Source organism: Bacillus sp. NMTD17 (genome assembly GCF_002998735.1).
In the GTDB taxonomy this organism is placed as follows: domain Bacteria; phylum Bacillota; class Bacilli; order Bacillales; family Bacillaceae; genus Bacillus.
In genome coordinates, this window is record NZ_PVRH01000001.1 from 688,338 (window position 1) to 746,008 (window position 57,671).

A 57,671-nucleotide genomic window follows, 5' to 3' on the forward strand; every position below is an offset into this window, starting at 1 on the left:
TTAACTTATATGGGTATTAATATTGGAGGAATTTAAATGAAAAAACTACTAATCACACTAACTATTATTATTGCAGCGGTGCTTTATGCGCCGTCTGCTCAAGCTGTTTGGTCAAACTGGCAAACCGAGGGATACGGTCATCAAGCGAGAGTCTTTACGGATGACACCAATTACTATAAGGATGCCTCCACAGTCGATTGGAGAGCGGAAAAGAAGGGATCGAGTACAATCCATTACACCGCTGGCGTTTACAAAAAGAGAAGCGGTGGTGGCTTAACAGATACGAATCTTGTACAAAGGGGCAGCTTCAAAGCGTCAACGCCTCTAAAGTCGTTTAGTGTAAGTGAAATTCGCAAACGTACCGGCAAAGGAACATACGTGATCCAGCTTGATTGCTACACGGAGTCAGCAAAGAAAAAATACATCGGGACCTTTGAGTCCGTTAAATTCAGTATCCGATAGTCTGAAAGAGTATATTGAAGATTGGAGAGAATTACGGAATCGACATTCCATTAGAAGAATAAATCATACGACATAGATCGGTGCAAAATTGCCCTGGTCTATGTCTTTCATTGTTTATAGGAGGAGGTTGAGAAACATGGGAGCTGAACAATTGTGTTTACTGCCAGGGATCGATGAGAAACAAGTCCGGAATGCTCTGATAAAGGAGCTGAAGGTTTATAGAGCTCTCAAGGTGAAGGAAGAAAACAGAAAGGAACAAGAGGCAAACGGTGCAACAGGCCTTTTTCCTTCTCTCAGGAATCAGGAAGTTTTAAATGAACTGAAGGTACGGCAGATAGAAAGGGCGTTAAAAAATAGTTTAGACGAAATTGAACAAGATATTATCAGGATGAAATATCTTACATCACGATTCGTAAAAGATTTAGAAATAAGCGAAGAATTGGGATTGAAAAAGGACCGGTACTATAGGTTGAAAAAGCAAGCCACATTTAACCTCTCAACAGCACTGGGCATAATTTAATACAAAAAACACCAAATCCTATTAGTTAAGAAATATTTAAGATTTAATAGTTACTATCTTTAATTAGTGACAAAACAATAAAATGGAGGATTAATTGAAATGAGAAAAAAATTTATTAATTTAGTTGGCTTTGCTGCGGTAATGGCTGTTATTTTAACAGGTTGTTCGCAGTCAAAAAGCTCAGACGGTGTGAAAGCAAAAGCAGAAAAAGTCTCAGCTGAAAACGAAAAAAATAAAGGAAATGTGTATGTTGAAAGTGAATTTGCTCCATTAAAACGTGTCGTTATGTCTCAATCTGAAGTCTATTTTCCAGAAGATAGCGGCTCAAACATGATGGAAGATATGAACGATATTCAAATCAAAATGGAAAAAGAACGTGATGAGTTTAAGAAAATACTCCAGAAATACGATGTAGACATCCAAATGCCACGCCTTTTAACGGAGGATGAAAAGAAATTAGGTATAGCTGAAAATGGTATAACTGGTGGAGCTGGTGCTACGAATTTCTTTGTTAGAGATCCATTCTTTACAATTGGAGATCACATAATCGAAGGATCGTTTTTATCAACTTACCGCAGACTTGAAGTGCTTCCAGCAAGGGATATCCTTTTAAAAGAGGTAAAAGCGAACAAAAATCCATATGTTGCTGTTCCACAGCCCGATGTTTCAAAAGGCATAAATTCCAAGAATGGTCCATTTTTAGAGGGTGGAGATATTCTTGTGTACGGGAAAACAATTTTTGTTGGGAACTCTGGTCAAGCATCTAATAAAGAAGGAATCGATTGGCTCCGTAATTATTTAACACCAGATGGTTATAAAGTAGTTGAAGTAAAACTCGAAAAAAATACACTTCATCTAGATTGTGCTATTAGTTTTGTCCGAGACGGACTGATGATTGTGAATGAAGATTCACTACCAAACGGGATTCCAGATGAATTAAAGGATTGGGATAAAATAAAAGTAAGTTACAAAGATGCGCAAGATTTGGCCATAAATGGTTTACCTATTGATGAAAAAGTATATGTAACGGATTCTGCATATAAAAATACGATTGGAAAAGAACTAGAAAAAAGAAATATCAAGGTGGAATATGTAGATTTTAAAATAACAAGAAGCTATGGTGGCGCTTTCCGATGTACTACTCAACCATTACTCCGTAAATAAACTAGAGACGAAACATCCTTGTTAAGGATGTTTTTTTATTTAAATAAGAAAAAGCCGACAAAATGGGGGATAAAAAGGGGACCTTTTTTCCTGTGTGGATCATCGTATGATAGAGACAAGCAAAACGAACGTGAATATTTTGTCCAAGACGGAGAGCCTGCGGACACTGATCAACACCTTTTATGGGTGCTGGTTGGTGTCCGTTTTTTATTTGTCGGAAAGGAGCAGCCATGAAGAAGGAGAAGCCGAAAAAACAGCCGCAGAAGCTCACTGACAGAGATTTAAGAGAGTTGATGGGGCAAAACATGCAGCGGTTAAAAAGAGCCAAAGGCGGGGCAATGCGCAGAAAATAAAGGGGGAATTATCATGAATCAAACAAGTTTAGACATTCCGCAGATCGACGAGGAAAAAACTAGAGCAAAGATGGAAAGAATGCTAGAAAAGTATAAAATGTTAAGGCTTCAAACTCCAGAAGACTTTCTTCCGAAGATCACAACAACTTACACGATTACGCCGCCGAGTTTTTCTAATCAGTTCCACTCCTCCACAGAAGAAGCAGCTCTTAAAAAGCTGGATTGGGAGATTGAGCGTGAAAAATATATGAAGCGAATCGAAAGGGGCATTAATCGTCTTACGCAGAAAGAGCGCCGCATCTTAGTTATGCTCTATATGCAGGATGAAGAAATGTTTGATTACGAGATTTATGCTGAAATGGGTCTCAGCCAGCGGAACTATTACCGATTCAAAAATAAAGCCTTTTACCGTTTAGCCTTCGCACTTAGAGAAGAAGTGTATAAGCAGGGGGATAAATCATGAATTTTGTTCAGCCAATAAGGGACCTTGATCAGATCCATTATATAAAGAAATATCTTGGAGAGCGGAACAAAAGAAATTTGCTGCTTTTTGTGGCCGGAATCAATTTAGGCTTGCGCATATCCGATCTGCTTCAATTGAGAGTGAAAGATGTAAGAAAGCAATATGTGTCGCTAAGAGAACAAAAAACAGGTAAAGAGAAAAGAATCAAAATAAACAAGACGCTTCGAAAAGCGATAGATCAATATATTAAAGACAAAGATGATCAAGAGTATCTTTTTAAAAGTAGAGAAGGACTCAACAAACCTATCAGCCGCAGCAGTGCATATAACATTATGAGAGAAGCAGCGGACTATGTCGGGCTTGATAGTATAGGTACTCATACCCTCAGAAAAACATTTGGCTACTGGAATTATAAAAAACATAAAGACGTTGCCTTATTACAAGAAATATTTAACCATTCTAGTCCTGACATTACATTGAGATACATTGGAATTACACAAGACGCTATAGACAAAGCAATGGACGATTTCGGCTTATAAGACTCATCTGTTCAAATGGCAGGTGGGTCTTTTTTTGCGTTCTTTTTCGTCAATTAACCATAATGAGAAAATGTCCAACTCATTTTAAGGTAATAGCTGAAAAGCAAGAGGGGCATAGGATACAGCGATTTATCCAGTTGGACAGACTAATAGATATGGTGAACTCGGGGATAATGTGGACAATGTGATATAATGGAAGTAGGAGGAATATGTTCGAGATTAAAATACATATAGAAAGGAGGGAAATTATGCAGACTACATATAATTTTAAGAGTTTAGAACCTATGCTTAATTTTGCATTGAGTTATATTCACGAGAAAGGATTTACTTTTACTGAACGTGTTACGTTAACAGGAGAAAATGATCCAGGTCAATTAATGGAAATTTCATTTGGTAAGAAGTATAACAACGTCTCTAGTGAATTTGTTCTGAAATATGGGACACAAGACGAGATTATAATGCAATTAGAAGAAAAGATGTTAGAATTGAAAGAAATTCGTGTCACAGTAGAAGAATTAAAAAGTCTACTCGGCGCATAAGGTTCATTTAGAGGAGCGGCTTCTGTTGCGGAGGCCGCTTTTTTTATTGGTAAGAGAACGGATCAATAATAAGATATGGTGAAATGGGGGATTGCGTGGATAAAAAAGTTTTGTGTTAAGGCGTTCCTATATAAAAGAATGTAAGAACGCCATTCAACTATTGAACGGCGCTCTCAATTTTAATTTTATTGATATTTGATGAAGTTTCCTCTAAATGTAGCTTTTGAAGCTCCACCTCCGGCGCAATGTCCTTTAGAACTTCTTGCAAAAACTTTAACCTTCATTGTGCGTGGAAATTTTAGACTGCCAAGTACTTCAACATAGTCTTCAAATACCTGAGAAAATGTATTTTCTGATCCGCGTTGACTATGCCAAATTACTTCTACTTCCCGATCATTAATAACGTGTCCTTCAGGGGCAGTTACACTGTCTTCTCTTGACCAATCAGATTTCCTTTCCCCGCTACAAGATGTAGCTTCAGTCTCAACTTCACATGTAAGTTCAAAATCAGCCATTACTTTAACCTCCAAAATATTAGTTTGTTGTCTAATCAAACAAGACATTTATATTGTTTCTCAGAAAAAACCGAAAACTCATAACATTTTTTTGATTTAATGGTATTAAAATACTTTGAAAAAATTTGGCACACTTTTGGCACGATCTTGGCAAAGCATTTTGTCTCAGAGCAGTTATTATGGTATTAGGTGATAAATTGAGAGCGACTTCCATTGCGGAGGTCGCTTTTTTAAATGGAGGTGTCGGCTTTGGCTGAACTTACTGTGATGTCTATGGAGCGATTTCTACAAGAGATAGAAGAATCTTTTTCTCAAGAAACGAACCATATTAAAACTGTTAAACGAGTTCCTTATGTCGTTGTACATGCTGAAATTAAACACAAGGGCAATAGGATTAAATCAGAGTATACATTCTATGATGCTGAGGATATGTCTTTCAAAGATGCGCAAGAACGTATAATGAAGATGCAGCAAGACATTATTTCCTGAACTACCGCTAAATATAAAGACTGAAAGCACTGTCCATTAGGGCGTTGCTTATTATATGGAGGAATAGAAATGGAACTCTTGATCTTAAAAGAATGCTCAAAACAATGTACAAGGACTCTCATAGTAGGGACAAACACTTGTGAGGCGAGAGCGTTATGGCGATATTTGAAGAAGAGATTCCCACAATATAAATATCCGCAATTTGTTTCAAGGAACCCGGCAATGCTAGACGGGGTTAATCCTAGCGAAACAATTTTAATTTTACTGCCGGGTTATTATCGAAATCCAATAATCAACTGCTATGAATTTCAATGGTTAAAGGAGAATGCTATTGAAGTAATTCATATCAATGAGGAGGAAATCAAATGAAAATTTTAGTTCTTAAAACAGATTGTCTATTAGATCAGGGGACAAAGGAGAACATTAGAGAAGAAGCTAAGAAAGCAGCACAGACCGGCGTTATGATTCTTGATGGGGGAATGGGTTTTGAGGTTATTGAAGTAGACAAGTCAGCCCTATTAGATGAAAAGGGGATTGCGGCGAGTTTTGAACAACAAATGAAAAAAGTTGGGGAAATGACGGTAGATGGAAAATATGTTCCTTATGAAGAAGGTAAAATTGATACGGGGATTGAACAAGCAAGAATGGCTGAAATTTTTGGAACCTTTGGACTCCCTCTCGAAAAAGGTAATATGAAATGAATGATGTTTTGTGCGAGAAATGCCAAACATATTATGCTGTGGAAGTGAGAGAGACAAAAGAAGCGAAAGGAATTGTAATTCAATTCTTCTCCTGCCCTAACTGCGGGAATGCAAATGTTGTATCTGCCACAAATAAAACCATTCGACAGAAGTTAAGAGAATTGAGAAAGGCTCGCAGTTTTTATGAACAAGCAACGACGCATAGAAGCGCACAACGGCGTTTTGAAAAGTATACGCAGCTACATGAAAGTGTTAAACGTCTTATGCTTCCTCTAATTGATGAGGCCAAACAAAGATTGAACAATTCATAGCATCCTTCGGGGTGCTTTTTATTTTGGGGAGGGACACAACGTGGACAACTCACTCAGGGAACTAATCATTAACACAGCAATTGGACACGCAATAAGGACAGACCAATTGTATAACGGTCTTAAAGCCCTTAATAAAAGGGGATGCATATGGGCAGATGGGGAGATCATCAGGGGGTTAGGCATGCTTGGTTCTTACGGTGTGAGGGACAGGCAAGCTATAGACAGCTTACTACATGTCAGCCAGACTCTGTCCTATGAAGCAGCACGATCCTATCTAGCATCATATCAAAGGGAGTACAGGGAGTTTTATGCCGTACAGAAAGTGGGGCATCTTCATGCCTTTGTTTTGTTTGCGATGATAGCTGGTGAATCCAATGCCACCTAAACCATTGAGAGAGTGTAAGGTGCGAGGGTGCAGGGAGTTAACAAGGGATGGTTATTGTCCTGCTCATGCTGATGGTAAGCAGCAGGAAGCGAAGTATTACAACAAACATGTTCGAGATAAACAATCAACAAGTTTTTATAAATCAAGAGAATGGAAACAGACAAGACAACTTGTTCTATTGCGAGACAATTACCTTTGTCAAAGCTGTTTAAAACAAGATCGTGTCGTTCCTGCTGTGATGGTTCATCACATAGTGGAGCTAAAGCAGGATTGGAACAAACGATTAGATTTTAATAACCTCGAAAGCATGTGTAATAGCTGTCACAACAAGGTTCATGGCAAGCGAGGGTCATAGTACCCCCCCGGCATTAAATCCCTAGGAAACGGCTTCGTGAAGATCGGTGAGCCGTCGTCTACAAACAAACACCGCTTTTCAAAGTTTCCGAAAACACGAAAAACCCCCTCGGAGAAAATACCGAGAGGGCTTGATACGACTGGTTTTGTTGTTAATTCGATCATAGCATGATTTTGCTCAAAAACAAGCATAAATTTCAAAAAATTGAAACGGAATGAGGTGAAAAATATGCCGAGACCTGCAAAATCCGCAACACTTCAATTGATACAAGGTAACCCAAACAAGAAAAATACTGAAGAATTGGAAATGCGCGCCGAGCAAGAACAGAAAATGAAAATGCGATCAAACAACATCAAACCTCCATCCTGGTTAGATAAGGTTGCTAAAAAGGAATTCAAACGGATTGCCGAGTTATTAAAGGAAGTGGACATTATAACGGAGGCAGATATCAGCATGTTGGCCGCCTATTGTAATGCCTATTCACAATACATTTCAATCACTAAAGTTATAGAAGAAGATGGAATCATGGTTCATAAGGATGGTTTTGATGATGAGGGGAATCCAATTGAATTAATTGGAGAAGAACATCCTTTATTGAAACGGCAGAAAAATTTCTTTGATCAAATGAAGTCAACTGCAAATGATTTTGGACTTACTCCGTCAGCACGCGCAAAATTGGCTATCACCAAAACACAGGAGATAAGGGAAAAGACGGCAGCGGAAAAGGAGTTTAATATATGAAGACTATCAAACAATTTATGATTGACTATTCGCGTGATGTGTTATCAGGTGAAATTGTGGCGTGCAAAAAACACCAATGGGCTTGTCAACGTTTTCTAAAAGATATTGAAAGAGAAGGGACAGCAGATTTTCCCTATTTCTTTGATGACGAGAAGGCAAGGCGCTTTCTATTTTGGATGACACAGTTTAAACATACAAAAGGTCCATTACAAGGTGAAAATATTGTACCTGAACCCATTCAGATTTTTATTTTCGGTAATATTTACGGTTGGGTCCATAAGGATACAGGGTACAGAAGATTTAAAAAGGCTTATTGGCAAGTCGGTCGTAAAAATGCCAAAACACAAAGCCTTGCTTGTGTAGGATCATATGAGGCGTTTGCAAATGATGAATACATGTCTGAGGTGTATATTGGTGCAACAAAAACGGAGCAAGCCAAGATATGTTGGAATGAAATTAAAGCTCAAATCAGCAAGTGTGAGCTGCTTAATGTACCTGAAAAAAAATACCGGGTCGCCTATGGACAAATAGAACACCTTAAAACGTTGTCAAAAATTGAGGCGCTATCAAAAGATGCAGGGAAAACAGGTGATGGTTTTAACCCTCAATGCGGCATTATAGATGAATATCATGCTCATAAAACATCTGAAATATATGATGTTCTTGCATCAGGGATGGCAACAAGAACACAACCACTCATGATGATTATTACGACAGCTGGATTTGAATTAAATAATCCTGCATACCGAGTAGAATACCCTTACGTTACTAAAATTATCGATCCAAACAATGTTGAAACAAACGATCAATATTTTGTCATGATTAATGAACTCGATCCAGATGATGACATCAAAGATGAACGAAATTGGATTAAAGCAAATCCGATTGTTGCCGCAAATGAACATGGATTGGATTTCTTGCGCGGAGAGTTAGAAGTGGCCCTTGCAGTTCCAGAAAAAATGCGTAGTTTCTTAACTAAAAACATGAATATTTGGGTCAATATGCGTGATGGCGGATATATGGACATGCAAGCGTGGTCTGATTGCGGGAAACAGGAGAGTCTTCCTGATCTTTATGGTAAAGAGTGTTATGTAGGCATCGACTTGTCAAAACGAATCGACTTAACTGCTGCAAGTTTTGAATTTCAACTTGATAACGGTATGTTTTTTGTGACATCACATGGTTTCATGCCAGAAGATACATTTCATGAACGAATGAAGACAGACCGAGTCCCTTATGATCTGTGGGTTAAGAAAGGTTGGCTCACGCTTACTGATGGAGCTGTTGTTGATTACGATTATATACGTGCTTACATCAAACGTCTTGAAGAAGAAAAGGGTTGGAAAATTAAAGAGATTGGTTATGATCCATATAATGCTACGCAGTTTGCTCAGCAGATGGAGGCTGATGGCTACGTCATGATCGAGATTAGGCAAGGGGTGCAGACTTTGTCAGAGCCAACTAAAGATTTTCGTGAAAAGGTCAAAGCGCGAAAAGTTATACATGATAATAACGATCTTCTAACTTGGGCAATGGGGAATGCTGTAACAAAAATTGATGCTCAAGAGAACATCATGCTTGATAAATCAAAATCGTCACAACGTATTGACCCAGCAGCTGCACTCATAAACGCTCATGTGAGAGCTAGTCAAAATGATGATCATTTAGATTTAAATGAGTATATTTTATCGGGAGGTTTTTCATTCTAATGAAAAATACCATTAAGCAAGTTGTGATTTTTCTGTACTCAATCTTAAATGACCTAGTATTTTTTGCTGGGGCAATCTTTATTACAATAGCAGCTTATAAAATACATGAAATCATCGGTCTTTTAGTGACTGGTGGTTTTTTTATATTTACAGCAATTTTAATGAGCCGAAGGAGGTGATTAATTGTTATTAGAAGGTATGTTCTCTAAAAGATCAGCAGATTCAGACAGTGGCTGGGGAATGTCACAGGTCCCGCAATGGGTGTTTGATATTTTCGGTGGTGGTAAAACAGCAAGCGGAGAGAAAGTGAGTGAATCGACCTCATTAAAACATCCTGACGTTTTTTCTTGTATCAATGTTTTGTCAGATGATATAGCAAAACTATCTGTCCATATGTTTAGGAGGCTGGGAGAGAATATTTCAGGAGAGCGTGACCATCCTGTTTTTAAATTGCTCTATTTAAAACCCAATCAATATATGACAGCTTTTACTTGGAAAAAATTAATGATGACGCATGCTTGTACGTGGGGAAATGCATATTCTTTGATTCTTTCAGATAAAACAGGAGATATCAAAACATTAAACCCTCTTAATCCGGCGAATACAAATCCGTATCTCGATCCAAATACAGGTATATTGTGGTACGAAACAATCATCAATAACAAACGAGCTGAATTGTATGCGGAAGAAGTTCTGCACTTTAAAGGGATGACGGAAGATGGAATAGTAGGCCTCAGTCCAATTCAGGTGGCAAGGGAACATATTGGTGCTCAATCTGCTGCAACAAAGTTTAACGCAAAATTGTACAAAAATGATGCAACACCAAGAGGTATTTTGAAAATCCCAACCCTGTTACAACCAGAGGCAAAAGAGGTTGCAAGAAAAGAATGGCAGAGAGTAAATGCGGGTGAAAGTATTGCGATTGTTGATGCTGGACTTGATTATCAATCTATTTCAATGCCTCTAAAAGATGCCGAATTTGTAGAGTCTATGAAATTCAATAAGGCTCAAATCGCTTCCATATTCAAGGTGCCTCTTCATAAGATAAATGAATTGGACCGCGCTACATTCAGTAATATCGAACATCAATCTATAGAATATGTGAAGAACACTTTACAGCCGTGGATCGTTTCCTTTGAACAAGAAATCAATACAAAGCTGTTTACTGATGATGAAATCAAGCAAGGGCTATATGTTCAATTTAATGTTAATAGTGAATTACGCGGTGATTCAAAATCAAGAGCTGAATTCTATGAAATCATGGAACGAATAGGGGCTATGAATATTAATGAAATTCGTGCTCTTGAATCAAAAAATGCCATTCCTGATGGGGACAGACACCTAGTTTCACTTAATTACACTTTCTTAGATATGTTAGATCAATATCAGATGGCTAAAGCAGGCCATAAAGGAGGTGATCCGAATAATGCCAAAGGAAATCAGACAGCTAACGACGGAAATTGAAGTTAGGTCACTTGATGATGAAACCAAAGGTGAATATGTAGAGGGTTATGCCCTTAAATTTGAAAAATGGTCTGAGCGGCTTGGGTGGTTTAAGGAAATCATCAGCCGTGGAGCGCTGGACGAAGCAGACATGTCCAATGTAATTGCTTTATTTAATCATAAAATTGATTATCCATTAGCAAGAAATACTGTTTCAACGGGCGCTGGTAGTCTTCAATTAACTGTTGATGCAATAGGGTTGAAATTTAGATTTGAGCCAACAGACACCACTTACGGACAAGATTTGATGAAGAATTTGAGAGCAGGCGTGATCAATCAATGTTCTTTTTCGTTTTCTCTTGATCATTCAGGTGATGAAGAACCTGATGAATGGACAAGAAATGAAGAAGAAAAGTTATACGAGCGCCGAATCAATCGAATTAATCGCATTTTTGACATTTCACTTGTTACAACTCCTGCATATAGCGATACGGAAGCTGTTGTAGGAGAAAGAAGTCTAGAAAAAGTAGAAGTTTTAAAAAGACAAAAAAACACATCAAATAAAAGGATTGAGCTAGAACTAGACTTATTAGACCTGACTATATAGTGGGTCTTTTTTTATGCTCAAAATCAAGGAGGAAAATATATGCCAGTAATGATGAGTAAAGAGGAACGTCAATTGCGCCAGCAGTTCACACAGAAAAAGCAAGAAGCTAGAAATTTAATAAGTGAAGGCAAAGATGAAGAAGCACGCTCTATGCTTGATGAAGCAAAAGCACTGCAAAAAAGAATTGAAATGATGTCTGAGGAAAGAGAGCTGGATGCACCAGACATTCAAGAAGACAGACATTATGTACCGGAACAAAAAAGAGAGCCTGAATCTGATTTATCTGAGGAAGAACGTAGTTTAACTGGAACGCAAGAATATAGAAATGCATGGTTCAAGGTCTTGACTGGTCGTGATGATGAATTAGGTAACGAAGAAAGGAAAATGCTGCAGGAAGTTTTAAAAGAAAACAGACAACTTTCATCCAACAGTGATAAGGATGGCGGGTATACAGTACCGGATGACATTTCAAAACAAATAATTAAGTCCATTCAAGAATTAAATTCTGTTCGTAACTTGGTACGGGTTGTACCAAAGACGGCACCAGCAGGTAGCTATCCAGTAAGAAAAGGTGCTGCAGGGAAGTTATATAACATTGCTGAAAAAGAAGCGATCAAAGAACTCAAAAATATGGAATTCGACCAAATCACATACAACGTCAAAAAGTTTGCTGGCTTTTTGCCTATCCCAAACGAATTATTGAATGATTCTTTCATTAATTTTGTGAGAGAGATTGTAGAATGGCTCTCTGAATCTGCAACTGTAACTGAAAATGATGAAGTCTTCTATGGAAAAGGCGGAGAGAACAACGTAGAGGGGATTATAACAAGCAAAAAATATAAATCTCTCAAAGCTCCTTCTCTAATTACAATTAAGTTTTTGAGAAAAGTTAAAAACCAAATCAAAAGAGGCTATCGAAAAAATGCAAAATGGGTGATGAATACAGAGGCATTTGAAACGTTAGCAAACATTGAAGATAAAAACGGCCGCGGGATTTTAGCCGAGGACCCACGCAATGAGGATAGCTTCCTTTTATTCGGTAGACCCGTTGAAGTGTATGACGAGATTGTCACAGACGATAAACAAAAAACTCATATTCTATTCGGTGATTTTAAAAATGCATACTTTATGTTTGATCGTCAAAAATTCGAGATCAAATCAACTGACATCGGCTCAGATGCATTCCTAACAGATCAAACATATTTCAGAGGTATTGAACGATTTGACGGAAAAGTAGTTGATCCAGAAGCCGCAGTAATTGTTACTGATTTAGTTGTAGGTGAGGAAGCAGTAGTTGAAACACCTTCTGAAGATAAGTCCGTAGACGCTGGAAAATAAAAATTGAAAGGAATTGATCTATCATGGCTAAAGATTATTTGTTTGAAAGTAATGGAGTACACACATCTGCAGAGGAGGGCGCAGACGGTAAACCTATCACGCCTGTTTATTTAAAAGGAAACAGTGAAGAAAACCCTCTCTTCATTCAAGGTATGCAAGGTGAAAAGGGTCCGAAGGGTGATACTGGTCCTCAAGGTCCAAAAGGAGAAAAAGGCGATCCGGGAGAGCAGGGGCCGAAAGGTGATAAGGGTGACGCTGCAGTATTAGAGTCTGGCTCTGTTAAAAATGAACATCTAAGTGATGGTTCAGTAAATTCCCGGACAATCGGCAAAGGCAGCGTTATGTGGGAAAATCTCAACTCTGCTGTAAAAGACTTGATCATCGAATTGCAAAATAAGGTTGAAGATTTAGAAAACCCAAAATCTGAATAAAGGTGATGCCAAATGACTGAGGCAGAACAAAAAGAACTTGAAAAAGCGAAAAAATACCTCCGCATTGATGGTGATGCGGAGGATGATTTGATTTTACATTTTATTGCTTCAGCAAAAGAGTACATCACGAATGCGACAGGTCTGAAATTTCCTAATAGTTCAGCCCGAGCAGAGCTGGCGGTCATGTCATTTACAACTCACTGGTATGAGAATAGGCAAATATCAGGCACGACATCAAATCTTGACGGGGTGCTCACAACAATGGTCAATCAACTCAAATACCTGGTTGTGGACGGTGAAAAAAATGCTGAATGACATGAGACACCGCATCCAGTTTCAACAGAAAAAAGAAAAGAACCGATTGCCTGTCGATGGTGACAATGGCTGGGAAACCGTGGTTGAGTGCTGGGCCAAAGCAGAGGGCTTAAAAGGCGCTGAATATTATGCAGCCGCCGCCATACAAAAAGAACATACAATCAAATTCACCATTCGCCACCGGGAAGACATTGACGAACATATGAGGCTCTTATTCAAAGGAAAAACTTACGAAATTGAGTCTATATTACCGAATCATTCAAGGCTTCATTTCCTCACAGTTAGGGCAAAGGCGGTGAAGTGATGTTTAATTTACAAATCGATGGCTTAGAGGAATTAGAAAACGCCATTGGCAACATGCAGAGAAAAGTCAGTAAGATGCATAAAGAAGCTCTTACAGCTGGCGCAACCGTGATAAAAGATGAACTTCATCCAAACACACCAAGATCCGACAAAGGCCAAAAACACATGCAGGATGATCTTGATATTACGCGGCTTCGTACTGATGGAGACGGGATAAAATATGTTGCGGTTGGTTGGCCGAAATCAAAGTCACGTAAGGACACGAAGTGGAGAATTCATTTCCCTGAATTCGGCACCTTACATCAGCCAGCGCAAAAATTCTTTACGAGAACTGTCGATGCGAAATGGGATGAGGCTATACGTAAAGTAGCAGATAAATACCGACAGGCGCTGAGCAAACTATGATCAATCAAAACTTAATAAGGCGTGCAGATACTTGCAAGAATGCCATTTTTGAAGCGTTGGAGAATGATCCAGCGCTTTTGTTTTTAATAGACAAAGATGACATTTATGAGCTTGCGGTGCCAGATGGTACAAAGTCGAGTCCACCATATGTCGTGTTGCAAGAAATCAACTACAAACCGATCAAATGGGCTGATAACAGGCCCATACAAGATAGTGCAACCTATCAAATAGATGTTTATCACAATGCCGATCCGCAACCCATCATGGCTGTAATCGGTGATGTGATGGCGCGTTTAGATTTTGCACCAACGATACCTATTTCTGATTTTTTAGAGAAAGAGAGGTTAATCAGAAAAGGCTATAGATTCGAAAAAAATATAGAAATATAAATGGAGGAATATATATGACTCAACACAGCTCGTTAGTTGGGGTTGCTGGTGTTAAATTTTCACCACTTAAACAAGAGAGTGGACTATGGGTTGCAAAGAAAATTTACGAGTTTCCTTATGCAATCAATATGAAAGTCGAACCAGAGCAATCAACTGAAAAACAGTATGCAGATAATAAACTTGTGGATATGGTTGTCTCAACCGGGTCTACTAAAGTTGAAATGGAAATGCGTGACCTTCCACATGAAATCTCTATTATGCTGCTTGGATTAGAGGAAGAAAACGGTATGCTTTTATACAAGAAGAACAACATTCCTCCATGGGTGGCCATGTCTTTTTATGGAGTTAAAGCAAATGGAAAGAAAAGATATGTAGGTCTGGTGCAAGGTAGATTTTCTATTCCTAGCACTGATGTCAAGACTAAAGAGGAAAAGGTAGACTTTCAAACTGCAAAACTATCCGGCGAATTTTTAGATCGGGAACAAGACGAATTGTATAAAGTTGTTGCTGATGAGGATACAGAAGGTTTTGATTTGGATAAGTTCTATAAAAAAGTATATGGAGACGCTTATCAATCAGCTGAGAAAATCAGTGCTGATTTAGGGAAAGGCGCTTAAGACTTTTACCAAAAGAGAGCTTCCAAGCTCTCTTATTTTTATTTCGAAAAAGGAGGAGTCAAAATGGCTCAAAAACAAATTTCAATATCAATCTGGTTTAAGGAAGAGAAGAAACACAAAACATTTATCGCTCCAAGAACGGATGCAAAAACACTTTATGAGGCATTCGAATTGGATGAAAAAGCAACTGAAACAGAAAATGCTAAAGAGCTTATTAAAAGCTTGAATGAACGAATTAAATTTATCGTTCGAGTTTTTAATAACCAGTTTACTTTTGAACAATTTCAGGAGGGATTTCAGTCGTTTGAAATTGCAGAAGTGGTAAGGAATGTAATGATGGATATCATGGGTTTTAAAATGCCTGAAACTGACGAAGAAAAGGATTTTTTGCCCGAAGTGGAAGCTTAGAAGAGTCGGTTAAAACTGGGAAGGATCAATTGAATGAAATTTATAGCACCTTGTTAAAACAAGGGTGGAAAATGCATGAAATTGATCAAATGGATATTTTTCATTATTTAGAATTAGCCGCGGAGGAAAACAAGCCGAAACTCGTCCCTATTGATCAAGTATTCTTTTAATTCAGTCAGGAAAGAGGGGTGATACATATATGACACAAGCAATCGGAAATATGGTCGCCAAGGTCAATTTGGATGACTCAGGTTTTAATAAAGGTATAACAGGGCTTCAAAGGCAATTGAGGTTGACCAACTCTGAAATGAAGGCATCTGCGGCCATTTATAAAAATACTGGTGATAAGTCAAAGCAATTACAATCACAAGTAGAGGGACTTAACAATAAATATCGTATTCAGAGTAAAGTAGTAGAAGAGCATCGAAAACGTTATGAACAATTGGTAAGAGAAAAAGGGCGTGATAAAAGAGAAACACAAATTCACGCTCGAAAACTCAACGAATCCATCGCTGTACACCAGAAGCTAGAAAAAGAGCTTCGGCAGGTATCTAAAGAATTCGAGCAGTTACAAAGCACCAGCAATAAAGCAGCTGGTGTTTTTTCTGTTTTTAAGAAGAACGCTGGGGAAGTGTCAGAAGAATTGCAGTCTGTCTACTCTGCTGCGGGAATGGCAGGGAAGGCACTAACAGGTATCGGTGTAGCAGGCACCATTGCAATTGGCGGCGCTGTTAAAGTGGCCGCAGACTTTGAAAAAGCTATGAGCCGCGTTGGTGCTGTGGCAAACGCATCAAATGATGAAATGGGCCGTCTGACAGAAACGGCGCGTCATTTAGGGGCTACGACACAATTTACAGATGGTCAAGTAGCAGAAGGCATGCAGTACCTTGCAATGGCTGGTTATAAGACAAATAACATTATCGGTGCCATGCCGGGCTTGCTTGCTACTGCGGCAGCAGGGCAAACAGATTTAGGTGTAACAGCAGATATTGTATCTGACATCTTAACGGAATTTCACATTGCTGCAGAAGATACAAACCGTGTGGCGGACGCCATGACCTACACGTTCACCAACTCAAACGCCACGCTTCAACAGATTGGACAAACAATGAAATACGCGGGGCCAGCAGCAAAAACTGCAGGTGTCAGCATGGAAGAGTTAGCGGCCGCAACGGGTATCATGGCGAACAGTGGAATCAAGGCAGATATGGCTGGTACCGCATTACGATCCACATTAACAAGGCTTGCGGCACCACCAAAGCCAGCTGGTAACGCGATACATGAACTTGGCCTTAGTGTTACTGATGCCAGTGGCCGTATGCGACCATTGTCAAATATCATTGATCAGATCAATGATAAAACGAAAAATTATACAGAAACCGAGAAAATTCGAATCGCAAAACAATTGGCTGGTCAACATGCCTTATCTGGTTTTATCACTTTGCTTCATGCGGGCGGTGATAAGATCGACAAATTCACCAAACAGATAGAAAACAGTGGCGGTGTCGCTGAAAAAGTGGCAAAAGGTCAAATGGACAACCTTGCTGGGTCAATGGAATACCTCAAATCCGCAGCAAATAACGCAGTCATTTCATTAGGAAATCAATTTATTCCAGTGATTCGATCCACAACAGATGTGTTAACAAAAGTTGTGAATTGGTTTGATCACCTGCCTCCATCTGTAATGCAAACAATCGCCGTTACTGGTGCTGCCGTAACAGCTTTCAGTCTTTTAGGCGGGGCTTCTTTATTATTATTGAGTGTCATTCCTAGAATGGCCGAGGGATGGAGAGTGCTTCGTACTGCTGGCACGTATCTGACAGGCACTGTCAGAGGATCATCAACAAGTCTAGGAGTATACACGACACAAGTTACTGCAGCAGGTGTTGCTTCGCGAACTGCTGCAACTGGTATCAACACAGCTGCAGCATCAACGGCCGTTATGTCCACTCGTATGGGACGTTTACAACAAAACACTGGTTTAGCGACTACACGCATGGGCCGTCTAAATCAAACGGCCACAAGAACATCTAGGACAATGCGTGGACTTGGCGGCGCGTCTCGAATTGCTGGCGGCGGTTTAATGATGTTTGGTGGGCCAATGGGTATGATTGGCGGTCTTGCGCTCTCTTTTCTTCCTGAAATACTTAAATTTGGTAAAGGTGTAGTCATGGCAGGAATAAACGCCGTAAAAGGTGCAGGTGGATTTTTGAAACTCGCAAAGGGCGGTTTTGGCCTGTTTAACATCTTAAAAAAAGGCGCAGGTGTTGTGAGTTTGCTTAGAGGCGGCTTATCGTTGCTTGGTGGTCCAGTTGGGTTACTGATAACAGGGGTCACGCTTTTAGGCGAAGCAGGGTTTAAATATTATGACAACCTGCAAAAACGAGTCTTGCCAGCAACAATTGATTTTGGCGATAAAGTTTCTGAATCCACTTCGAAAGCTGTAAATGCTTATTCGGATATGGAGACAAAAGCCAATGCAAAGCTAGACAGCCTTTATCTCAATCAAACGAAGATAACGGATAAGATAGCTGACAACTTGAATAAACGATTCTCAAAAATGGCTGACACTATAAAAAAAGGCTATCAAGATAGTGCTGACAAATCCCTTGACGTTTTAGGTGATTTCTATTCGAAGAACAATTCTCTAAAAAAGAAAGATGAGAAAAATATCCTCAATAAAATTAAAACGGGCAATGAGAAGAAGCAGAAGCAAATAGAAAAATACGAGAGCCGAGTCAAAAAAATATATGACAAAGCAGCAAAAGAACATCGCTCGCTCACCCAAAAAGAATGGGATGAAGTCAAGGGCATTACTCAAAAGATGAGTAAAGAAGTCGAAACGGCTCTTACAAAGAGCAAGGATGAGCAAACACTCATTTCTAAAAAGTTAAAAGAAGAATCGTCTAATTTGTCTGCAAAGCAAGCAGCCGCGACAGTTAAAAATAGTAAATCAGCAAAAGACAAAGTTATTAGTAATGCTGAAAAACAATACAATGCAGTTGTGAAAGCTGCAGATGACCAATATTACGTCAAAGGTACTATTACCAAAAAGGAACATGATGCGACAGTTAAAGCTGCAAAAGATCAAAAAGATAAAACAATAGATCAGGCTGAAAAAAGTCACGAAGGCGTCGTCAATGAAGCGAAGAAACAAGCACAGGGACATATCGATCAAGTTGATTGGGAGACTGGCGAAGTGCTAGATGGATGGAATACATTCCTTGTTGATTTAGCTGGAGTCGTCAATACCATTACTGGCGGTATCAATAAAGTTCTCGAGTTCATGAATGCGAAGACAATTCCAGAGTGGAAACCTAAAGGATACGCAAGTAAAAAGGACGGAGCCAAGCATTCATATGCCAAAGGAACAGACTATCATCCGGGTGGCCGTGCGCTTGTCGGTGAGGAAGGATATGAGCTTGCTCATACTCCGGGTATTGGAACATATATGGTCGGCGTTGGTGGTCCTCAAATTTGGGATTTACCTCGCGGAACATCCGTTTTGCCACATGATCAGACTAAAAAAATCGCTTCGCAGGGATTACCCGGTTACGCTGGCGGAGTTGGTGATTTCTTTAAAAAAGGCGTTAAAAAAGCTGGTGAAGTAGTCGGCAAGGTGAAAGATTTTGGATCAGATATTTTTGACCTTGTGATGGCCGGACCAAAGAAAATTATCAGCAATATATTCGGCGGTCTTATTCCCTTTAAATCCGGCAAAGGGATAGACGGACTTGGAACAGGTATTTTAAAGACGATTCAAAAAGGAGCTTTAGGATTTCTAACAAAATCGTTAGGTGATTTTGGAGGCGATGGCGGAGCATTCAAAGGTGTAGGTGGTAGTGCTGCGGTCAAAAAGTGGGTTGCACAAGCTATCGGTATCACAGGCATTCCCCCATCCTATGCAAAAGCATTAGAAACCATTGCCATGAAGGAATCAAGTGGTAACCCGACATTAGTTAACAGATGGGATAGTAACTGGAAAGCAGGACACCCATCACAAGGGCTTATGCAGTTTATACCAAGCACATTTTCTGCATACAAAAAGCCCGGATATGGAAACATCAAACATCCAGTACACCAAATTGTTGCCGCAATTAACTATCTTAACAAGCGTTATGGCGGTATCTATAACCATCCGGGATTAAAATCTATGGCGCGCGGTGGCCCTTACATCGGTTATGCATCTGGTGGTGTCATTGACAATCATCAAATTGCGCAGCTAGGGGAGAACGGCTGGCGCGAATATGCTATTACTACTGAGCCTAAGTATCGTAAACGCTCTTTGCAGTTGTATTCTAATCTCGGCAAAGAGCTTGGAGTACCTAGTTTTGGGGATGGTATGATCTCCACGGCTTTACAGATGCTTGATCGCATTAGTAACAAAGGAGACAAGCCTCAGAGCAGGCAGCAAGATGGATCTGACATGAGACAGATGATCGAAAACCAAAACAAGCAAATTGGTCTTATGGCTCAACAAATAGATTTGTTGTCTCAAGGGTTAATGATGATGCAAAAAGGTTTTGAACAATTAGTATCCAAAGATAGCAACAACTATATGGATGGTCGAAAGCTTGATCAAACGACTGGTGAGCGTTATAGACAACAAGCATTTTTGAGTGGGGTGAGGTAGATGGAATTATATATTGATTTTAACAATGGATTGGGTGAGCAAAGTCTAAATGACTTGCTTCCTCACTTCCATCCGTTAAGCCTGACACCTGCCTCACCAATTGTTGAATTTGAGACAGTGTCATTGCCACGAATTAACGGTATCGTGTTACCGCAACATCCACGGGATGTGAAGTACAAAGAAAGACAGATTCAGCTTGAAATATATATGAACTCAATCATTGCTGAAAATTTCTACAGTTACAGAAGTGAACTATATGCTTTATTAGTTAAACCGTTCCCATACTACATCTCATGTGACCTGCTTCCGAACAGAAGGTTTTTAGTGACGTGTGAGGGGAATTTCACTACTCCAAAGGAAAAAGAAAAGAACCATGTTGTTTTTAGCGTTGAATTCACCGATATTTTGGGTGCTGCTGAATCGAAAAGTACATCATTAAATCGTCAATCATTTGAGGGTGAACGGTGGAGTCCCGGAATGAATATTGACATGCTTTACGACCTAGAGTATTCATTCAAGAATAAAAAAACGTTCAGCATCTACAACATCGGAGATTTTAGAATCAACCCTTTGAGGCATGATTACCAAGTGACGTTGAAAGCCAAGGGAAAAGGTGTAACCATCATCAATCATACAACGGGGGAGCGATTGAAAATTGAAGATGAGTTAACTAAGTCACGCGAAGTTTCTTTTATTAAACAGTACACCGTTGCTAACAAGAAACGTCTCAAGACATCTGGTAGGCTTCCGTCACTTGATATCGGCAGAAACGATTTCGAAATCCAAAACGCCAGCGATATTGAAATTGTGTTTGACACAAGGTTTTATTACGCATAAGGAGGGGTGACATGGCTGCGGCTGACTTTATTAAAAAACTGGCACCGGGAGCGCAAAAGGTTTACAAAAAATATAACGTGCTTGCAAGCCTTGTCATTGCTCAAGGGTGCCTTGAAAGTGGTTTTGGAGCAAGTGATCTATCTAAACAAGCTTATAATCTCTTTGGAGTAAAGGGGACCTACAAAGGAAAGTATGTCCTAATGTGGACCAAAGAACAGGATAAGCATGGAAACGAAACGAGAGTACAAGCCCCTTTTAGAAAGTATCCTTCTTTTGCCGAGAGTCTGGAGGATTTGGGGAGTCTTTACACTAGGCTCAGTCGCTATAAAGCGGTGGTCGGTGAAAAAGACTACCAAAAAGCTACAGCTGCTGTTGCAAAGGGTGGTTATGCGACTGATATCAATTATGCTACAAAATTAAACAGCATCATTTTTACTTACAAGCTCACACAATATGATAATTTGGATGATCTACCAAAAGAACCGAGTGAACCAGAAACACCAACGGGTCCTGATTACCCTAGCAAGGAATACGATGGGAAAGACATGCCACTCAATCAACATTTGCCGTCTGATGTGGATTTTCCACAGCTTCATGTATCAAGCAAGGATGGAAAGGAAGTCATAGAAATAACAGGTGTTTCTGTTGATTTCACGGCTGATCCAACAGGTAAAAAATCATTCAGTTTCACCTTGCAACGCACGCAAGAAAATGCCGCAGAGTTTGAGCTATTAATTGTAGATAATGTTTTATATCTTGATGAAAAGAAATATAATCATCAAAAATATTACATTACGAATGTAAGTTTGCATCAGGAAAACGGAGTGCTAACAAAAACGGTTACAGCTGCGCATATCTTTTCTGTTCTATTAATTAATAACAGAATTGAAAAAACAGTTTCTAAGAAATTAAGCATTAAAGAAGCGCTTGATATTGCTCTCAAAGGAACTGATTTCAAATATGTCATTCATGCAAAAGATGGTGAAATTTCTTCTGCTGAACAAGAAAACTTCGGTGAAAAGAATTCCACAGAATTGATGGATGAAATCATTGAAGATTATGGCATAGAGTTAGACGTGGATAATTACAAAATCCATGTTTACAAAAAAATGGGCCAAGTAATAGACTTTGTGCTTGATAGTCGTTATAACATGCCAGGCATTACTATTACGACAGATTCTCAGAATTGTACCACTCGTGCGTGGGGATACGGTGCGCAAAAAGAAACAGATTCCGTCTCTGAATCAAAAGGTGATGGCAAAACAACACAAGATGAAAAAGATGAAGAGAAAGAGCCTGAGTATGTTTTTGATCCAGTTCTTTACATTCATCCAGATGAAGATAAATTTCTCATTGAAGGCAAACCGCGCTGGGCGGAGCCGATAAAAGATGAGAGATACAAAAAATCTAGCAGCATCATTTCAGCATTAAAAAAGCATGTAAATCCATATCCTGAAATGACAGTAGAGGTGGAGTTTCAGAAAATATATGAACCAAAACTTCTTGAAATTGAACAAGATTTCTGGTTAGGTGACACGATACATGTCATTGCTGACACTGCAGACGGAATAACCTTTGAGGACGATTTGAGAGTTGTCTCAATTCAGCATAACCCTTTAAATCCGTATAGCAGTCCAACGATAACATTTGCGAACTTTCGCAAGGACATACAACGAATATCAGTAGATCAAGCAAAACAAGTGAAAAACTTACAACGATATATAAACGACATGCTCAAGACGCTTAGATAGGGTCTTTTTATTTTTGCCAAAAAAGGAGAGTGAGAACATGGTAAGGCTGAGAAAACAATATGATACAACTCGAAACTCAAGATACGCTCATCAGTTGAGTGAAGATATGCAAAAAATCGAAGATCAATTGAATCAAAACGAAGATCAATTGAAAACACACAAAAAGGGCGTTTTAGTTCACACATCAGATCAAATTAAACATGGTTTGTTCACCGTTGCAAATAGGATCGATAATGTGTGGGCTAGATTGACAAACCTTGTATTGAATCATGATGGCAAGGACGTAAAAGAGGTTGTAGATATACGAGTCGCAACGGACGCTAGTATACACAAGACGGCTAAAGATCGCCTAGACTACGAGTTCGCAAAGATTGATAAGCGATTCAAGCGCGAAGTGCATGTGGACGATTTTGGAGCCGTACCCGATGGAAAGACAGACTCTACAGAGGCTTTTAAAAAGGCGTTTGGAAACGGTCGAGTTCGAGTAAAAGCATCTGCCGGCGTATATATCGTTCGCGGAATACGTATTCCTTCTAATTCGGCATTGATCGGACAGGGAAAAGGGATTACTACTTTCAAACTTCATGAGGATGCACCTGCCAGCACGATTCTTTTAACAAACAAAGACCATAGCGGTAACAAAAACATTTACGTTGATGGTTTTTCATTAGACTGGAATCGTGATCGACAGGGCGGCATGAGGGCAACGGGCGGCATTGCCTCAAGTGCATTAACTTTCGCCAAAGTCCATTTTGGCTGGGTGAAAAATGTTCAATCCATTAATCCGGGATTACATGGTTTTGACTTCACCGCACCATCTTACAATATATCAGGATCTAATTATACAAAAGATGGATGTAGATATATTTGGATTGAGAACTGCGAGGCGAGTGGGTACGGTGATGACGGTATTTCGACTCATTATAGCGAATACATCTTTATCAAGTCATGCCATTGCACTAACCCTAGCGGAAAGGCACATAAAGAAGGCGAGTCAAATTCTAACGGTATTGAGATTGATGATGGATCTCGAAATGTTTGGGTAGATGGATCTTATACAAGCGGGAACATTAGAGGAGTAGAGGTCAAAGCACATGCACAATGGCCGGCGGCTCAAAATGTTCATGTATCAGATCATGTATCTTATCGAGACGTGCGGAGTTATGATGCACGACACATTGGACACCACAGCGCATCTGACCCGCAAAGTACAACAGCGCGCGATGTGTCGTTTACAAATTGTGTGTCGATTGAACCTGTATTTAATGATATGTACAAGGGGTTATCGCCTAGAGCGCTTGTAGTGTCTGCTTACCATCGTGTTAAAGTAACTAATTTTACAGCGATAGGTAACCCATCTTATGACTACAAAGGGAATCCAGTTGTTGCTATTCAATACAAAAGTAGACGGGTGGATATCAATGGTTTAACAATCACTGGCTTTAAAAGAGCTTCTCACGATGTTCGAGTTTTTGGTGGCCCGCAAAGAGCTGATGATGTTACTATCACGAACTTTAATATCGAGAATTCCGCACCTATAGGGATTGGGATAGGTGGAAGGGTCTATTCAGTCAAACTGATGGCAGGAAATCTTATTCATTCTAACGGCAACATTGGGGTGTATTCACCTAATACACAAACAACGATTGTAGGAGTACACGCAAATGGCTATAGCAAAGCAGCAGATCTAGCTAAAAATACTAATAAGCAGATGCCGACACGCTTAAAAGGTGGATTGGTTGCTGGTTCAACGTCAGGACACGCTTTGTCAGATTCGAGCGCGGTCATTGCTGCTACGGGTTCATGTAAAACAAAAGGTCCTGCAAATAGTGTATTAGCTTCTAGGGCGGGATCGTCAACCGAAGGATCAAGACAAGCTGTCATCGCATCCAACAACAGCCACACGAAGGGTAATGGATATGCCCGTACAATCTTGTCATCACATAATGTCAAACAATCAAAAAGTTACACTGTATCAGGGGGATACAACGATCTTAAATGGCAAATTTCATCTAAGTCAGGAAACATCACGAGTGCAGGTCAAGTACGTGGCGGGTCTTCTCTTTCGGATTACGCGGAGTATTTTGAAAGCGCAAGTGGTCATGAGATTCCGACAGGTACAATCGTTACACTGAAAGGCGAAAAAATTATGCCAGCACAATTAGGTGATTATCTACTAGGAGTGGTGTCAAATACTGCTGCAGTTGTTCTCGGAGAATCCACATTTGAATGGCAAGGGAAGTATTTACGTGATCGTTTTGGGGCCTTGATAACTCAAAAAGTGGAAGTTGCTCACTATGATGAAGAAGGTAATGAAATTTTCGAGGTGCTAGATTTACCTTTAGAAAACCCTGACTATGATCCTGAAAAGTCAAAAGCCTATCAATCAAGAGCTGAACGTAAAGAATGGCATGTGATTGGATTGGTTGGACAAGTCATGGTACGGATTGATGACACGGTAAACGTTGGTGATTCAGTCAAAGCTAAAAACGGTGTTGCGACAAAAGGTCAGTCCAATTGGCAAGTTATGAATATTGAAACACCTTATGATTCCGAAATGGGTTATGGTATTGCAAAAGTATTTATTAGATAGGAGGTGCCTTTATGGTTTCTAAAAACGGTCCACTTGATTTTGATGTAAACGCATATACCAGTTCAAGTGTATCAACCAGCATAAATTTTTGGACGCAGGATCGCCAGACAGCAAGGCTCATTTTCAAACTCACGAAAGATGGAGTACCACTGCCTTTAGCAGCTGTCACGGGAAAACTTGTATTAGTTATGTCAGATGGTAGCCGATTCATTCGAGACATAAACATTATTGATCGAGTGGAAGGTCAAGCGGAATACATCTTGTCTGATCAAGAGATCAAGCATTATGGAAATGTACAAGCTGAGCTGAATTTGTATTATACAAATGATCAATCTATGTCCGTGCATCAATTCTCTTTCCATATATCTAAGTCTCTCATTGATCAAGATATTGCGCCGATCACAGAATACTATGTGGACGAGTTCGAGGCGCTAAGAGAAAAAATAAACGCTTTATATGATGAGTCTATTAAAACGGTTGCAGATTTGAGAGACAAATTTGAAGACTTGGAAAACATCGAAACAAAACAAGGCGCCCAGTCTAAAGCAGATACAGCACTTGCATCAGCTAAAAAATATACGGATGAACATGCAGAGACACCCGACGGCGCTCAAGACAAAGCAGATGCAACCTTGAAAAAGATGAAAGACCTTGTGGCGGGTTTTCAACAAAAGAAAATCACGACCGATACGGGCTTGCCGTTGATTTCAATTAAAGACACATCAGTTAGCATTTTGGATGCCGTGATTGATAACGGTCTAGGGATGGGCTCTTTTTACGCAATAGCAAAATCAAAAGATTTACCTAACAACCGTTCTTTCAGAGGTTTCTTCCACATTACAGATGCGACAAATGGAAAGGGTACGTTTGGATGGGTATATGCAACAGATTATATCAACAATATTTATACAAATTACCTTAACAATAACGTATGGAGTGGCTGGAATCGATTGCTAACCGAAAAAGATTTAAGCAGCACATGGAACCAAGTAACGTTAGTCGCTGGAACAGTAAAACAATTTACGGGAAATCCTCTCCAATTCTCTATACGCCAAAATGACTTACTTCTTCGGGGATCGTTTGAGGGAGTCCCGGCGAACGATACAGTCATTGCCCGTTTTGCTCAAAAACCGTCAGGGGAAACCGTATTTGGGGGTGCCACGGTTGGATCGTACGGGTCGGCACGTTTGACGCTTGCGAAAGATGGATCATTAAAATTTGACGGTCTCAACGCAAATGATAATTCCAAGGTGAAGAGAATTGAGATAAATGAATCTATTCCGTTGTGGTAAAGGAGGGAAGCATCATGCACATTTATTACTTTGACGAGAATTTTAAATATCAAGGTGAAGATGTCATAAGTGATTATGAAGAGATGCCGAAAAATGCTACGGATGTACGGCCGAAAAAGGGTTTATACCTTCCTGAATATGATGCGGACAAGAGAGAGTGGTTTGAATCAGCATCCGAAGAGTATATAGAGAGCTTGCAGCCGAAACCGCAACCCGCGGCAGACGTTACCATGCTGAAAAAACAAGTTGCCATGCTAACGCATCAAGTAGCACAGCTACAGCGAGGGGGCACATCGTGATATACCCTACAGCAGAAGATTTAAAAGTGTTTTGGGATTGGGAAGTTTATACACCTGAGATTATGCGTGATTATGTAGCAATGGGCGTCATTACAAAAGAAGAATTTGAAGAGATAACAGGTCTTGCATTCGACAAGCCAAGTGTATCAGTTGATTTAGGAACCGCAGCATCTTAAAAGGTGCTTTTTATTTTGCCTTCGAAAGGAGGTGGACAAAATGAGGGAGTAGGTGAGTGAAATGGAAATGGATTTGGCGCAGTATTTAATGACACAAGGACCGTTTGCGGTGTTGTTTTGTTGGGTGCTGTTTTATGTGCTCAACACAACAAAAGAGCGTGAAAACAAACTTATTGAGCAAATAGATGCTCAAAACCATGTGCTAGAAAAATTCAGTGAGAAATATGACGTTGTCATTGAAAAACTAGATCGAATCGAAAGAAACCAAAAATAAAAGAAATGGGGAATTGAATATGAAGAATTTAGACAAAGGCACTGTGATTCGCACGGTGCTTCTTTTAGTTGCTTTGATTAATCAGTTTTTAGTGATGTTCGGTAAAACGCCTTTACCATTGGATGAAGAGTCTGTAAACAATTTAGCAGACGTTTTATATGTTGCTTTTTCTACATTCTTTACAACGGTTATGACGCTCATCACATGGTTTAAGAACAACTATGTGACATCAAAAGGTAAGCAACAAAAGGAAGTGTTGAAACAAAAAGGATTAACAAAATAAGAGCTGCCCCAGGCGGCTTTTTTAATATCAAAATTTAAGGAGTAGATGAACATGACAAAAAAAATTATGATTGATCCGGGACACGGCGGGCACGATCCGGGCGCAGTAGCAAACGGATTGAAAGAAAAAGAACTTGTACTAACTATTGCTAAGAAAACGAAAGCGATTCTTGAAAAGGTGTACGGGGCATCAGTTAAGCTCACACGATCAACTGATGTTTATATTGATCTGTCTCAAAGAGCTAGGCTTGCAAATAATTGGGGTGCTGCTTATTTTGCATCTATTCACATCAATGCTGGCGGAGGAACGGGTTTTGAGACGTTTCGTTTTGATAAACTATCTGCAGCATCCAGCACTGGCAAGCAGCAAACAATTGTACATGATGTGATTCTTAGCAAAATCAAAGGTAAAACATCAAACCGAGGGACCAAGTCGAAAAATCTGGCCGTGTTAAGAGAAACAAAAATGCCAGCTATATTGACAGAGAATCTTTTCATTGATCGAAAAGAAGATGCTGCACTACTGAAACAAGAGGCATTTCTTGAATCATTGGCCGAGGGGCATGCGGAAGGAATTGCGGCGGCCGTCGGTTTAAAAAAGGTATCTTCTTCAACTAAAACAAAGCCTAGTAATAAACCAGCGCCAAAGGGCGTTAAAATGGTCGTAGTGAAGCCGAATGCTGACGGGTGGCTATGGGTTTATGATAAGCCGGACTGGAAAGCAAAGCACAAAAAAGTAAATCCGGGTGAAGCATTTACGATTGATAAGACTGTGACAGTTAACGGGTCAAAAATGTATAAACTGAAATCAGGACTGTACATCACTGCTGCATCAAAATATGTTCAGGTAAAACAAAAGTAAAATGAAAAGGCCCTTCCTTATTGGAGGGCTTTTTTAAAAGATGCGTAAAACATTTCTATATATATATTTGTCTATAACAATTTTTAAAAAAGAAAATGTTACCTTTATTGCAAGATAAATATAGCAATATACAATATTTCTGATATAATACATATGTTGGATAACACTAAGCGGGCGCCACTCTAAAATTAACTAATAGGAGTGGTGGAATGAAGCAGAAAAACCAAGAAACATCTCAAGAGAATGGACAGGCAAAAATTGAACGAATGAAAACAATCGGTAAGTGGGTTTACCGTGTTGTAGTTGGACTCAAAACTTTGAGTTGGCTTTACGGGTGGGTGGGAATATCAGTCATCCCGTATTTTCACAGTCTTTTTTAACCTGCCATGGAAACAAATTAAAATGTAAGAACAAGTGAGTAATGTTCGAATACCGGATACATAGGCAACCCCCAATTTTTTGTTTGTGTATTGTGTTTCCAATTGGCGCTCAGCTAACCGGGAGAACTAACTCACTTATATTATACTGCAGCTTTAAACTTTATATACCCAAAAACTTATATTTTTCAAACAAAAAAGACTAGGCCCCCACCTAGTCTTTTTTTAAATCTAACCTCTAATATTAACTAATAATCAACGTGGTTGTGTGACAGAGTACGTTTAACATAAATATTTTGTTGTTAAACGATTCATGTGGTTCTCGTCATCTTGTACGCAATTAAACTTTGCCATAGCAAATCCAACTCGTACCCTGTACAAGTAAAATAATATATTTATTGATTGTATATGTCAATAGGTATTTGTTAACTTTATAAAAATATGGTTTTTTTATAATGTTATTTTCCCTGTATAAATAGCAAATTATAGGTGAAGTCAATTGTTTATTCAACTTAATAGACATTAAAATTCCTTATTTGCCATTTTTTATTTAAAAAATTCTATTATTTAGAGGAGCGTTTCAAAACTCACAATTGTTTGAAACCAAGTTCAATTTTAAAAAGTATTGGTGTCTTTGGAGATACTAAAATCGCCATTCTTTTTTCTCCTTATCCCATTCAAGCTCTTTTCGAGACATTAGGTTTTTAACTGCTTTTCTTATAGATACCTCATCCATGCCTGTCTTCCTTTTAAGATCATTCATTGCAGGATTCTTGCGAAATCGGCTCATATTATAGATGATTCGATATAACTTTCTTTCAAGATCAGTCATAAAGCACCCCCTGAATAGAATGTACGTTCGATTATAAACGTAAATAAAAAACCCTTCAAGTCGAAGGGTTACCTTAAAGAAGATACTTTATCAGTGATTATCATATGTTCTCCTGAACGTTCGTATGAGAATTTAGCTAATGTTTCATCTTCATCTATATAAGGAACTTTCCAAAATACAGCGATTTGGTTAATCGTATTATTGTCAGTTCCAATTTTTGAAGCTAAATCATCACTAAACATTTCCACCATATTATAAGAAGTTTGAGCAGAATTTTTAAAATCAAACGACAGGTAAACAAGAGCGATTAGTTTGTTATCTTGGTCAGTACTCATATCTTGATTAATTTCGATCTTTTCAATTGAGGCAGTCTTGTAATTATCCTCTACAATAGATTCAATTTCATATTCCGCTTCACTTTTCAAAGTAGACAGTTCTTCATCCTTCTTTTTAGTAACTTCTGCAGCGTTATTTTTCTTACTTTTTTGTTTAACTTTTAAGGAGTTCTTAATTTTAAAATTAATTTCAGCAGTAGCTCTATGATCAATATAATCATCGCTTACAGTAGAACCTACAAGGTTAGCTCCATTTTCTCCAAAAATCTCTCTAACAGCATCAGTTTGATGATGATCGGGTGCGGTTTCTACATAAACAGTATAATTCCCGCCTTCAAACTCCTCCCCTTCTTCATTAGAAAATTCATATTCAAACAAACCACCATCTTTAACCGTTACACGTTGATCGTAATGAGCAGAATTTGGTGGCTCTAAGTAAATATCTATTTCTGTATCTTTTGGCAAATTGCTTTTTCCGCTAATGAGAATCTTTTTATTGTCTTTAATTTTTTTATCCAAGGTGATCTTTACGTTTATTTTTTCTCTAGCTTTTAAGCTCTCTTCTTTTTTAGTAGTGTCTTCTGTGGATATCGTTTCTGTTTTACCGCAGGCAGATATTAATAAGGGACTACATATTAATAAGAAGAAAAAAGTTTTAAGATGATTCAATATTAACCCTCCATATCAAATAATTCCCATATTAGTTTATCATAAGAAAAGAGGATAATGTTTAAAAGTAGAGGGTTTTTTGGCATCATGTTGGCATCAAAAGTTTAAAAATATTGTTTTATTCTTCTCAGCTAATAATGAACAAAACATTGAATAGTCAACGTATCTAATGAATATTACAAACATACCAAACCAATCTAATAGACTCCCACCGTCTCCATCAAAACTTTTAGAATGCAGTCGGGTATCAAGGGTTTGAAAGCCCTTGATACGGGTTTGGCATCATTTTAGAAGTTCCAAAACTCTATCATTATTTTTAAAAGGCGCTATTTTTTGAGCGTCTTTTTTTATGCCCTTTAATAGATCCATCACTTGATTTGACAGACTTTGTGAAGCGTATGTCGGAGCAGAATCTAATGGTGCAGTTTATAGAGGAGCAAAAAATGATAAATATTTAATTACTTCGCTAAAAACATCCTTAATCATTGTGGTGTATTGAGATTCCTTAATTGTTCAGGGCTTTATGTTGGTCGCTCAATTAATGGTTTGCACGATGCAGCTCTCTTAAAGCCTCCTTAATAGATTAATTTGTCACTCAAACATTGAGCACTTTAATTATGTTATAATATGATATCTTTATTGCCAAATAGAAATTTTATTTAAAAAATGTATGTTTATGGATCTTATTAGATTTAAGGTTTAGCCAAGAAACATCATTATTCTATAAGTTGAGGTGAAAGAGATGTCAGTCATTATATCAACAGACGATTTAGAGCATGTTTGTCCTAATTGTAATGGAACAAGTCATATTTCTATTAAGAACGAAGAAAAAATATGCCCAAAATGTGATGGGAAAGGTGTTATCCTAACTGCTTTAGGCCAAACATTACTTCATTTTATGAAGAAGCATATACGCAATTAATTCAAAGAGATTCTGTACAAAGACAAGAACAAAGTTAAACCAACTGTTTGTTTAATAATGGAATATTGTTCAAGTCTCTTTATAGTTTACCCTGCGGAAACAGGTAAATGGTATTTTTTATTAATTATTCTGTTAAGATAAGCATTTTTCTGTTTATCTTTTTTTAGACAGAAAAACAAGATTATTAACTGCGTTTTTTGAAAATTTAAACAGGGTAAATACATAAAAAAGAAAATAATTTTTAGGAGGACGAAATGTTAGAAGTAAAAAACATACCGAAAATAGAAGAATGTTTCGAAAGTTCTATCAATCCTTATGTTAAAAAAGTACATGAAGACACAGTTAATTGGGCTAAAATTAATAATTTAATGAATGATTCAAACATAAAAAGATATGAAAGACAAAAAATTTCATACTTGGCAGGACGTTCTCAACCTTATGACTCTTACGACAGTGTAAGATTGTCTTCTGATTATCTTTTATTGTTTTGTATATTGGATGATTATAGCGACAATTTGAACAATCAAAAGTTATATGATATATATTCTAAAAAGATAATTGAAATTCTTAATGAAAGAGCATTTTATGATGATGATACTTTTTTATATGCGTGGCATGATTGGTGGAAACGTCTTAGTATAGGAATGCCTGATGAATGGAAAAAAAGAATTATTCAAAGTATTCAAAATTGTTTTAATTCTATTAAATGGGAAATTAAAAATGAAAAAGAAAAGTACATACCAACTCTTGAAGAGTACGTCAATCATAGGATGCATAGTGGGAGTGTTTTTGTCTGTTTTGATCTAATAGAAAGAGGAGGGAGAAGTTTTATTCCTGCTTCTAGTCGTAGTATTTTACTGAGAGATTTAATTAACTCTATCAATAAAATAGTAAATTGGACAAATGATTTATTATCTTTTAAAAAAGAATTTGAGAATGATGAAATTCATAATTTGGTTATCATTCTGCAAAAACAAGAAAATTGTTCAATAGAGACAGCTTTAGATAGAGCAAAGGAAATGTTAAACATAGAAATTAATACATTCATTGAACTTAAAAATAAAGTCTTTATCAGTAATGAGCCTTTTGATAGTGGTATGATTAAATTCATATCTAGGTTGGAGAATGGTGTTCGAGGACATTATGAATGGAGTATGAAGACTAAAAGGTTCTAATTTATTATTCTTAAATGATAATTGCTACCCTTATAGTGCTATTAAATAAAAATATATACTGTATATTTATGATGACTATTACCCCTCATTATATATGTGGCTCCGCTTTATAAAAAGAGGTTATATTATGTTTAATATGAGGGAGGTTTTGTACGACTAATATATCAAAACGTTTTAGATCCATTGCTTCATGATAAGGAACAGGGTCGTGGATATTTATTGATGTTGTTTGCATTTCTTTAAGTTGGGGTGAATCGGTTTAAAAGAACGTGGCCTCTACCACTAGATCAATTGGCATAGCATAGAATATTGATGTTTTTAGGTTTGAGCATCAATGACCCCGTTCCTTATCATTTGGCATCGCCTTACTCGATTTAAAGATACAACGATTTTCCAGGACATTTTCAATGGGATTATTCTTCAAGCCATTAATCGGAATAATCTAGCAATACAAAATCGGCTTTGTGTTGAGAAGGATTTCTAGAGTGGAAATGAGAACAACACCTTGCTTTAACGAGAAATTTCTCTATTATAAAATGGATGGAATTAAGAAGAAAATAAGACTGACGAGATTTTCTCGGAAAACTTAAAGATGCCGATAGCCAGCATCTTTTTTTAATGTATTGGTCAACTTATGTTCCCCGAAACAACTGTAAAAATCGAATTAACAAAGGACAAACAACTATAATAGCAATGATGAGTAAGAGCTGATTAGATAAGAGTTCCACAAACGTTGTTTGAATCACATAAACTGCAATCAGTAGTAAATAACTCACCAAAAATATCAACCCAGAACTTCTCTTCTCAAATGGCTTCTCTAAGAGAATCAGCATAAATAGCCCCGCCATAATAATCAAAAAAGTCATATACCTTGTAAGCCTCCTCGTCATTGATCCCCGATTTCCACATTGTACAGATATTTCACCTACCGCAACATACTTCTCCCTCAAATTAAGCAAAAAGTAGTGAAAATATAAGGGATCACGAACAGATAATGACCGAAACTGTACAAAAAACCTCCAACCAAATCAAAATCACATCTTCCCATTTATGACTTCCTCATATATAGTAATATTAGACTAGTTCTAAATAACTGAAATTGGGGCGTTTACATGGATTCGATTGTTTTACATTTTATTGTGATCATGAGTGTTTCTGGCATTCTGTCCGTGATATTATCAATCATTGCTCATGCGAACCGCCGCCGGTATATTGGCTGTCAATTGTTTATGTATATGTCTGGAGCAACTGCGATTTATATCTTTGGGCACACGTTTGAATTATTGGCAAGTACACCTGGACAGATCATGTTCTGGGTTTGTTTTCAATACATAGGTCTTCCGTTCATCGCACCATTCAGTCTGATGATTGTGCTGCAATTTACGGGATTCCATCAATATTTCACAAAGCGCCGCGTGCTTCTCATCTTACTGATTCCAACTCTCACTACCATTATGGTGTTCACCAACTCTTTTCATTCACTCTTTTATCGTAGCATCACGATGAATCCAGTAGACGGTTTTTTATTGGCTGATTTTACGATTGGCTATTGGTATATCATTCATGGCGTCTATACATTTGGCTGTTCGATGCTCGCTATTTTTATGCTGGTTTGGTTTTTACGTGTCACAAAAAAAGAATATTTAAAGCAGATCCTCATTTTGCTAGTGGGAATGTTACTGCCAATCACGACATCTTTTATCTATTTATTAGGCGTTACGCCTCTTCATATTGACCCGGTCCCTGTGGTGATGTTTTTAACCAATGCACTCTACTTATGGGCGATTATGTCGTTCCAGCTCTTTAAGCTCTCTCCCATTGCAATGGAGCGTGTGTTTGAGCATATGTCTGAAGGGGTTCTCATTTTAGATCGATACCGGACACTCATAGATTACAACCCCGCTGCTGCATCGATCATTCCAGCACTTTCTAATAAAAAGGGGATTGGCTTTAAAATTGACGATATTTTCTCAGGGATCATCAAAGATACCGCGTTCATTCAGTGGCTGCGTTCTCCGCAGGATCATTCGCAATATGATTTAATGTTGAAAAGGGAAAAAGATCATTCCAGCTATTATCACTTGACCGCATCGTCCCTATTTAATAGAAGAGGAGAGATCGAGGGCAGGCAAATTGTGATCAGTGATGTAACAGAGCAGCGTTTGCTGCAGGAAGAGCTGGAGCGTCGTGCGTATATTGATGGGTTGACGAATATCTTCAATCGTTCTTCTTTTATTGAACGAACGCAGATGATCTTGGAAGAGGATGCGCAGGATACGGCGATCTTGCTGTTTGATATTGATTTCTTTAAACAAATCAATGACACGCATGGACATCATATTGGAGACGAGGCGCTGCGTCATGTTGTCACCATTTGTCAGCAGCATTTACAGATGGACGATTTATTCGGACGATATGGCGGAGAAGAGTTTGCTATTTGTCTGCCGTATCATTCATTTGAAGAGGCATGTCATATTGCGGAGCGAATGAGACATTCGTTTGAGACGAGTTTCTTTGAGACTGATGAGGAAAAAGTGCGAGTGACAGCGAGCTTTGGAATCGCTCATACAGCTTATGATCCAAATGTATTAGAAACTCTTCTATTTGAAGCGGACCAAGCCTTGTATATGTCAAAACGCCAAGGGCGCAACCGGATTTATGCGTCAACTGGAGCGGGCTATATGCTGTATGAAGAGCATGATCTACCGCCAGCTTCTCATTGACTGTTGTCCTGACATTCGATATGATAAACATAACATTTGAACGGTTTCCTAAAGGGGAGTAGCTTTTACGGTTTGGTCGTCATTACAGAAACTCACGTTGTTTCTCGGCCATTCCGGCATGAACATGTTAGCCAGACCTTTGCCTATCACACATGAGGCAAAGGTCTGGCTTTTTTAAGGTCTTATTGCATCTGTGTGATGGGGGAGCGGGACAAATGATGTTTTCAATACCGCAGATGAAAGGATGATCGATCTTGAAAAAATATGTGATCTCTTTGTTATTTTCGGGCACGCTTGGATTAAGTGGATGCTCCGGTTTGCTTGACCAAGTAAGTGATACAACGACATATGTCACAGAGGCAAATGAGTATGTGACGGACATTCAGCAATTTACGGAGGACTTTCCACAGCTCGCAGAAGAAGCTGTAAAAAACGCCGCCAAAAAAGCAGAATGAACCCAGCAGCTTGAATCATTGAAGGCAGACATTCAAGAATTTAATGAACTGACAGCACCAAAAATAGCAGAAGACCTGCATGTGCAGATCATTGAAAAAAATAAGGTGCTGTCAGAGGAAATTCAAACGTATTTACAGCAATTGAAAGCGGACAACATCGACGTTGCTGCTATGCTTGAGGACCAGCAAGGGTTGATCAAGCAGCTTCAGCAGTCCGTCAATCTTTTACAGGATATTGAACAATTAACAAACTAGGACAAACACAGCTCTTAGACGCGCATTCAGCATATCTTTGCCTTTTCCAGTGGAGATATGCTTTAATTTAAGGAAAGACAAGTCATATTAGAAAAAAGGTGATCACATGACAGAACATGAAGAAAGACATATGGCTTCGCCTAGAGCCGAGAAGGATAAAGATCAATTGATCAATCGGTTGAAACGAGTGGAAGGACAAGTGCGCGGGATTCAGCAAATGATTGAAAACGATCGTTACTGTATAGATGTTGTCAATCAAATCTCCGCTGTCAATGCAGCTTTGAAAAAAGTCAGTCTTCATTTGATGGAAAAGCATACACATCACTGCGTAGCGGATGCTATTAAGAGCGGCAATGGGGATGAAGCCATTGAAGAGTTAATGAACGTCTTTCATAAGCTCACAAAATCGTAGCATTTATATGTTTACATTGATACCCTACTAGGGTATAGTAAGGTGTAGAAAATGATTGATGGAGGCGATGAGAAGTGGAACAAGCAACACTTCAAGTGCAGGGCATGTCTTGCGGACATTGCGTGAAAGCAGTCGAGGGAAATGTAGGAGAATTAGCAGGTGTTGAATCTGTGAAAGTCCATTTAGACAAGGGACAGGTGGAGGTTTCTTTTCATCCTGATCAAGTCACGTTACACCGAATCTCTGATGTGATTGAAGAACAGGGATATGATGTCGTATAAATGATATACGTGCTGCATGTGACAGCGCGTATTTTTTTCAAAAAAAGATACCCCCATGGAGTATATGAAGAGGTGAGATGAATGAAAAAGGAAATTGATTTTCATATTACGGGGATGACCTGTGCTGCCTGTGCAGGACGCATTGAAAAGGGTTTGAACAAGCTGGAAGGTGTGGATGATGCCAATGTGAATTTGGCGCTGGAAACATCTCATATTGTGTATGAAACAGAACAACTAACACCAGATGATCTGAAGCAAAAAATTCAATCCCTTGGCTACAATGTGGTGATGGAGCAAGCAGAATTTGATATAGAGGGAATGACGTGTGCAGCGTGTGCCAACCGAATCGAGAAAAAAATTAACCGGATGGACGGTGTTGATCACGGATCTGTGAACTTTGCACTTGAGACCCTTCAGGTCACGTATCATCCTGGCCAAACGTCTACAAGTGATATAAAGGATGCGGTTCAGTCCATTGGATATTCTTTAATTGAACCAGCTGCAGATGAAGCAGAGGAAGGAAAGAAAGATCATCGCCAAGCAGCAATAGAGAAGCAGACGGCACGCTTTTTATTTTCAATGATCTTGTCACTGCCGCTTCTTTGGGCAATGGTCAGCCATTTTTCCTTCACGTCTTTTATTTGGCTGCCAGAAGCGTTCATGAATCCATGGGTTCAGCTGGCTTTAGCAGCGCCGGTTCAGTTCATTGTCGGCTGGCCCTTCTATGTAGGAGCATATAAAGCTTTACGTAATAAAAGTGCCAACATGGATGTTCTTGTCGCACTTGGGACATCAGCTGCGTTTTTCTATAGTTTATACGAAAGCATTCAGTCAGCGGTTCAAGGCACACATGAGGCAGCCCTCTATTATGAAACAAGTGCTGTGCTTATTACGTTGATCGTGCTCGGAAAATTAATGGAAGCAAGAGCAAAAGGGAGATCATCAGAAGCGATTCAAAAGCTGATGGGCCTACAAGCGAAAGAAGCGGTCATCGAGCGAGATGGAAAAGAGATGACCGTGCCAATTTCCGAAGTAAAAGTGAATGATCTTGTGTTTGTCAAACCGGGGGAAAAAGTGCCGGTAGATGGAGAGATCGTGGAGGGAACAACCGCAATTGACGAGTCCATGATTACGGGAGAAAGTCTGCCTGTTGATAAAACTGCAGGTGATGCGGTTATCGGGGCAACCATCAATAAAAATGGGTTTATGAAAGTGAAAGCGACAAAAGTCGGGAAAGAGACCGCCCTTTCACAGATTATCCGAGTCGTAGAACAAGCACAGGGCTCAAAAGCGCCGATTCAAAGGATGGCAGATCAAATATCAGGGATATTCGTTCCCATCGTTGTAGGAATTGCTGTGCTCACCTTCCTGATATGGTTTTTCTTTATTGAACCAGGAAATGTGACGTCAGCCCTTGAAACGTTTATCGCAGTCATCGTCATCGCATGTCCGTGTGCGCTTGGTCTTGCCACACCAACCTCTATAATGGCTGGCAGCGGCCGTGCAGCTGAATCAGGCATTTTATTTAAAGGCGGGGAGCATTTAGAAGTGACCCAATCACTCGACACGGTTGTTTTAGATAAAACAGGGACTGTGACAAAAGGGGAGCCGAGTCTGACAGATGTGTTGGCATATGCCAATTGGACAGAAGCTGCGCTGCTACAGCTAGCAGGATCAGCAGAACAGCAGTCGGAACACCCGCTTGCCAGAGCGATCACAGACGGAATGAAGGAACAAGGTCTTGAAGCGGTCGAGGTCGAAGCGTTCCAAGCAGACCCAGGCCATGGAATTGAAGCAAAAGCCGCAGGACGCAAGCTTTTGATTGGAACGCGTAAGCTATTACAAAAACATCATATCCCATATGATCAAGTCGAAGCGTCTGTAACGTTACTGGAGCAGCAAGGGAAAACGGCTATGCTTGTCGCGATTGATGGAGAAGTCGCCGGCATAGTCGCGGTCGCAGATACGATCAAATCATCCTCACCTCAAGCTATCAAGCGTCTGAAAGAGCAAGGGATTCACGTTGTGATGATGACAGGTGATAACAAGCTGACAGCAGAGGCGATTGCGAAACAGGCGGGCATTGATCATGTCATTGCTGAAGTCCTGCCTGAGGAAAAGGCTGCTCACATTGCGGCGCTTCAGGAACAAGGAAAGAAAGTCGCCATGGTCGGAGATGGCATCAATGATGCCCCGGCTCTTGCGACAGCGAAAATTGGGATGGCAGTTGGAACAGGGACAGATGTCGCCATGGAAGCAGCAGATATCACGCTCATGACAGGAGACCTCCATGCCATTGCAGATGCGCTTGAATTTAGTAAAAAAACAATGAGAAACATCAAGCAAAATCTATTTTGGGCGCTTGCTTATAACTGCATTGGGATACCGATAGCTGCTTTTGGACTTCTTGCGCCATGGCTTGCAGGAGCAGCAATGGCCTTTAGCTCCGTGTCGGTTGTATTGAACGCGCTCAGGTTGCAGCGTTTGAAACCGGTTAGAGAGGGAGTGGCACAATGAAGCTGAATGTCAAATGGATTTGGACGATTAGTGCATTGTTCTATGTTGCTCTTGTTCTTATTGGATATGCTATGTATGATGAATTTTATCCAAAGCAAGAACCGCCAAGTGAACAAATGCAACATCATTAAGACTTCGCCAAAAGCGAAGTCTTTTTTTAACAATTTTGTGGAAAAACCCACCTTTTAAAAGATTTTTCATAAAAAATTCACTTCTTTTTGTTCCTTTTTGTCGTTTTTTGTAGGTTCATCGTTAAGATGCGATTAAGCAACAAAGAAAGCGTTATCAAAAAAAGGGGGTTCACGTATGAAAAAGTTAGGGTTAGCTTCTCAAATACTCATTGCACTTGTTCTGGGTGTTATCGTGGGAGCGCTGTTTTATCAAAATGAAACCGTTATTAATGTGTTAACGCCGATTGGCGATATATTCATCCATTTAATTAAAATGATCGTTCTTCCAATTGTTATTGCTGCGTTGATTGTAGCAGTAGCTGGTGTAGGGGATATGAAAACCATCGGAAGACTAGGCGGAAAAACGATTCTTTACTTCGAAATTGTGACAACGATTGCATTAGCAGTGGGACTGCTTGCAGCAAACGTCTTCCATCCTGGTACAGGAATTGACATGAGCAACATGGAAAAAGGCGATATCTCTAAATATGAAGAGACATCGAAAGCTTCTTCCGAAAAAGCGAGTTTCTCTGAAACCATTGTGCATCTAGTGCCAACAAACGTTTTCCAATCCATTGCAGAAGGTGATCTATTACCAACGATCTTCTTTACAGTCTTATTCGGATTAGGAATTGCCGCAGTAGGAGACAAAGGGAAACCAGTATTAGGATTCTTTGAGGGTATACTCGAAGCCATGTTCTGGGTGACCAATAAAGTGATGAAGTTTGCACCATTTGGTGTATTCGCGCTCATCAGTGTGACGGTGATCAAATTCGGGGTCGGAGCGCTTCTCCCGCTAGGTAAACTGGTACTTGTCGTTTACGGTACAATGGCATTCTTCGTCATTGTCGTACTTGGCATTATCGCAAAATTAGCTGGAACAAGCGTCTTTACACTATTTAGAGTGCTAAAAGAAGAAATCATTCTTGCATTCTCAACAGCAAGTTCAGAAGCTGTACTGCCTAGACTTATGGATAAAATGGAGAAGTTCGGCTGCCCGAAAGCGATCACGTCGTTCGTTATCCCAACAGGCTACACCTTTAACCTAGATGGAAGTGCCATCTATCAATCCATTGCCGCCATATTTGTTGCACAAATGTACGGCATGCCGCTTTCCATCTATGAGCAAATTACGTTACTATTAATCTTGATGCTGACATCTAAAGGAATGGCTGGTGTACCAGGTGCATCAATCGTTGTTGTCATCACAACACTTGGTGCAATGGGACTGCCGCTTGAAGGACTTGCCTTCATCGTTGGGATCGACCGTATACTTGACATGGTTCGTACAACTGTTAACGTATTTGGTAACTCACTTGCAGCCATTGTCATGTCTAAGTGGGAAAAAGTTTTTGATCAAGAGAAATCGAAGAAGTATATTGAGGAATTAAAACAACAAACAAAAGCAGCGTAAAAGGAGATCTTTTCAAATGACGAAGCTACAGGACAAGCAAGTTCGAATCGAACGAGACTTTCTAGGTGAAAAGGAAGTAGACACTCAAGCGTATTATGGAATTCAAACATTACGTGCAGTAGAGAACTTTCCAATTACTGGCTACCATGTTCATGAGGAACTCATCAAAGCATTAGGGATTGTCAAAAAGGCAGCCGCACTTGCAAATATGGATACAAAGCGACTATATTCTGGTCTTGGAGAAAAAATTGTTCAAGCCGCAGATGAGGTTATTGAAGGAAAATGGAACAACCAATTTATTGTCGATCCAATTCAAGGCGGGGCTGGCACTTCAATGAATATGAATGCCAATGAAGTCATTGCAAATAGAGCGCTTGAACTACTAGGAAAGGAAAAAGGCGCTTATACTGAGCTAAGTCCAAACACGCATGTGAACATGTCGCAGTCAACAAACGACGTTTTCCCAACAGCGATTCATATTTCAACATTGAATATGATTGAAAAACTACTTTATACGATGGAAAACATGCATCAAGTCATGACGGAAAAAGCGCAGGAATTCGATCATGTGATCAAAATGGGACGTACGCATCTTCAGGACGCTGTTCCAATCAGACTTGGTCAGGAGTTTAGTGCTTATGCAAAGGTTCTTGCACGTGATATTAAACGTATCAAGCAGTCTAGACAGCATTTATATGAAGTCAATATGGGAGCAACAGCAGTCGGAACTGGATTGAATGCTGATCCTAAATATATTCGCCAGGTGGTTGGCTATCTATCTGACATTAGCGGATTACCGTTAGTTGGAGCTGAAGACTTAGTCGATGCCACGCAAAATACGGATGCTTATACAGAAGTATCAGCTGCACTGAAAGTATGTATGATGAATATGTCCAAAATGGCGAATGATATTCGCTTGATGGCATCAGGTCCAAGAGCAGGCTTTGGTGAGCTTCACCTGCCGCCGAGACAGCCAGGTTCATCTATCATGCCAGGGAAAGTTAACCCAGTAATGCCTGAGGTCATGAACCAAGTGGCATTCCAAGTGATCGGAAATGACCACACGATCTGTCTTGCATCAGAGGCTGGTCAGCTTGAACTGAACGTCATGGAACCAGTTTTAATATTCAACTTACTGCAATCTCTCAGCATGATGAAAAATGTATTCGAATCCTTCGTGGACAACTGCTTGCGTGATCTAAAAGCAGATGAAACAAGATTAAAAGAATATGTAGAAAGAAGTGCTGGTGTCATGACAGCGGTGAATCCGCATATTGGTTATGAAGCTGCTGCACGAATTGCAAGAGAAGCGATTCTTACAGGCGCATCTGTACGTGAGCTTTGTCTGCAAAATGATGTGTTAACAGAGGAAGAGCTTGACGTCATCTTGAATCCTTTTGAAATGACCAAACCAGGTATTGCTGGCGCATCACTTTTAGAAAAGGATCGTTTAGAAGATTAAGCGGCATCATGAGAAGCGCACACCGACAAAGTTCCGGTGTGCGCTTTTTCATGGATGTTTGTTTTTCTCAAGCTCACATAGTATACTATCGTCAATTATTAGGGATGTGACTGCGTTTGAATCTACTAAAAAAATGGCTGAATACAGAGCCTTATTTAATTGTGATGCTCATTGTACTGACACCGATTGGCGGAGAGTTTAAATTTTATCCATTTGAGGACAGCTTTCGGGTCAGCTTTGGAACCGTTGTCTTTTTCTTTATCCTGCTTCAAATGAAAAAATTCCCGGCATGGGCAAGCGGTATTATTGCAGGGGTATCTGTTTTTGCGTTTCGCGTGCTTCTTGATACAGCCGTCACAGGTCATCTTCCGCTGGAAGAGGCGGTTTCATTAAGATTTCCTTCCCTGCTTTATTATGTCGTCTATGGCACGCTCTTTTATTTATTACAGGTCAGACGTTTCCGCGATCAGCCTTGGCTGATTGGTGCGACAGGCATCATCATGGAACTGTGTGCGAGCGTTGTTGAGATGATTGCACTTCGTGGCACCATCGATGAAATTTTAACGATGCGGACGCTGTTTCAACTTTTTGTTTTGGCGATTTTCAGAAGCTTTTTCGTGTTGGCTTGTTATACAATGATTCGATTATATGAAGAGCAGGCGAGAGAGCGTCAAATGAAAAAGGAAAAGGAACATCTGCTGATGCTTCTGTCTAACCTTTACACGGAATCTACATATTTTCATAAAACACTTGCACATGCTGAGCACATTACAGCGACATCCTATCAATTGTATCAATCCCTGCACCACGCAAAGGATACAGAATCATTGGATTTGAAAAAGCTCGGAAAAACAGCCCTGCAAATTGCAGGAGAGGTACATGAGATCAAAAAGGATAACCAGCGGATTTTTTCTGCATTATCAAAGCTGATTCATGAAGAAAATTTCCAGGCTTATGCAAGTCCTGCCCATATTGCTGGGCTTGTGATTCGTATCCATGAAAATTACGCAGAATCTCTTAAAAAAAACATTGTCTTTCATTATGATGAAGATGGGCAGCATCCCGCCTATCACGTGTATACCATTCTATCTTTGTTAAATAATATCGTTTCCAATGCTGTCGAAGCCATTCCAGTGGATGGAGAGGTGTCACTCTCTATTTCACAGAAAGAGAACCAGGTGATCTTTCAAATCAGTGACAACGGGCCTGGCATTAAAGAGCGTAATCATCATGTGATTTTTAAACCCGGTTTTACTTTAAAATACGACCAGGCTGGGAATCCATCAAGCGGTATCGGGCTTTCCTATGTGAAGGATACAGCGGAGAAACTTGGCGGAAGTGTTGAGATGAAGAGTATCCCAAATAAACAAACGATTTTCACGTTAACGATACCAGTGGATCAAGTCAGTAGAAAAGAGGGGATTGGGAGATGAGATTTTTTATTGTTGATGATGATGAAGCCGTGCGTTCTTCACTGGCTCAGCTCATTGAAGATGAAGAGCTTGGCATTGTCGCAGGGGAAGCAGAGGATGGCGCAGAGTTAACGGCAAGCTACTTAAATGATTTGCACATTGATATCTTATGTATTGATTTATTGATGCCGGAAAGAGACGGTCTTGAAACGATTCGAGCCATTAAGGATGAGTTTCATGGGAAATACTTAATGCTGTCGCAGGTAGAAACAAAGGAATTAATCGGCCAGGCGTATACGCTTGGTGTTGAGTATTATGTGACAAAGCCAATCAATCGTGTAGAGGTCTTAAGCGTGCTCCATCTCATGATTGAACGTCTTCATTTAGAGCATTCAATTGAAAACATTCAGCACTCACTCAAATCCGTCATGCAGTTTCAGCAGCGCGGTCAGACGAAAACGAAGCAGCGGGGGAAAAGTCTTGCAGAGGCAGGTCAGTTCTTGCTGGCGGAGCTTGGGATTGTCGGTGAGAAGGGGTCTAAAGATTTATTAGATATGATTCTCTTCACAGATCAGTATGTAGCGCTGCATACCGATCATCACGATTCCTTTCCTTCGTTAAAGATCATTTTTACCGGAATCACGGAGGATAAATTAAATGAGCCGTACACATCAGCAGACATTGCAAGAGAAGCGAAGGCAGCGGAACAGCGGGTAAGACGTGCGATCAACCAATCTTTGAAACACATCGCATCACTTGGGTTAACTGATTTTTCTCATCCGACCTTTGAAAATTATGCATCTAAATTCTTTGATTTCACCATCGTGCGAAAGAAAATGAGTGAATTAACAAAAGAGACGAGCGGTAGAGAAGAACATACTCGTATCAATGTGAAGAAATTTGTGCAGGTGCTCTACTACGAAGCAAAACGTATTTTTATGGAAGATTAAAAAAAGACATGCTCCCTCATGAGGGAGACATGTCTTTTTTGGTGATCGATTGCAGATGCATCTGCAGCACGGAGCGTAAGAGCTCAGGCGGTAAACGATGAGGCTGCAAGATTCCATTCAATGCAAGCCCGTTGATGACCGCATAAAGCCGCTCAGTTTCGACTAAAAGATCGATATGATCAAGCAAAAGCCCATCCTCTTTTAATTTCATTAAACAATATTGGGTCATTTGGAGAAGCTCGTCATACATCTTTGCATTGAGCGGCTGTAAATCTGGTTCAGTCAGCGACTTGACTGTAAAAGCCTGCCACACCTCCATTTCAAATCTTCGTTCTTCATCAAGTGGAAGAACCTGTTCCAATAACGCGAGGACATTTTCTTCCGTTGAACCGTTAAGCTGAAGTCCTGTAATACGCTCTTTGACTCTTTCCTGAATCAATGTCATAGAGAAAAGAAATAACTCTTGCTGTGTGGAAAAATAATGACGCATAGAGCCCGCTGAAATACCAGCTTCTACCGCTACTTTTCGTACAGAAGCGTTTTCCAATCCATCCTGTTTAATCACTCTCATGGCAGCTTGAGCGACTTTTTGTTTTTGTTTATGGTGATCGACGATTTTTGGCATACATTGATTTTAGCACAGCTATTGTTTTTTTAACACAGTTGTGTTATTTTTTATTTAATACAATTGTGTTAAAAAGGATGTGGTGAAAATTGGTCGGGTTATTGATTGTGGCATGTGAAATTGGTTTTTGGCTGTTTATTCTGGTGGGTTTAACACTGCGCTATGTATTTAGACAGAAAAAGTGGGGCGCCTTCTTTCTGGTCTGTACGCCGATTTTGGATCTAATCCTTCTTGCGGCTACTTATATGGATTTAAGGCAAGGGGCTGTGGCGAGTGTCATCCACGGGCTTGCGGCTGTTTATATTGGGGTGAGTCTCGCCTTTGGACATCAAATGGTGAAATGGGCAGATGCTCGGTTTGCTTATCGATTTGCAGGAGGCCCTAAGCCGAAGGGAAGACCTAAGTACGGGAAGGAACGGTCAGTGTATGAAATGGTCAGCTGGACGCGGCATTTCGTCTCTTATGTCATCGGAGCTGGTCTGCTATTTGGGTTATCTTTTCTCATCCAAGCACCAGAACGAACGGAAGCACTGATGCAGCTAGCGAGAGTATGGGGAATGGTCTTAGCCATTGATTTCGTCATTAGCATCAGCTATGTGATCTGGCCGAAAAAACACCCGCAAAATATAGCCAGCTAATAAAAAAGACAGGCGAAATCACTCTGCCTGTCTTTTCTTATGATGAAAGCCCTTTGTAAATGGTGTCAATATTCCATTTCATCATCTTATAGTAGCTGTCCCCATCTTCACCTTTCTTTCCAATGGAGTCAGTGAATACTTTTCCTTTAATCGGAACCCCGGTTTCCTCAGATAAGCTTTCAAGGCTGCGTTGATCGACACTTGTTTCAAGAAAGAGCGCAGGAACTTGATGATCTTTGACAAAATGAATGATGCGCTTCATTTGTCCAGGTGTTCCTTCACTTTCTGTGTTGATCTCCCAAATGTAGCCTGCTTTCAGTCCATAGGCATCTGCAAAATACTTGAAGGCTCCCTCACTTGTCACAAGGAGCTTTTTGTCTTTTGGCAGCTGATCAAACTTGTCTTTTGCTTCATCGTGAAGCGCTTGAAGCTTTTTGATATAGGCTTCTGTATTTTTTTCGTAATCCTCTTGATGCTCAGGGTCCGCTTCAATAAGCGCATCCCGGGCATTTTGAGCATACAGAACCCCATTTTCGACATTCAGCCAAGCATGGGGGTCCTGCTGGCTTTCGAGGCCTTTTGAAGATAAATGTTTTACTTTGACGCCTTTACTTAATTCGGCTACAGGTGCATCATCCCCGTCCTTGCCACTCGATTCGAGCAGCTTTTGAAACCAGCCGTTCCCTGTTTCAAGGTTTAAACCATTATATAGAACAAGGTCTGCATCCGTTGTATGCTGAACATCCTTTGGCAGTGGGTCAAATTCATGTGGGTCTGTACCAATGGGAACAATGCTGTGAATAGAGACATGCTCTCCGCCTACTTCCTTCACAATGTCATAAAGAATGGAGTAGGTCGTGACGACTTTTAATGTGCCGTCATCTTTGCCGGAATTATTTTGTTTAGTAGAACAGCCTGTGATGACCATAAGGGCAATGAATACTGCGGTCAAACGGATTGCAAATACCTTCTTCATATATGTCCTCCTTTTACATAGACGCTTCCTTTTTTAGCTGCGTTCGTTTTCGTTTAGATTTTAATGATCTCCATAGAATTCCTTGCTTTGGTGAAAGGATAAAGGCACTCCCGAATAAAATGGTCGCGACCAGCACGATAGAAGCGCCAGACGACAAGTTATACGTAAAACTAAGCCCAAGTCCGACGACGGCAGAAACTGCCCCGAAAAAAGCAGATAAATAGATCATGATCCATAGCCGGTCTGTTAAGAGATACGCAGTGGCTGCCGGCGTAATAAGCATGGCAACAACAAGAATAATCCCAACAGTTTGCAGTGAAGCAACGGTCACAAGGGTCAACAGCGTCATGAGAAAATAATGGATCATTCGATTCGGTAAACCGTAAACCGAAGAAATGACCGGATCAAATGAACTAATGAGCAGTTCTTTGTAGAAAACGATGACAGCCAGCAGGATAAAAATGCCGATGCCAAGTGTAATCCACATATCAGATGATCGAACAGCTAGAACGTTTCCAAACAAGATATGATATAAATCACTGGAACTTTTCAAAAATGTGATCAAAATGATCCCGATTGAGAAAAAAGCGGTGAAGACAATGCCAATCGCAGAGTCATTTTTAATTCGGCTGTTTTGACTCACATATCCGATCCCAATCGCTGTTAATACGCCAGTTAAGACGGCCCCGAAGAAAAAGTTAATTCCCAGCATATAAGAGATGGCGACACCTGGCAGCACAGCATGCGATATGGCGTCTCCCATCAATGCCATGCCCCGTAAAATGATAAAGCAGCCAATGACCCCGCAAATAATGCCTACCATCACGGATGTAAATAACGCTTTTTGTAAAAACGCATATTCAAAGAGTCCGGTTAAAAATTCCATTACACGTCTCCTCCTGCTGATTTTAAGAATGGTAGCTGCGTTTCATATGCCTCCAGCATGACCTCTGGGCGAAGGATGTCGTGTACAGGTCCAGCTTTGATGAGTTTTTTATTTAACAGAACGAGATGACTGAAGTAATCATCGGCTTTACTTAAATCATGATGGACAACCAAAATGGTTTTTCCTTCATCCCGTAATTCTTGCAAAATGCGAACCATCGTTTCTTCACTGGCCATATCAATCCCAACAAACGGTTCATCCAAACAGAAGAGCTGTGCGTTTTGCGCAAGTGCTCTTGCAAGGAAGACACGCTGCTGCTGACCGCCGGATAACTCACCAATCTGTCTTTTGGCAAAGTCCTGCATGCCGACCTTTTCTAAACAGTGGTACGCATATGCCCGGTCTTCTTTTTTCGGACGTTTCATCAGGCCAAGCTTCGGATATGTTCCAAGTAGCACGGTATCCAGCACATGAATAGGAAACGTCCAGTCTAGATCATTTCTCTGTGGTACATAGGCGATCTGTTTTCTGACTTGTTTAAAGGGCTGTTCAAAAAAGCGAATATCCCCTTGGTCTTTTTCAATTAAATCCAAACATGCCTTGAGTAAAGTCGATTTACCGGCACCATTTGGACCTATGATTCCTGTCATCGTTCCTTCCTGTATGGAAAGAGAGATGTTCTCTAATGCATCCTGCCCGTGATATGAGACATGAAGACGGTCGATTGTTAAAGCATTTGGCATGTCTGCGGCCCCTTTCAATCATCATTGCACTTCCTAAAGATATATGCATACATTAAATAGTTTTGACTAAAGGATGAAATGATTCTCTAATGCTAATTTGTTTCCTTAGGGAAACTTTTATTTCATTCTAAGTGTATGTCCTTCTTTTGTAAAGAGAAAAGCTGCACTTTTTCTGTCAGAGGTCAAACTATCGTTTTTATGTTATGCGGGGAGCGGGGGACATGAGCTTGGATTATTGAAAATCCATGTGGCAGGATTGGGCATAAAAAAACCAAACATTTGCTTATAAATGATTGACAGCTGATCAGAACTCCTCATATAATAAAGATAATTCAATATATGAATATGTGCTCATATATAATATCCACAGCAGCTGATAGGTTTGATTGAATCAGGGAAGGCTACTTATATAGAAAAAGGTGAGAACATGAAAAAGATGAAGGATGAATACGTATTAAGCGGTCTTGATTGCGGCAACTGTGCACGTAAAATAGAAACAGGTGTCAGCAAAATGGATGGAGTGGAAGCTTGCTCTGTTAACTTTGCGACAGGCACCTTGACTGTGACGCATGCAGATAAGCAAGAAACGATGTCAAAGCGAATTGAAAAAACTGTTCAGTCCATTGAACCTCATGTGAGTGTATCACCGAAAGAAGATGGTCATCATCACGATCATGATCACGGGACGAAAAATTTAAAAACGATTGTGCTGAAATTAATTGGCGGTGCAGTCATTGGAACAGCAGCTTTCTTTATACCTGAAGATGGTGTATTAAAGTTCATTATGTTCTTCGCAGCATATTTACTAGTCGGCGGTGATGTGGTTTTTAAAGCGCTGAAAAATATTGTGCGAGGTCAAGTCTTTGATGAGAACTTCTTAATGACGATTGCAACGGTTGGTGCTTTTGTCATTCAGCAATATCCAGAAGCGCTTGCTGTCATGCTCTTTTACCAAATTGGAGAGCTCTTCCAAGGGGCGGCAGTGAACCGTTCAAGACGATCAATTAGTGAATTAATGAATATACGTCCAGAATACGCGAATCTAAAAGTCGGAAATGAAACGAAAAAAGTGAATCCAGAAGAAGTAAAAGCCGGTGACCGTATTGTCGTGAAGCCTGGTGAAAAAATTCCGCTGGATGGGCTCGTTATTGAAGGCTTCTCACTTGTTGATACATCCGCATTAACAGGGGAGTCGGTGCCGCGGGATGTAGAAGCGGGAAAAGAAGTTCTTGCAGGGTTTGTGAATCAAAACGGTATACTTGAAATTGAAGTGCAAAAAGAGCTAAGTGAATCGGCAGTGACGAAGATTTTAGATTTGGTTGAGAATGCGAGCAGCCGAAAAGCACAGACAGAAAATTTCATCACAAAGTTTGCAAAATATTATACACCGGCTGTCGTCTTGCTTGCCTTATTGCTTGCCTTTATGCCGCCGCTTTTCATTCCATCGGCACAATTGTCTGACTGGGTGTACCGGGCACTTGTCTTTCTCGTGATCTCTTGTCCTTGTGCTCTTGTTGTGTCCATTCCATTAGGATTTTTCGGGGGAATTGGGGCAGCTTCTAAACGAGGCATCCTTGTGAAAGGCAGTAACTATCTAGAAGCATTGAATTCTGTGAGATATGCTGTATTTGATAAGACGGGCACACTCACAAAAGGAAACTTTACGGTGACCAATATCGTCACAACCAGTGACAAGTGGTCAGAAGAGGAGCTGCTTTCTTTTGCAGCACTGGCAGAAGCCCATTCCTCACACCCTATTGCAGAATCGATTAAAGCGGCATACAGCTCGCCGCTTGATGAAAGCCAGATTGAAGCATATGAGGATATCGCGGGACATGGAATTAAAGCGACCATCAGCGGTTCCCATGTCTTAGCGGGAAATCATCGCTTGATGGAGCGAGAAGGCATTGCGTATGAAAAAGAAAAAAGAAGCGGAACCGTTGTGTACATGGCGATTAACGGTGAGTTTGCCGGATCGATCTTGATTGCAGATGAATTGAAGGATGATGCAATCGAGGCCGTTTCTGCTCTAAAAGCGTCTGGTATTCAAACCGTCATGCTCACTGGTGATGCTAAGCAAGTCGGAACTGCGGTCGCCAAGCAAATTGGTATCGACGAAGTACATGCAGAATTATTGCCGCAGGATAAAGTAACGAAATTAGAAGAAATTGATCAGAAAAAAGCGCCTCAAGAAAAACTGTTATTTGTTGGGGACGGCATTAATGATACACCTGTATTAGCAAGAGCAGACATAGGAATTGCAATGGGCGGGCTTGGATCAGATGCAGCTGTCGAAGCGGCTGATATCGTCATCATGACGGACCAGCCATCAAAGGTAGCAGAAGCCATCGCTGTCGCGAAACGAACAAGAAGGATTGTATGGCAGAATATCGCATTTGCCCTTGGTGTCAAAGGCATTTTCCTATTACTCGGTGCATTCGGTATTGCGACCATGTGGGAAGCCGTCTTCTCGGATGTCGGTGTCACCGTACTCGCTGTTTTAAATGCGATGAGGGTCATGAAATAAAATTGTAAGGAAAATTTCATGAATACCATCTTTCATAATCGACCCCCTCTTGTTAAAATAGAAGAAGTTGGATAATGGCATTTTTCTAAGCTATTATCCTTTTTCTTTTTTAAGGAATGAAAAAGATAAGGTAGGTGCTTATGTGAGTAAGAAAAATAATCAATCTTCATCCATTAAATTTGCTGTCATTTTAACCATCATCGCAGCTCTTCTCATCGGTCTATTTGTTGTGATTGGGAACAAGAACAGCCAAGAAGCACAAACAGTTGACAGTAAGCCTTCGATTAAAGGACAGCCTGTCATAGGGGACAAAAACGCAGCGGTGCAAGTCGTTGAGTTTGGGGACTACAAATGTCCGTCATGTAAATCATTTGAAACAGACATTTTCCCAAAGCTGAAAGCAGACTACATAGATAAAGGCGATGTATCCTTTTCATTTATTAATTTACCACTGCCTGTTCATGGAGATGGCGCAGTGTTAGCAGCACTAGCTTCTGAAGAAGTGTGGAAAGAAGATCCAAAAAACTTCTGGGCATTCCATGAAGCTGTCTATCAAGCACAGCCAGATAGTGAAGCGGAATGGGTTACGCCTGCTAAGCTGACTGAACTAGCGAAAAAGACAACAAAAATTGATACGGACAAACTCAAAGATAACTTATCAAAGAAAACGTATCAGCCGCAGCTGAACACAGACGATCAGCTTGTGAACAAATATAAAGTGAATTCAACACCAACGATTTTGATTAACAATAAACAAGTTCAAAACTTTTATGACTATGATGAAATCAAAGAATTAATTGATCAAGAGCTCAAAGGGAAAAAATCATGAAGAATAAGCTCATTTACTTATACAGTGCTTGGATTGTCTCTATCGTTGCGACGATGAGCAGCCTGTATTTAAGTGAAATAAAGAAGTTTATCCCATGCGATATGTGCTGGTTTCAGCGCATTTTCATGTACCCGCTCGTGCTCTTACTTGGAATTGCTACGTTCCGGGGCGATGTCAAAGTGAAGTATTACGTACTGCCTTTGGCTGTGATCGGTGCTGGCTTTTCCATCTATCATTATATGGAACAAAAGATCCCGGGCTTTGCGTCGATTCGTCCTTGCTTAAGCGGCATTCCTTGTTCCGTTGATTATCTGAACTGGTTTGGTTTTATTACCATTCCGCTGTTAGCACTTATTGCATTTATTCTGATCATCCTCAGTATGCTGCTGTTAAATGCAAAAGAAGATTGAGAGATAGCCTGCTTTTAAGCGGGCTATTTTTTATTTTTGCAAAAAGATAAAATTTAAAGAAAATTTGTATTGCTTTTCGCTTATGTCAGATATACATTAAGGGAGTAGTGTTAGATGATCAGATCATGTAAGGAGATAAGCGGAAAATGGCATGGGAAGTCTTAAGTATCATTGGTATTATCGCATTCGCCATTAGTGGTGCGATAGTAGCAATGGAGGAAGAGTACGATATTCTTGGTGTGTACATTTTAGGGATTGTGACAGCATTTGGCGGTGGAGCGATTCGAAATCTATTAATCGGTCTTCCGGTGTCTGCTTTATGGTCACAGGGCAAAATGTTTACCATTGCTCTTGTATCCATTACGATTGTGTTTCTTTTTCCAAAGCTTTTGCTCAAGCACTGGAGCACATGGGGGAATTTCTCGGATGCGATTGGTTTAGCAGCGTTTGCGATTCAAGGTGCATTATTTGCTGTGCAAAGAGAGCTTCCGCTCAGTGCGGTCATTGTGGCAGCCATTTTGACTGGAAGTGGAGGCGGAATAGTGCGTGATTTATTGGCAGGGCGAAAGCCGCTTGTGCTAAAAGCGGAGATTTACGCAGTTTGGGCAGCACTTGGCGGCTTACTCGTAGGACTCGGTTTAGCACAAGGAGAGATTGCTTTGTATTTGCTGTTTCTCATCCTTGTCGTATGCAGGGTTTGTTCCTACCTATTCAAATGGCGGCTTCCCGCTAGGTCTTATTTTCTAAATAAAGGGTAAAACGAGAAAAGAGCGGTTTCGCTCTTTTTTTTGTGTTTGATACGAGCTGGATGTCAGCAGGTAATGGAGTTTTCGTGTAAAATAAAAGCAGGGTCTTTTTGTTCATCATTGGAACAATACATGGGATGAAAATTTTGTCAGCTGGCTGAATATCTGGATTCAGCTTTTTTTGCCTAGATGGATTGTTATGTGTTGGTTTCACATTTTGCGGAATACTAAAGAAGCACCTATGATCGGACGGATGAATCAACATGGAATGAACACATCTTTGCATGTAAGCAAAACTTGACGAAAAAATTGAAATAGGAGGGACACGTACTAGTGGAGATTTTTTTGGCAGTGCTCGTATTACTAGCACTCATCGCATCATCTAATATTATCAATCGTTTTGTCCCCTTTATTCCAGTCCCGTTAATTCAAGTGGGCTTAGGAATATTGGTGGCGGCTTTTCCTTCAGGTTTACATATTTCTTTAAATCCCGAACTATTCTTCGTTTTATTCATTGCGCCGCTGTTATTTAATGACGGGAAGCGTACCCCAAGGGACGAGCTGTGGAAATTAAGAGCGCCGATTCTTCTGTTAGCCCTAGGGTTAGTATTTGCGACAGTCATTGTAGCAGGATATACCATCCATTGGATGATCCCAAGCATTCCGCTTCCAGCCGCATTTGCGCTTGCAGCGATTTTATCACCGACAGATGTGGTAGCAGTCAGTGCTCTTTCCAGCCGTGTGAACATGCCAAAGGGCATCATGAGACTGCTGGAAGGCGAGGGATTGATGAACGATGCATCAGGACTTGTCGCTTTTAAATTTGCTATTGCTGCAACGGTGACTGGCGCTTTTTCGATTGCTGAGGCATCCTTTAGCTTTGTCCTGATTGCCGCAGGCGGTCTATTGACTGGATTTATTCTATCCTTTTTTATCATTCGTTTCCGCTATTTCCTCCGCCGGTTAGGAATGGACGATGTCACGATGCACATCATCCTGCAAATCCTTACACCATTTGTGATCTATTTAGCAGCGGAAGAAATCGGTGTGTCCGGAATTTTAGCGGTTGTAGCGGGTGGTGTGACACATGCCATTGAGCAGGATCGAATGGAAGCAAATTTAGCCAAACTGCAAATTGCTTCATCAAACACATGGAATATTATTTTATTTATTTTAAACGGACTTGTTTTCGTTATCCTTGGATTGCAGATTCCTGATGTATCGACGGTCATTTTCCAGGATGAAGCCTTTAATAATATGCAGGTCATCAGTTACATCTTAATCATCACGCTGTGTCTTATGATCCTGAGGTTCTTATGGGTATGGCTGTTCTGGGCAGGGAATTGGAGTGCAACGAAAAAGCAAAATGTGAAAAAACCGAAGCTTCGCGCCTCGATGCTCATGACATTCTCTGGTGTTCGTGGGGCTGTGACATTAGCCGGTGCCTTCTCCATCCCATTTACACTTGCGGACGGATCACCGTTTCCTGAACGGCATTTGATTATTTTCCTCGCAGCAGGCGTCATCTTATGTACACTCATTTTAGCTAGTGTGTTACTGCCTCTTTTATCTGAGAAAAAAGACAAGCAAATTGCTGTGGATTTGGATACAAAGATTCAGCATGCGAAACGGAAGCTGCTAAGAAGTGCCATTAAAACCTTAAGAGAAGGAATGAATGAAGACAATAGGGAAGTGTCTCTTGCACTCATCAATGATTACCGAATGAAGCTGCGCAATATCCAGCGTGAACCGTATCAATTCGGGATGAGAAAACAAGAGAGAAAGATCAGGCTGCACGGAATCAAAGCTGAGCAGATGAAGCTGCAACAGCTCATTGAGGAAGAGAAAATCGATAAAGAAGAAGCCTATGAGCTGCAAGAAAGATTTCATGAGCTAGAAATGCTGTATTCAAACTCCTTCAAAATCCGTTTTTCAAAAGTGAAGTTTCTGCGCTTGCTTCAATGGCTCCAATTATGGCGGCCGAATCAGCACGTTTCCAGCGGCATTTTAGAAAACGAGGGCTCGTACAAACAAATCCGTAAGAAAACGGCTGAGGCTGCTGTGGACTCGATCAAACAGCATATGACCGATGAAAATAAACAAACGTGTCATCAAGTGATTGGTTTTTACAACCAAGTCATTTATCGATGTGAACACGGTCCAAGCTTCTTTCAGCAAAAAGACCGTTCATTTGACCGGAAGAAAAAAGAGCTTAACTTCCAAGCTGTACAGACAATACGAAATGAAATTCAAACTCTGTATGAAGATGGTGAAATCAATCGTGACATTGCCCATCATTTAAGGGAGTATATCAATGACATGGAAGCTGTTCTCCTGACCAATACGTAATGTTGTGATCTTCTCCCCTATGTTTTATGATGAAGAAAGAGAACAAGCAGGGGGAGATCAATGATGGCGTATTATGGAGCAATTGAAGCTGGCGGTACAAAGTTTTGTTGTGCAATCGGCAATGAGCATGGGGACATTCTCGAGGAAATGACGATTCCAACAGAGCACCCAGAAAAAACATTACAAAAGCTCATTCCATTTTTCGAGCAGCATGACATTGAAGCATTAGGGGTCGGCTCCTTTGGACCAATCTGTGTTCAAAAAGACGATCCTTCTTACGGTTATATCATGAACACGCCGAAAGTAGAGTGGAAGCATTACCCGTTCATTCCAGAACTAGAGAAGCAATTACGGGTCCCAGTATCCTTTACAACAGATGTTAATGCGGCAGCCTTAGGTGAATTAACAAAAGGAGCAGCCAAAGGGCTGAAAAGCTGTATGTATATCACGGTCGGTACGGGTATCGGTGCTGGCGCTGTTGTAAAAAACGAACTTCTTCACGGTCATTCGCACCCAGAGATGGGGCACATCCTTGTCAGGCAGCATGAATCAGACCCGTTTGAAGGAGTCTGCCCAGCGCATGGGACGTGTTTAGAAGGACTGGCAGCTGGCCCAGCGATTGAGAAAAGGTGGGGGAAATCTGCCAAAGAGCTCACGGAGGAAGAATCAGTTTGGGCACTTGAAGCTGATTATTTGGCTCAGGCGCTGATGCAGTACTCGCTCATTTTAAGCCCAGAGCGCATCATGATGGGCGGGGGTGTCATGAAGCAAAAGCAGCTGTTTCCACTGATTCGAGAGAAGCTTGCTGCTTATCTCAATGATTATGTAGACCTGCCGCCGCTTGATACATACATTGTCTCTCCTGGACTTGAGGACAAGGCCGGCATGACAGGTGCTTTGCTGTTAGCCATCGAAGCGAAGAAAAACGCCTGATAATAGAGTTTTAATGGACAACGTGAGATAATGAAAAAGATGGAATCTATGAAAAAGGTGGTTGTTAAAATGGTCAAAAGCTTGAATGATACCGTAACACTGAATAACGGAGTGGAAATGCCTTGGTTTGGTTTAGGTGTATTCAAAGTGGAGGACGGCAATCAAGTGGTAGATGCCGTAAAAGCAGCCATACGAAACGGATACCGCAGTATTGATACGGCTGCCGTTTATAAAAATGAGACAGGCGTAGGCAAAGCGATTAAAGAATCTGGCGTGAAACGAGAAGACTTGTTCATTACGTCTAAAGTATGGAACACGGATCAAGGCTATGACAAAGCGCTGGCTGCGTTTGACGCAAGCTTGAATCGATTAGGTCTTGATTACTTAGACCTCTATTTGATTCATTGGCCTGGCCCAAATGCAGATACATTTAAAGACACATGGCGTGCGCTTGAGACGCTTTACAAGGATGGGAAAGTGAGAGCCATTGGCGTCAGCAACTTCTACATTCAGCATTTAGAAGAGCTGTTAAAAGATGCTGAGGTTGTTCCAGCCGTGAACCAAGTTGAATTTCATCCGAAACTGACACTTGTCGAACTGCGTCAATACGCAAAAGAAAAAGGCATTCAAATTGAAGCGTGGTCTCCGCTGATGCAAGGAAAGCTATTAGATCATGACGTATTGAAGGACATTGCTGCACGCTACAACAAATCTGTTGCGCAAGTCATCTTGCGCTGGGATCTGCAAAGCGGCGTCGTGACGATTCCTAAATCAATCAACGAAGAACGCATTAAACAAAATGCAGATATTTTTGATTTCGAACTATCCAAAGAAGACATGGAAAAAATCGATGCGTTAAACAATAACGAGCGCGTCGGCTCGAATCCAGAGACGATGACGGTTGGGTTTGAATAAATGAAAAAAATCCTCTTTCTCATATGAGAAAGGGGATTTTTTATGTACTGCTTCTGCGCACAGCCAAAAGCATAATAAAAGATAAGATCACAATACAAATCGTCCAGGCCCAAGCAAGTTCCATTCGTCCAGAGTCAATCGCCACATAGATAGCGGTTGGGAGTGTTTGAGTTTTTCCTGGGATGTTGCCGGCAAACATTAAGGTCGCTCCGAATTCTCCTAGGGCTCTCGC

At 40.2% G+C, this 57,671-nt stretch carries 65 protein-coding genes and 1 pseudogene (1 of these 66 only partly in view); 58 read left to right on the forward strand and 8 right to left on the reverse strand.

What is annotated here, in order from left to right; all coding sequences use genetic code 11:
• The first annotated feature begins 36 nt into the window (after positions 1 to 36).
• The 7 genes from C6347_RS03465 to C6347_RS03495 all read left to right on the forward strand — a co-directional run bounded on the left by C6347_RS03465 (position 37) and on the right by C6347_RS03495 (position 4,040).
• Positions 37 to 462 (forward strand): hypothetical protein, encoded by a 426-nt coding sequence (locus C6347_RS03465; protein ID WP_106071402.1) that lies wholly within the window; start codon positions 37 to 39, stop codon positions 460 to 462.
• A 136-nt stretch (positions 463 to 598) separates the two neighbouring features.
• Positions 599 to 982, forward strand: a complete 384-nt coding sequence (locus tag C6347_RS03470) for an ArpU family phage packaging/lysis transcriptional regulator (RefSeq protein ID WP_058015869.1) — start codon at positions 599 to 601, stop codon at positions 980 to 982.
• 99 nt (positions 983 to 1,081) lie between these two features.
• Positions 1,082 to 2,146, forward strand: coding sequence for a dimethylarginine dimethylaminohydrolase family protein (locus tag C6347_RS03475; RefSeq protein WP_200964054.1), 1,065 nt, complete (start codon positions 1,082 to 1,084; stop codon positions 2,144 to 2,146).
• A gap of 230 nt (positions 2,147 to 2,376) precedes the next feature.
• Complete coding sequence (locus tag C6347_RS19385) at positions 2,377 to 2,499, forward strand: hypothetical protein (RefSeq protein ID WP_017358206.1); 123 nt, start codon at positions 2,377 to 2,379, stop codon at positions 2,497 to 2,499.
• Between the two features lie 13 nt (positions 2,500 to 2,512).
• Positions 2,513 to 2,962 carry an ArpU family phage packaging/lysis transcriptional regulator gene (locus C6347_RS03485; protein ID WP_058015871.1) on the forward strand — a complete coding sequence of 150 codons (450 nt, stop codon included), beginning with the start codon at positions 2,513 to 2,515 and terminating at the stop codon, positions 2,960 to 2,962.
• Complete coding sequence (locus C6347_RS03490; protein WP_106071403.1) at positions 2,959 to 3,501, forward strand: site-specific integrase; 543 nt, start codon at positions 2,959 to 2,961, stop codon at positions 3,499 to 3,501. Before C6347_RS03485 ends, C6347_RS03490 begins: the two co-directional genes overlap by 4 nt.
• A 248-nt stretch (positions 3,502 to 3,749) precedes the next feature.
• The gene (locus tag C6347_RS03495; RefSeq protein ID WP_142394281.1) at positions 3,750 to 4,040 is read left to right on the forward strand and encodes a hypothetical protein; all 291 of its coding nucleotides are present in this window, start codon (positions 3,750 to 3,752) and stop codon (positions 4,038 to 4,040) included.
• A gap of 185 nt (positions 4,041 to 4,225) precedes the next feature.
• On the opposite strand, the gene C6347_RS03500 is transcribed toward C6347_RS03495, so the two are convergent.
• Positions 4,226 to 4,555 (reverse strand): alkaline protease, encoded by a 330-nt coding sequence (locus C6347_RS03500; RefSeq protein WP_106071405.1) that lies wholly within the window; start codon positions 4,553 to 4,555, stop codon positions 4,226 to 4,228.
• Between the two features lie 240 nt (positions 4,556 to 4,795).
• Here C6347_RS03500 and C6347_RS03505 point away from each other — a divergent pair, with 240 nt between their 5' ends.
• The 31 genes from C6347_RS03505 to C6347_RS19175 all read left to right on the forward strand — a co-directional run bounded on the left by C6347_RS03505 (position 4,796) and on the right by C6347_RS19175 (position 28,881).
• Positions 4,796 to 5,044: a hypothetical protein gene (locus tag C6347_RS03505; RefSeq protein WP_258182053.1), complete on the forward strand. Its 249-nt coding sequence runs from the start codon at positions 4,796 to 4,798 to the stop codon at positions 5,042 to 5,044.
• Positions 5,045 to 5,113: 69 nt separating this feature from the next.
• Entirely contained in the window at positions 5,114 to 5,413 is a 300-nt protein-coding gene (locus C6347_RS03510; RefSeq protein WP_106071407.1) for a hypothetical protein, read from the forward strand.
• Entirely contained in the window at positions 5,410 to 5,745 is a 336-nt protein-coding gene (locus C6347_RS03515) for a hypothetical protein (RefSeq protein WP_106071408.1), read from the forward strand. Before C6347_RS03510 ends, C6347_RS03515 begins: the two co-directional genes overlap by 4 nt.
• Entirely contained in the window at positions 5,742 to 6,056 is a 315-nt protein-coding gene (locus tag C6347_RS03520; protein WP_106071409.1) for a transglycosylase, read from the forward strand. Before C6347_RS03515 ends, C6347_RS03520 begins: the two co-directional genes overlap by 4 nt.
• Positions 6,057 to 6,096: 40 nt before the next feature.
• Complete coding sequence (locus C6347_RS03525) at positions 6,097 to 6,441, forward strand: hypothetical protein (protein ID WP_106071410.1); 345 nt, start codon at positions 6,097 to 6,099, stop codon at positions 6,439 to 6,441.
• Positions 6,431 to 6,796, forward strand: a complete 366-nt coding sequence (locus tag C6347_RS03530) for an HNH endonuclease (RefSeq protein WP_106071411.1) — start codon at positions 6,431 to 6,433, stop codon at positions 6,794 to 6,796. The genes C6347_RS03525 and C6347_RS03530 overlap by 11 nt, the downstream gene beginning before the upstream one ends.
• Positions 6,797 to 7,024: 228 nt before the next feature.
• On the forward strand, positions 7,025 to 7,537 hold the full coding sequence (locus C6347_RS03535; protein ID WP_061408937.1) for a phage terminase small subunit P27 family: 513 nt from the start codon (positions 7,025 to 7,027) through the stop codon (positions 7,535 to 7,537).
• A complete protein-coding gene (locus C6347_RS03540; RefSeq protein ID WP_061408934.1) occupies positions 7,534 to 9,246 on the forward strand; it encodes a terminase large subunit in 1,713 nt (570 codons plus the stop codon). Before C6347_RS03535 ends, C6347_RS03540 begins: the two co-directional genes overlap by 4 nt.
• Positions 9,246 to 9,425, forward strand: a complete 180-nt coding sequence (locus tag C6347_RS03545) for a hypothetical protein (protein ID WP_061408931.1) — start codon at positions 9,246 to 9,248, stop codon at positions 9,423 to 9,425. Before C6347_RS03540 ends, C6347_RS03545 begins: the two co-directional genes overlap by 1 nt.
• Before the next feature lie 4 nt (positions 9,426 to 9,429).
• Positions 9,430 to 10,710: a phage portal protein gene (locus C6347_RS03550; protein ID WP_106071412.1), complete on the forward strand. Its 1,281-nt coding sequence runs from the start codon at positions 9,430 to 9,432 to the stop codon at positions 10,708 to 10,710.
• Complete coding sequence (locus C6347_RS03555; RefSeq protein ID WP_106071413.1) at positions 10,673 to 11,296, forward strand: HK97 family phage prohead protease; 624 nt, start codon at positions 10,673 to 10,675, stop codon at positions 11,294 to 11,296. The genes C6347_RS03550 and C6347_RS03555 overlap by 38 nt, the downstream gene beginning before the upstream one ends.
• A 39-nt stretch (positions 11,297 to 11,335) precedes the next feature.
• Positions 11,336 to 12,634, forward strand: a complete 1,299-nt coding sequence (locus tag C6347_RS03560) for a phage major capsid protein (RefSeq protein ID WP_106071414.1) — start codon at positions 11,336 to 11,338, stop codon at positions 12,632 to 12,634.
• 23 nt (positions 12,635 to 12,657) lie between these two features.
• Positions 12,658 to 13,065 (forward strand): collagen-like protein, encoded by a 408-nt coding sequence (locus C6347_RS03565; protein ID WP_106071415.1) that lies wholly within the window; start codon positions 12,658 to 12,660, stop codon positions 13,063 to 13,065.
• Positions 13,066 to 13,077: 12 nt separating this feature from the next.
• Positions 13,078 to 13,380: a head-tail connector protein gene (locus C6347_RS03570; protein ID WP_106071416.1), complete on the forward strand. Its 303-nt coding sequence runs from the start codon at positions 13,078 to 13,080 to the stop codon at positions 13,378 to 13,380.
• Complete coding sequence (locus C6347_RS03575; protein ID WP_106071417.1) at positions 13,370 to 13,684, forward strand: phage head closure protein; 315 nt, start codon at positions 13,370 to 13,372, stop codon at positions 13,682 to 13,684. Before C6347_RS03570 ends, C6347_RS03575 begins: the two co-directional genes overlap by 11 nt.
• Complete coding sequence (locus C6347_RS03580) at positions 13,684 to 14,088, forward strand: HK97-gp10 family putative phage morphogenesis protein (protein ID WP_061408913.1); 405 nt, start codon at positions 13,684 to 13,686, stop codon at positions 14,086 to 14,088. Before C6347_RS03575 ends, C6347_RS03580 begins: the two co-directional genes overlap by 1 nt.
• The gene (gene gp17, locus C6347_RS03585; RefSeq protein ID WP_106071418.1) at positions 14,085 to 14,477 is read left to right on the forward strand and encodes a tail completion protein gp17; all 393 of its coding nucleotides are present in this window, start codon (positions 14,085 to 14,087) and stop codon (positions 14,475 to 14,477) included. Before C6347_RS03580 ends, gp17 begins: the two co-directional genes overlap by 4 nt.
• 14 nt (positions 14,478 to 14,491) lie before the next feature.
• Positions 14,492 to 15,094: a major tail protein gene (locus tag C6347_RS03590; RefSeq protein WP_106071419.1), complete on the forward strand. Its 603-nt coding sequence runs from the start codon at positions 14,492 to 14,494 to the stop codon at positions 15,092 to 15,094.
• Positions 15,095 to 15,157: 63 nt separating this feature from the next.
• Positions 15,158 to 15,502, forward strand: a complete 345-nt coding sequence (gene gpG, locus C6347_RS03595; RefSeq protein ID WP_106071420.1) for a phage tail assembly chaperone G — start codon at positions 15,158 to 15,160, stop codon at positions 15,500 to 15,502.
• A 29-nt stretch (positions 15,503 to 15,531) separates the two neighbouring features.
• Positions 15,532 to 15,672 carry a hypothetical protein gene (locus C6347_RS19170; protein WP_181185444.1) on the forward strand — a complete coding sequence of 47 codons (141 nt, stop codon included), beginning with the start codon at positions 15,532 to 15,534 and terminating at the stop codon, positions 15,670 to 15,672.
• Positions 15,673 to 15,701: 29 nt separating this feature from the next.
• Complete coding sequence (locus tag C6347_RS03600) at positions 15,702 to 20,135, forward strand: phage tail tape measure protein (protein ID WP_106071421.1); 4,434 nt, start codon at positions 15,702 to 15,704, stop codon at positions 20,133 to 20,135.
• Positions 20,136 to 20,972 (forward strand): phage tail domain-containing protein, encoded by an 837-nt coding sequence (locus C6347_RS03605; protein ID WP_106071422.1) that lies wholly within the window; start codon positions 20,136 to 20,138, stop codon positions 20,970 to 20,972.
• A gap of 11 nt (positions 20,973 to 20,983) precedes the next feature.
• A complete protein-coding gene (locus tag C6347_RS03610) occupies positions 20,984 to 22,723 on the forward strand; it encodes a phage tail protein (protein ID WP_106071423.1) in 1,740 nt (579 codons plus the stop codon).
• Between the two features lie 37 nt (positions 22,724 to 22,760).
• Complete coding sequence (locus C6347_RS03615) at positions 22,761 to 25,316, forward strand: peptidase G2 autoproteolytic cleavage domain-containing protein (protein WP_106071424.1); 2,556 nt, start codon at positions 22,761 to 22,763, stop codon at positions 25,314 to 25,316.
• An 11-nt stretch (positions 25,317 to 25,327) separates the two neighbouring features.
• Entirely contained in the window at positions 25,328 to 26,608 is a 1,281-nt protein-coding gene (locus tag C6347_RS03620) for a phage baseplate upper protein (protein WP_106071425.1), read from the forward strand.
• A 14-nt stretch (positions 26,609 to 26,622) separates the two neighbouring features.
• Positions 26,623 to 26,907, forward strand: coding sequence for a hypothetical protein (locus C6347_RS03625; RefSeq protein ID WP_106071426.1), 285 nt, complete (start codon positions 26,623 to 26,625; stop codon positions 26,905 to 26,907).
• Positions 26,904 to 27,083: an XkdX family protein gene (locus C6347_RS03630; RefSeq protein WP_106071427.1), complete on the forward strand. Its 180-nt coding sequence runs from the start codon at positions 26,904 to 26,906 to the stop codon at positions 27,081 to 27,083. Before C6347_RS03625 ends, C6347_RS03630 begins: the two co-directional genes overlap by 4 nt.
• 61 nt (positions 27,084 to 27,144) lie before the next feature.
• The gene (locus tag C6347_RS03635) at positions 27,145 to 27,357 is read left to right on the forward strand and encodes a BhlA/UviB family holin-like peptide (RefSeq protein ID WP_034325266.1); all 213 of its coding nucleotides are present in this window, start codon (positions 27,145 to 27,147) and stop codon (positions 27,355 to 27,357) included.
• A 19-nt stretch (positions 27,358 to 27,376) separates the two neighbouring features.
• Complete coding sequence (locus C6347_RS03640; RefSeq protein ID WP_106071428.1) at positions 27,377 to 27,640, forward strand: phage holin; 264 nt, start codon at positions 27,377 to 27,379, stop codon at positions 27,638 to 27,640.
• A gap of 51 nt (positions 27,641 to 27,691) precedes the next feature.
• Entirely contained in the window at positions 27,692 to 28,501 is an 810-nt protein-coding gene (locus tag C6347_RS03645; protein WP_106071429.1) for an N-acetylmuramoyl-L-alanine amidase, read from the forward strand.
• A 209-nt stretch (positions 28,502 to 28,710) separates the two neighbouring features.
• Entirely contained in the window at positions 28,711 to 28,881 is a 171-nt protein-coding gene (locus C6347_RS19175; RefSeq protein WP_181185434.1) for a hypothetical protein, read from the forward strand.
• Between the two features lie 640 nt (positions 28,882 to 29,521).
• Here the strand turns inward: C6347_RS19175 and C6347_RS03650 are convergent.
• Both C6347_RS03650 and C6347_RS03655 read right to left on the reverse strand, forming a co-directional pair.
• The gene (locus C6347_RS03650) at positions 29,522 to 29,710 is read right to left on the reverse strand and encodes a hypothetical protein (protein ID WP_025094097.1); all 189 of its coding nucleotides are present in this window, start codon (positions 29,708 to 29,710) and stop codon (positions 29,522 to 29,524) included.
• 68 nt (positions 29,711 to 29,778) lie between these two features.
• Positions 29,779 to 30,714 (reverse strand): hypothetical protein, encoded by a 936-nt coding sequence (locus C6347_RS03655; protein WP_106071430.1) that lies wholly within the window; start codon positions 30,712 to 30,714, stop codon positions 29,779 to 29,781.
• Between the two features lie 742 nt (positions 30,715 to 31,456).
• Between C6347_RS03655 and C6347_RS03660 the strand changes: the two genes are divergently transcribed.
• From C6347_RS03660 to C6347_RS03720, 12 genes and pseudogenes are all read left to right on the forward strand, one after another.
• On the forward strand, positions 31,457 to 31,636 hold the full coding sequence (locus C6347_RS03660) for a tryptophan RNA-binding attenuation protein (protein WP_080869546.1): 180 nt from the start codon (positions 31,457 to 31,459) through the stop codon (positions 31,634 to 31,636).
• Positions 31,637 to 31,890: 254 nt separating this feature from the next.
• The gene (locus C6347_RS03665) at positions 31,891 to 32,811 is read left to right on the forward strand and encodes a terpene synthase family protein (protein ID WP_066030409.1); all 921 of its coding nucleotides are present in this window, start codon (positions 31,891 to 31,893) and stop codon (positions 32,809 to 32,811) included.
• Between the two features lie 1,112 nt (positions 32,812 to 33,923).
• Entirely contained in the window at positions 33,924 to 35,534 is a 1,611-nt protein-coding gene (locus tag C6347_RS03675; RefSeq protein WP_106071431.1) for a histidine kinase N-terminal 7TM domain-containing diguanylate cyclase, read from the forward strand.
• A gap of 266 nt (positions 35,535 to 35,800) precedes the next feature.
• Positions 35,801 to 36,244 (forward strand): annotated as a pseudogene (locus C6347_RS03680) (DUF6376 family protein).
• A gap of 106 nt (positions 36,245 to 36,350) precedes the next feature.
• Positions 36,351 to 36,656: a metal-sensing transcriptional repressor gene (locus tag C6347_RS03685; protein WP_060597306.1), complete on the forward strand. Its 306-nt coding sequence runs from the start codon at positions 36,351 to 36,353 to the stop codon at positions 36,654 to 36,656.
• A gap of 74 nt (positions 36,657 to 36,730) precedes the next feature.
• Positions 36,731 to 36,937, forward strand: a complete 207-nt coding sequence (copZ, locus tag C6347_RS03690) for a copper chaperone CopZ (RefSeq protein WP_024423475.1) — start codon at positions 36,731 to 36,733, stop codon at positions 36,935 to 36,937.
• 81 nt (positions 36,938 to 37,018) lie between these two features.
• Positions 37,019 to 39,454 carry a heavy metal translocating P-type ATPase gene (locus C6347_RS03695; protein WP_060597305.1) on the forward strand — a complete coding sequence of 812 codons (2,436 nt, stop codon included), beginning with the start codon at positions 37,019 to 37,021 and terminating at the stop codon, positions 39,452 to 39,454.
• Positions 39,451 to 39,585 carry a hypothetical protein gene (locus C6347_RS03700; protein ID WP_258182048.1) on the forward strand — a complete coding sequence of 45 codons (135 nt, stop codon included), beginning with the start codon at positions 39,451 to 39,453 and terminating at the stop codon, positions 39,583 to 39,585. Before C6347_RS03695 ends, C6347_RS03700 begins: the two co-directional genes overlap by 4 nt.
• Positions 39,586 to 39,760: 175 nt before the next feature.
• Complete coding sequence (locus C6347_RS03705; RefSeq protein WP_003213370.1) at positions 39,761 to 41,038, forward strand: cation:dicarboxylate symporter family transporter; 1,278 nt, start codon at positions 39,761 to 39,763, stop codon at positions 41,036 to 41,038.
• A 16-nt stretch (positions 41,039 to 41,054) separates the two neighbouring features.
• Positions 41,055 to 42,500 carry an aspartate ammonia-lyase gene (gene aspA / locus C6347_RS03710; protein ID WP_060597304.1) on the forward strand — a complete coding sequence of 482 codons (1,446 nt, stop codon included), beginning with the start codon at positions 41,055 to 41,057 and terminating at the stop codon, positions 42,498 to 42,500.
• Positions 42,501 to 42,616: 116 nt separating this feature from the next.
• Entirely contained in the window at positions 42,617 to 43,933 is a 1,317-nt protein-coding gene (locus tag C6347_RS03715; RefSeq protein ID WP_060597303.1) for a sensor histidine kinase, read from the forward strand.
• Complete coding sequence (locus C6347_RS03720; protein WP_066030411.1) at positions 43,930 to 44,862, forward strand: response regulator; 933 nt, start codon at positions 43,930 to 43,932, stop codon at positions 44,860 to 44,862. The genes C6347_RS03715 and C6347_RS03720 overlap by 4 nt, the downstream gene beginning before the upstream one ends.
• 16 nt (positions 44,863 to 44,878) lie before the next feature.
• Here the strand turns inward: C6347_RS03720 and C6347_RS03725 are convergent, their stop codons facing one another.
• A complete protein-coding gene (locus C6347_RS03725) occupies positions 44,879 to 45,487 on the reverse strand; it encodes a TetR/AcrR family transcriptional regulator (protein WP_060597301.1) in 609 nt (202 codons plus the stop codon).
• 89 nt (positions 45,488 to 45,576) lie between these two features.
• Between C6347_RS03725 and C6347_RS03730 the strand changes: the two genes are divergently transcribed.
• On the forward strand, positions 45,577 to 46,125 hold the full coding sequence (locus C6347_RS03730; RefSeq protein ID WP_060597300.1) for a hypothetical protein: 549 nt from the start codon (positions 45,577 to 45,579) through the stop codon (positions 46,123 to 46,125).
• 37 nt (positions 46,126 to 46,162) lie between these two features.
• On the opposite strand, the gene C6347_RS03735 is transcribed toward C6347_RS03730, so the two are convergent.
• Genes C6347_RS03735 through C6347_RS03745 form a run of 3 tightly spaced genes read right to left on the reverse strand, consistent with a single transcriptional unit; the run spans position 46,163 to position 48,730 of the window.
• Positions 46,163 to 47,101 (reverse strand): metal ABC transporter substrate-binding protein, encoded by a 939-nt coding sequence (locus tag C6347_RS03735; RefSeq protein ID WP_066030412.1) that lies wholly within the window; start codon positions 47,099 to 47,101, stop codon positions 46,163 to 46,165.
• A gap of 13 nt (positions 47,102 to 47,114) precedes the next feature.
• Positions 47,115 to 47,987 (reverse strand): metal ABC transporter permease, encoded by an 873-nt coding sequence (locus C6347_RS03740; protein ID WP_066030413.1) that lies wholly within the window; start codon positions 47,985 to 47,987, stop codon positions 47,115 to 47,117.
• The gene (locus C6347_RS03745; protein ID WP_060597298.1) at positions 47,987 to 48,730 is read right to left on the reverse strand and encodes a metal ABC transporter ATP-binding protein; all 744 of its coding nucleotides are present in this window, start codon (positions 48,728 to 48,730) and stop codon (positions 47,987 to 47,989) included. Before C6347_RS03745 ends, C6347_RS03740 begins: the two co-directional genes overlap by 1 nt.
• A 427-nt stretch (positions 48,731 to 49,157) precedes the next feature.
• Here C6347_RS03745 and C6347_RS03750 point away from each other — a divergent pair, with 427 nt between their 5' ends.
• The 7 genes from C6347_RS03750 to C6347_RS03785 all read left to right on the forward strand — a co-directional run bounded on the left by C6347_RS03750 (position 49,158) and on the right by C6347_RS03785 (position 57,439).
• Positions 49,158 to 51,257 (forward strand): heavy metal translocating P-type ATPase, encoded by a 2,100-nt coding sequence (locus C6347_RS03750; RefSeq protein ID WP_066031734.1) that lies wholly within the window; start codon positions 49,158 to 49,160, stop codon positions 51,255 to 51,257.
• 142 nt (positions 51,258 to 51,399) lie between these two features.
• Positions 51,400 to 52,086, forward strand: coding sequence for a DsbA family protein (locus tag C6347_RS03755; protein ID WP_060597713.1), 687 nt, complete (start codon positions 51,400 to 51,402; stop codon positions 52,084 to 52,086).
• A complete protein-coding gene (locus C6347_RS03760; protein ID WP_060597297.1) occupies positions 52,083 to 52,496 on the forward strand; it encodes a disulfide oxidoreductase in 414 nt (137 codons plus the stop codon). The genes C6347_RS03755 and C6347_RS03760 overlap by 4 nt, the downstream gene beginning before the upstream one ends.
• A 146-nt stretch (positions 52,497 to 52,642) precedes the next feature.
• Positions 52,643 to 53,254 carry a trimeric intracellular cation channel family protein gene (locus C6347_RS03765; protein ID WP_003212961.1) on the forward strand — a complete coding sequence of 204 codons (612 nt, stop codon included), beginning with the start codon at positions 52,643 to 52,645 and terminating at the stop codon, positions 53,252 to 53,254.
• Positions 53,255 to 53,575: 321 nt separating this feature from the next.
• Entirely contained in the window at positions 53,576 to 55,591 is a 2,016-nt protein-coding gene (locus C6347_RS03775) for a Na+/H+ antiporter (protein ID WP_034659982.1), read from the forward strand.
• Positions 55,592 to 55,654: 63 nt separating this feature from the next.
• Positions 55,655 to 56,524, forward strand: coding sequence for an ROK family protein (locus C6347_RS03780; protein WP_060597712.1), 870 nt, complete (start codon positions 55,655 to 55,657; stop codon positions 56,522 to 56,524).
• Between the two features lie 69 nt (positions 56,525 to 56,593).
• Positions 56,594 to 57,439: an aldo/keto reductase gene (locus tag C6347_RS03785; protein WP_034659979.1), complete on the forward strand. Its 846-nt coding sequence runs from the start codon at positions 56,594 to 56,596 to the stop codon at positions 57,437 to 57,439.
• Positions 57,440 to 57,479: 40 nt separating this feature from the next.
• Here the strand turns inward: C6347_RS03785 and modB are convergent, their stop codons facing one another.
• Positions 57,480 to 57,671, reverse strand: the 3' end of a protein-coding gene (gene modB / locus C6347_RS03790; RefSeq protein ID WP_066030416.1) for a molybdate ABC transporter permease subunit. Its footprint extends 474 nt past the window's final position; 192 of the gene's 666 nt are visible here — the last part of the coding sequence; the start codon falls outside the window, past its right edge; its stop codon occupies positions 57,480 to 57,482.

Coding starts and splice junctions, on each gene's coding strand:
- C6347_RS03465 (WP_106071402.1), top strand. CDS start 37: ATGAAAAAACTACTAATCACACTAACTATTATTATTGCAGCGGTGCTT.
- C6347_RS03470 (WP_058015869.1), top strand. CDS start 599: ATGGGAGCTGAACAATTGTGTTTACTGCCAGGGATCGATGAGAAACAA.
- C6347_RS03475 (WP_200964054.1), top strand. CDS start 1,082: ATGAGAAAAAAATTTATTAATTTAGTTGGCTTTGCTGCGGTAATGGCT.
- C6347_RS19385 (WP_017358206.1), top strand. CDS start 2,377: ATGAAGAAGGAGAAGCCGAAAAAACAGCCGCAGAAGCTCACTGACAGA.
- C6347_RS03485 (WP_058015871.1), top strand. CDS start 2,513: ATGAATCAAACAAGTTTAGACATTCCGCAGATCGACGAGGAAAAAACT.
- C6347_RS03490 (WP_106071403.1), top strand. CDS start 2,959: ATGAATTTTGTTCAGCCAATAAGGGACCTTGATCAGATCCATTATATA.
- C6347_RS03495 (WP_142394281.1), top strand. CDS start 3,750: ATGCAGACTACATATAATTTTAAGAGTTTAGAACCTATGCTTAATTTT.
- C6347_RS03500 (WP_106071405.1), bottom strand. CDS start 4,555: ATGGCTGATTTTGAACTTACATGTGAAGTTGAGACTGAAGCTACATCT.
- C6347_RS03510 (WP_106071407.1), top strand. CDS start 5,114: ATGGAACTCTTGATCTTAAAAGAATGCTCAAAACAATGTACAAGGACT.
- C6347_RS03515 (WP_106071408.1), top strand. CDS start 5,410: ATGAAAATTTTAGTTCTTAAAACAGATTGTCTATTAGATCAGGGGACA.
- C6347_RS03520 (WP_106071409.1), top strand. CDS start 5,742: ATGAATGATGTTTTGTGCGAGAAATGCCAAACATATTATGCTGTGGAA.
- C6347_RS03530 (WP_106071411.1), top strand. CDS start 6,431: ATGCCACCTAAACCATTGAGAGAGTGTAAGGTGCGAGGGTGCAGGGAG.
- C6347_RS03535 (WP_061408937.1), top strand. CDS start 7,025: ATGCCGAGACCTGCAAAATCCGCAACACTTCAATTGATACAAGGTAAC.
- C6347_RS03540 (WP_061408934.1), top strand. CDS start 7,534: ATGAAGACTATCAAACAATTTATGATTGACTATTCGCGTGATGTGTTA.
- C6347_RS03545 (WP_061408931.1), top strand. CDS start 9,246: ATGAAAAATACCATTAAGCAAGTTGTGATTTTTCTGTACTCAATCTTA.
- C6347_RS03555 (WP_106071413.1), top strand. CDS start 10,673: ATGCCAAAGGAAATCAGACAGCTAACGACGGAAATTGAAGTTAGGTCA.
- C6347_RS03560 (WP_106071414.1), top strand. CDS start 11,336: ATGCCAGTAATGATGAGTAAAGAGGAACGTCAATTGCGCCAGCAGTTC.
- C6347_RS03565 (WP_106071415.1), top strand. CDS start 12,658: ATGGCTAAAGATTATTTGTTTGAAAGTAATGGAGTACACACATCTGCA.
- C6347_RS03570 (WP_106071416.1), top strand. CDS start 13,078: ATGACTGAGGCAGAACAAAAAGAACTTGAAAAAGCGAAAAAATACCTC.
- C6347_RS03575 (WP_106071417.1), top strand. CDS start 13,370: ATGCTGAATGACATGAGACACCGCATCCAGTTTCAACAGAAAAAAGAA.
- C6347_RS03580 (WP_061408913.1), top strand. CDS start 13,684: ATGTTTAATTTACAAATCGATGGCTTAGAGGAATTAGAAAACGCCATT.
- gp17 (WP_106071418.1), top strand. CDS start 14,085: ATGATCAATCAAAACTTAATAAGGCGTGCAGATACTTGCAAGAATGCC.
- C6347_RS03590 (WP_106071419.1), top strand. CDS start 14,492: ATGACTCAACACAGCTCGTTAGTTGGGGTTGCTGGTGTTAAATTTTCA.
- gpG (WP_106071420.1), top strand. CDS start 15,158: ATGGCTCAAAAACAAATTTCAATATCAATCTGGTTTAAGGAAGAGAAG.
- C6347_RS03600 (WP_106071421.1), top strand. CDS start 15,702: ATGACACAAGCAATCGGAAATATGGTCGCCAAGGTCAATTTGGATGAC.
- C6347_RS03605 (WP_106071422.1), top strand. CDS start 20,136: ATGGAATTATATATTGATTTTAACAATGGATTGGGTGAGCAAAGTCTA.
- C6347_RS03610 (WP_106071423.1), top strand. CDS start 20,984: ATGGCTGCGGCTGACTTTATTAAAAAACTGGCACCGGGAGCGCAAAAG.
- C6347_RS03615 (WP_106071424.1), top strand. CDS start 22,761: ATGGTAAGGCTGAGAAAACAATATGATACAACTCGAAACTCAAGATAC.
- C6347_RS03620 (WP_106071425.1), top strand. CDS start 25,328: ATGGTTTCTAAAAACGGTCCACTTGATTTTGATGTAAACGCATATACC.
- C6347_RS03625 (WP_106071426.1), top strand. CDS start 26,623: ATGCACATTTATTACTTTGACGAGAATTTTAAATATCAAGGTGAAGAT.
- C6347_RS03635 (WP_034325266.1), top strand. CDS start 27,145: ATGGAAATGGATTTGGCGCAGTATTTAATGACACAAGGACCGTTTGCG.
- C6347_RS03640 (WP_106071428.1), top strand. CDS start 27,377: ATGAAGAATTTAGACAAAGGCACTGTGATTCGCACGGTGCTTCTTTTA.
- C6347_RS03645 (WP_106071429.1), top strand. CDS start 27,692: ATGACAAAAAAAATTATGATTGATCCGGGACACGGCGGGCACGATCCG.
- C6347_RS19175 (WP_181185434.1), top strand. CDS start 28,711: ATGAAGCAGAAAAACCAAGAAACATCTCAAGAGAATGGACAGGCAAAA.
- C6347_RS03650 (WP_025094097.1), bottom strand. CDS start 29,710: ATGACTGATCTTGAAAGAAAGTTATATCGAATCATCTATAATATGAGC.
- C6347_RS03660 (WP_080869546.1), top strand. CDS start 31,457: ATGTCAGTCATTATATCAACAGACGATTTAGAGCATGTTTGTCCTAAT.
- C6347_RS03665 (WP_066030409.1), top strand. CDS start 31,891: ATGTTAGAAGTAAAAAACATACCGAAAATAGAAGAATGTTTCGAAAGT.
- C6347_RS03675 (WP_106071431.1), top strand. CDS start 33,924: ATGGATTCGATTGTTTTACATTTTATTGTGATCATGAGTGTTTCTGGC.
- C6347_RS03685 (WP_060597306.1), top strand. CDS start 36,351: ATGACAGAACATGAAGAAAGACATATGGCTTCGCCTAGAGCCGAGAAG.
- C6347_RS03695 (WP_060597305.1), top strand. CDS start 37,019: ATGAAAAAGGAAATTGATTTTCATATTACGGGGATGACCTGTGCTGCC.
- C6347_RS03700 (WP_258182048.1), top strand. CDS start 39,451: ATGAAGCTGAATGTCAAATGGATTTGGACGATTAGTGCATTGTTCTAT.
- C6347_RS03705 (WP_003213370.1), top strand. CDS start 39,761: ATGAAAAAGTTAGGGTTAGCTTCTCAAATACTCATTGCACTTGTTCTG.
- aspA (WP_060597304.1), top strand. CDS start 41,055: ATGACGAAGCTACAGGACAAGCAAGTTCGAATCGAACGAGACTTTCTA.
- C6347_RS03720 (WP_066030411.1), top strand. CDS start 43,930: ATGAGATTTTTTATTGTTGATGATGATGAAGCCGTGCGTTCTTCACTG.
- C6347_RS03725 (WP_060597301.1), bottom strand. CDS start 45,487: ATGCCAAAAATCGTCGATCACCATAAACAAAAACAAAAAGTCGCTCAA.
- C6347_RS03735 (WP_066030412.1), bottom strand. CDS start 47,101: ATGAAGAAGGTATTTGCAATCCGTTTGACCGCAGTATTCATTGCCCTT.
- C6347_RS03740 (WP_066030413.1), bottom strand. CDS start 47,987: ATGGAATTTTTAACCGGACTCTTTGAATATGCGTTTTTACAAAAAGCG.
- C6347_RS03745 (WP_060597298.1), bottom strand. CDS start 48,730: ATGCCAAATGCTTTAACAATCGACCGTCTTCATGTCTCATATCACGGG.
- C6347_RS03750 (WP_066031734.1), top strand. CDS start 49,158: ATGAAAAAGATGAAGGATGAATACGTATTAAGCGGTCTTGATTGCGGC.
- C6347_RS03760 (WP_060597297.1), top strand. CDS start 52,083: ATGAAGAATAAGCTCATTTACTTATACAGTGCTTGGATTGTCTCTATC.
- C6347_RS03765 (WP_003212961.1), top strand. CDS start 52,643: ATGGCATGGGAAGTCTTAAGTATCATTGGTATTATCGCATTCGCCATT.
- C6347_RS03780 (WP_060597712.1), top strand. CDS start 55,655: ATGGCGTATTATGGAGCAATTGAAGCTGGCGGTACAAAGTTTTGTTGT.
- C6347_RS03785 (WP_034659979.1), top strand. CDS start 56,594: ATGGTCAAAAGCTTGAATGATACCGTAACACTGAATAACGGAGTGGAA.